The following is a 56453-nucleotide window of genomic DNA, read 5'->3' as shown; positions in this document are numbered from 1 at the left end:
TCGTCGTCCACCGAGACGGTCACCGGGCACCGCGTCGCCTCGAGACGGTCGACCTCGTGCACTGCCTGAGCCAGATTGCCCGATGCGCCGGCACGGAGGCCTTTCTCTGCGCGCTCGAATCCTCGCTGCGGCAGGGGCTCCTCACGCACGGCGAACGGGAAGAGCTGCGAACCGCGGTACCCGTCGGCATTCGTCCACTGGTCGATCTCGCGCGAGCGGATGCGGACAGCGGGCTCGAAACGCTCATCCGATATCGGCTGCACCTCCTCGGCATCCCCTGCCTCTCCCAGGTCTCCATTCCCGGCGTCGGCAGAGTCGACCTGGTCGTAGGGGACTGCCTCATCATCGAGGCCGACGGTCGAACGCATGGAGGCGAGGGCAGGCACCGCGACCTCGTCCGTGATGCGGTCGCGGCGACCCTCGGCTTCGTGACCCTGAGATTCGACGCGGCGATGATCCTCCACGATTGGCCCACGGTCGAGTCCGCCGTCCTCGGGGTCCTCGCACGCGGCGGTCACGAGTCCGACTTCGGCCGTCGCGTCCGTGCCGCCTTCTGATCGAGAGACCGGTGAACGGGCCGGCGCGCCGCTCACTCGGCGGTCACCCGGGCGCGCCCTCCACCTGGCCGGTCTTTTCCGCTCGAACCCGACCGCGCGCCCGACCCAGCCGCCCGACCCCCACCACCCCGCACGACAGACGGACCCCGACCGGTACCCTGGGAACCATGACGCACTCCGCCAATCCGTTCGGTCAGGTGCTCGTCGCGCTCGTCACTCCGATGACGGCCGACGGCGAGGTCGATTGGCCCGCGGTCGAGAAGCACATCGACGACGTCATCACCGGCGGCGCCGACGGCATCGTCGTGACCGGCACGACCGGTGAGACCAGCACGCTGACGGATGCCGAGAAGCTGAAGCTCGTCGAGGTCGGCAAGTCCGTCTCCTCGGGTCGCGCCAAGATCATCACGGGCGGCGGCTCCAACGAGACCGCTCACGCGATCGAGCTCTACAAGGCGAGCGAGAAGGCCGGCGCGGACGGCATCATGATCGTCACGCCGTACTACAACAAGCCCACCCAGGCCGGCATCCTGACGCATTTCCGCCTCGTCGCCGACGCGACGGACCTGCCCGTCATCCTCTACGACATCCCGGGTCGCACGGGTGTCCCGATCACCTACGAGACGATTCTGCGCCTCGCCAAGCATCCCAACATCCTCGCGGTGAAGGACGCCAAGGGTGACTTCAGCGAGGTCAGCCGTGTCCTCAACCAGACCGACCTGCTCTACTTCTCCGGCGACGACGCGAACGTCCTGCCGCACCTGTCGATCGGCGCCGCCGGACTCATCGGTGTGACCGCCAACATCACGTCCGCGCCGTACCGCGTGATCGTGGATGCCGTGAACCAGGGCGACCTGAAGACCGCGACCGCCGCGCACCAGAAGCTCGAACCCCTCGTCCGCGCCGTGATGACCCACGTCCCGGGCACCGTGAGTGCGAAGTACATCCTCCACGGACTCGGCCGCATCTCCAGCCCGCGCGTGCGTCTGCCGCTCGTCGGGCCGGAGGAGTGGGAAGCCGCCCTCATCGAGGACGAACTCGCCCTCGTGAAGGATGTCGACGGTGCCGACTTCTCCAACTTCCGCCCCGACCGCAACGCCGCCGCCGGCGGCGCCCTCCCGAAGGTGCATGGAACAACTCGATGAGCACGACCGTCTCAGCGCCTGAGGCGCTCGCTCCCGGCACGCTCCGGGTGACCCCCGTCGGCGGACTCGGTGAGGTCGGCCGCAACATGACGGTCTTCGAGTTCGACGGCAAGCTGCTCATCGTCGACTGCGGCGTGCTCTTCCCCGAGGAGCACCAGCCCGGCGTCGACCTGATCCTGCCCGACTTCGAGGCGATCCGCGGCCGGCTCGACGACATCGTCGGCGTCGTCCTCACGCACGGTCACGAGGATCACATTGGAGCGGTGCCCTACCTCCTCAAGCGCAAGGGCGACATCCCCCTCATCGGGTCGCAGCTGACCCTCGCGCTCGTCGAGGCGAAGCTCAAGGAGCACCGGATCAAGCCGTACACGCTCACGGTCAAGGAGGGGCAGCGCGAGCAGGTGGGGCCCTTCGACCTCGAGTTCGTCGCGGTCAACCACTCCATCCCGGATGCGCTGGCCGTCGGCATCCGCACCCCCGCGGGCCTCGTCCTCGCGACGGGCGACTTCAAGATGGACCAGCTGCCGCTCGACGGTCGCCTCACGGACCTCCGCGCGTTCGCCCGTCTCGGCGAGGAGGGGGTCGACCTCTTCCTCGTCGACTCCACGAACGCCGACGTCCCCGGCTTCACCCCGCTCGAGCGCGCCATCGGGCCGGTGCTCGATCAGGTGATCGGCAAGGCACCGCGCCGCGTCATCGTCGCGAGCTTCTCGAGCCACGTCCACCGCGTCCAGCAGGTCATCGACGCTGCCGCCGCGCACGGCCGGCGGGTCGCGTTCCTCGGCCGGTCGATGGTCCGCAACATGACGATCGCCGAGCAGCTCGGCTACCTCCACGTCCCCGACGGCGTGCTGATCGACTACAAGAAGGCCAAGGACCTGCCCGACGACCGCATCGTCTACATGTCGACGGGTTCGCAGGGCGAGCCGATGGCCGTGCTGTCGCGGATGGCGAACCTCGACCACGCGATCGAGCCGGGCGAGGGCGACACGGTCATCCTGGCCTCGAGCCTCATCCCGGGCAACGAGAACGCCGTGTACCGCGTGATCGACGGGCTGACCAAGCTCGGGGCGAACGTCGTGCACAAGGCGAACGCGAAGGTCCACGTCTCGGGCCACGCCGCCGCCGGTGAGCTCCTCTACTGCTACAACATCCTGAAGCCGAAGAACGTCCTGCCCGTCCACGGCGAGTACCGCCACCTCATGGCGAACGCCAAGCTCGCGCAGGACAGCGGCATCCCCGCCGAGAATACGATCCTCGCCGAGAACGGCACCGTCATCGACCTGACGGACGGGGTGGCTCGTGTCGTGGGTCAGCTCGACCTCGGCTTCGTGTACGTCGACGGGTCGTCCGTCGGCGAGATCACGGACGCCGACCTGAAGGATCGTCGCATCCTGGGTGAGGAGGGGTTCATCTCCGTCATCGTCGTGGTGGATGCCGCGACCGGCCGTATCGTCACGGGTCCCGAGATCCACGCGCGCGGTGTCGCGGAGGACGATGCGGTGTTCGACTCCGTGAAGCCGAAGATCGCTCAGGCGCTCACCGACGCCGCCCAGTCGGGTGTCCGCGACCAGCACGCCCTGCAGCAGGTCGTGCGCCGCACGATCGGGCGCTGGGTCAACCAGTCGCTGCGTCGCCGGCCGATGATCGTCCCCATGGTGATCGAAGCCTGACGAGGCCGCTACCATTCGGGCATGCCCGAGTCGTGGTCGCTGCGCCCGGCCGTTCAGGCGGACGGGGTGTTCCTCGGCGACATGGTCGTCGAGGCCGCCAACTGGCGGCCCGGTGCGGCGCGCCCGCGATACGAGATCCTGTCGCATCCCGACTACAGCAGGTACCTGTCGGGGTGGATGCGGCCCGGTGACGTCGGGTTCGTCGCCGTCGCCGGCGCGGAACAGATCGGGGCCGCGTGGTACCGGACGATGCCGCCGAACGATCCCGGCTTCGGGTACGTCGGCACAGGGGTGCCCGAGCTCATCATCGGGGTGAAACCGCTGTGGCGTTCGCACGGCGTCGGGCGTGCGCTCCTGCGGCGACTGTGCGACGAGGCCCGTGCCGAGGGCCGCGCGCGCATCTGCCTGTCCGTCGAGCGGGGGAACTTCGCCCAGGTCCTCTACCGGGGCGAGGGGTTCGCGGTCACGCGCAGCGGGTTCGGCCGCGACACGATGGTCATTCGCCTCGGCTGACCGCGGATACGGGCGAGGGGTCGCGTCAATCCGGGCACATGTCGGTCCTCGCGCCTACCGTGGAAGGTATGCCCAGGAGCAGCAGTCCGGCCAGCAAACCCCGCGCCTCCGCGTCGGGCTCCTCGGCGCGCGCGAAGAAAGCCGAGCCCACGCCTCGTCGAAAGGCCGAACCGGCCCCGAAGCGGTACGTCGACGACGTCGAGCGTCCCCCGGTCCTGGTCCGCGCCTGGCTGGGGCTCGCGCACGTGGCGGGCGGCATGTTCCGCGCCTTCGGCTCCGAATCGCTCGAGAAGGACCAGCGGCGCGACGGGTTCCCGTTCCTCCTCGTCCTCATGGCGATCGCCGGCGCCGTCGTCGAGTGGTTCCTCATCGGGACCGAGGTCGGCACCAACATCAGCGCCTACACCGTGGGTGCGCTCATCGGGCGCGAGGCGTTCGTCTTCCCCGTCATCCTGCTCCTGCTCGCGGGGTGGCTCTTCCGGCATCCGCCCTCCGTCCACGACAACGGCCGGATCGGCATCGGCGCGGGCCTGTTCATCCTCGCGGTCGCCGGGTTCTGCCACGTCGTCGCCAACCGGCCGCAGCCGAGCGAGGGCCTCGCCGCACTGAGCGCCGCGGGCGGCCTCTTCGGGTGGGCCATCGGCGAACCGTTGACGGTGCTCACCGAGATCGGGGCCGGCATCGTGCTCGGCCTGCTCGCGTTCCTCAGCGTCCTCATCCTCACCAAGACACCGCCGAACCGCATCGGGCGGCGCCTCGGCGACCTGTACGCCTGGATGTTCGGCGCCGAGCGCTCCGAGGCCGACGACGCCCCGTCCCAGGGGCGGACCGGACCGACGGTCGCCTTCGACGCACCCGAGGACGAGGGCGAGTCGCTGCCCTGGTGGCGGCGGAACAAGTCCGGCCGCGAAGAGGATGCCGACGGCGGACTGGGCGCCGACGACCTGACGGCGCTCCTCGAGGCCAGCGGCGACGGCAGCTTCGACAACCCGGTGACGACGCCGACGCCCGAGGTGATGCCGGATGCCGTGACGGAGATCATCGCGCCCGCCGCGCCTCGCACGCCGGGCCGCAAACGCGACGCCGCGGCCGGGGACGTGCCGCCCGTCCCGCCGCTGCCGGACTTCGTGGCCGCGAACCTCGACTCCGTCGACCCGGATGCCGCGGACTACCGGCTGCCGTCCGCCGACGCGCTCGCCGCCGGTACGCCGCACAAGGCGCGCTCCGAGGCGAACGACGCGATGGTCCGCGCCATCATGGGCGTCTTCGAGCAGTTCTCCATCGACGCGAAGGTGACCGGCTTCTCGCGCGGTCCGACCGTGACCCAGTACGAGATCGCTCTGGGGTCCGGGGTCAAGGTCGAGCGCATCACCGCGCTGACCAACAACATCGCCTACGCCGTCGCCTCCAACGAGGTCCGCATCCTCGCCCCGATCCCGGGCAAGAGCGCGATCGGTGTCGAGATCCCCAACACCGACCGCGAGATCGTCACGCTCGGCGACGTCCTGCGCTCGCCCAACGCGCAGCAGGCGACGCATCCCATGACGATCGGCATCGGGAAGGACGTCGGCGGCGGCTACGTGGTCGCCAACCTCGCCAAGATGCCCCACCTCCTGGTCGCGGGCTCGACCGGTTCGGGCAAGTCGAGCTTCGTGAACTCGATGATCACGAGCCTGCTGATGCGCGCGAAGCCGTCGGACGTCCGCATGGTGCTCATCGACCCCAAGCGGGTGGAGCTCACCTCGTACGCCGGCGTGCCGCACCTCATCACGCCCATCATCACGAACCCCAAGAAAGCGGCCGAAGCGCTGCAGTGGGTCGTGAAGGAGATGGACATGCGGTACGACGACCTCGCGTCGTTCGGATTCCGCCACATCGACGACTTCAACCGTGCCGTCGTGGCCGGCGAGATCCAGCTCCCCGCCGGCAGCGAGCGCGTCCTGAAGCCCTATCCCTACCTGCTGGTCGTGGTCGACGAGCTCGCGGACCTCATGATGGTCGCCCCCCGCGACGTCGAGGACTCGATCGTCCGCATCACGCAGTTGGCCCGTGCCTCCGGCATCCATCTCGTCCTTGCGACGCAGCGGCCGTCGGTCGACGTCGTGACGGGTCTGATCAAGGCGAACGTTCCGTCCCGACTCGCCTTCGCCGTGACGAGCGTCACCGACTCGCGCGTCATCCTCGACCAGCCCGGCGCCGACCGCCTCATCGGACAGGGCGACGGCCTCTTCCTCCCGATGGGGGCCTCAAAGGCCGTGCGTGTGCAGGGCGCGTGGGTCGCCGAGAAGGAGATCGAGAAGGTCGTCGCGCACGTCAAGAACCAGGCGCGTCCCGAGTACCGCAAGGACGTCGAGGCGATCGTCGAGAAGAAGGAGATCGACGCCGACATCGGTGACGACCTCGAGCTGCTCCTCGCCGCCGCCGAGCAGATCATCACGACCCAGTTCGGGTCGACGTCGATGCTGCAGCGCAAGCTCCGGGTCGGCTTCGCGAAGGCGGGTCGCCTCATGGACCTCCTCGAGGCGCGCGAGATCGTCGGTCCCTCCGAGGGTTCCAAGGCCCGCGACGTGCTCGTCACCCCCGACGAGCTGCCCGCCGTCCTCGCCCGCCTCCGCGGCGAGGAGCCTCCGGCGGACGCGACGCCCGTGTCGACTCCTGCGGCCGACCCGTACGGGCCCGACGCGGTGACGCAGCAGTTCGAGGGCTACGAGGTCGTCGAGTCCGAGGGCGATGAGGATGCCTGGGGTCTCACGGGCCGCGACTGAGGTCGGGTGTCCGCGACTCGATAGGCTCGGACCGTGACGATCCCGCGGCAGCTCCCGAACGCCATCACGATCCTGCGCATCCTGTGCGCGCCGGTGTTCGTCTGGATGCTCCTCGCCGACGGCGGCTCGGACGGCCCGCTCCGGTGGTGGGCGGCGGTGCTGTTCATCGTCGCGATCGCGACGGACGGCATCGACGGGTATCTCGCCCGCAAGCACGACATCGTGACGGACCTCGGCAAGCTGCTCGATCCGATCGCCGACAAGGTGCTGACTGGCGCCGCCTTCGTGTCGCTGTCCATCCTCGGGGAACTGCCCGTCTGGGTCGTCGTCCTCGTCCTCGTGCGCGAACTCGGGATCACGGTGCACCGCCTCGTCGTGGCCACCGACCACGTGGTGGCGGCCGCCTGGATGGGCAAGCTGAAGACGGTCGCGCAGGCCGTCGCCCTCTCGCTCGCCCTCCTACCGCTCTGGACGGTCGTGGGGGAGTGGATCCACGTCGTCAACACGATCACGATGAGCGTGGCCGTCGTCCTGACCGTCGCCAGCGGGATCGACTACGTCGTCACCGCGCTCCGCTCCCGCACCTCGAGGAAGCCATGATGCGCCGGACGCCCAGCGAACTCCCCGAGGAGCTCGAGCAGACCGCGGTCGCCAGCGGACCCCGCTCCGAGTCCGAGCGGCTCGTCGAGCGACTGAAGGAACTGGGGTGGACCCTCGGTGTCGCCGAGTCGCTCACGGGCGGCCTCGTCGCGGCATCCGTCGTCTCGGTGTCGGGTGCGTCGGCCGTCTTCCGCGGCGGCGTCGTCGCCTACGCCACCGATCTGAAGGAGCGGCTCCTCGGTGTCGACGCGACCCTCCTCGAGGCCCACGGTCCCGTGCATCCGCGGGTGGCGCGCCAGATGGCGGACGGCGTCCGCCGCACCGTCGGCGGCGCCGAGCCCGCCGACGTCGGCATCGCCACGACGGGGATCGCAGGCCCGGTGTCGTCGGACGGGCAGCCGGTGGGAACGGTGCACATCGCCGTCTCCACGCCCCTCGGTTCGCGGGTCGAGTCGCTCCTGTTGGAGGGCGACCGGGACGAGATCCGCACGGCTGCGGCAGCCCGTGCGATCACGCTCGCCGTCGACGCTCTCTGAGGCGGGAATAGCGCTTGTTCCGTGCACGTTACGTCTCGGTGATTCCCATCCATTCCCCAGCGCTCGGGGTCTAGGGTGACATCGAACGTGTTGTACCGTGGTTCCCCCGCAAGGGATTCGGTGGATCGCAGCAGAGGGAGGGCCCACGCATGATCCTGGTTCGTCAAGAGATCGGTGACGTCCTCCGCGACTTCCGTCTGCAGAAGGGTCACACCCTCCGCCAGGTGTCCGGCAAGGCCAGTGTGGCCCTCGGCTACCTGAGCGAAGTCGAGCGCGGGCAGAAGGAGGCGTCGAGCGAGATCCTCGCCGCCGTCGCCGAGGCACTGGATGTGCCGATCTCCGCCATCATGCGCGAGGTGGGCGAGCGCATCTCCGTGCTGGAGGGCTTGCACTCGCTGAGCGACGTCGTCCCGGACGACCTCGCGTCGCTGGGAGAGGACGTCCCCGCTCCCGAGCTGTCACTGCGCTGACCGCTCGATGCGTCACAGCGAGTTCGATCGCGCCGTCTCGGACGAGTTCGGTGCCGGGGGGTCCGCCCTCGTCTCGGATCTGGTGCTCTCCGCCGTGGGTAACAAGACGGCGCGCGAAGCGCTGGACGCCGGCGTCCCGCCTCGCGAGGTCTGGTACGCGCTCTGCGCGGAGACCGACGTCCCCGTCGCCCGCCGACACGGGGCAGGACGGCTCGATCCGCGCCGCTGACCGGCGTGTCGTATCGAAGATGCGTTCGATGCGGGCGTAGTCTCCTTCACAGCGGGTGTCGTAGAGACGTCATCCACGGAAGCAGGCGCCGGCAGATGGATGTCGGAGGGTCCTCCTAACGTGAACGACGTCAGATGACACCCCCGCCCTGTCGCAGAATCCGAACCGTCGGTGACGATCGCGACAGCCTACGGGCGACGGAACCGCGATCACGAAGGAGCACGACATGCCATCACCTGCCGACCGCGAGAAGGCCCTCGAATCGGCCCTCGCCCAGATCGATCGCCAGTTCGGCAAAGGATCGATCATGCGACTGGGCAGCGACGAGCGCGCTCCCGTCGAGGTCATCCCGACCGGTTCCATCGCGCTCGACGTCGCGCTCGGTATCGGCGGCATCCCCCGCGGCCGTGTCGTGGAGATCTACGGTCCGGAGTCCTCGGGTAAGACGACGCTGACGCTGCACGCGATCGCGAACACGCAGCGCGCCGGTGGCATCGCCGCCTTCATCGATGCCGAGCACGCCCTCGACCCCGCCTACGCCGAGAAGCTGGGCGTCGACATCGACGCCCTGCTCGTCTCGCAGCCCGACACGGGTGAGCAGGCGCTCGAGATCGCCGACATGCTGATCCGCTCCGGCGCCATCGACCTCGTCGTCATCGACTCCGTCGCCGCGCTCGTCCCCGAGGCCGAGATCAAGGGTGAGATGGGTGACTCCCACGTGGGTCTCCAGGCGCGCCTCATGTCGCAGGCCCTCCGCAAGATCACGGGTGGTCTGAATCAGACGAAGACGACCGCGATCTTCATCAACCAGCTCCGCGAGAAGATCGGTGTGTTCTTCGGTTCGCCCGAGACCACCGCCGGCGGTAAGGCGCTCAAGTTCTACGCGTCCGTCCGCCTCGACATCCGTCGCATCGAGACGCTGAAGGACGGCTCCGAGGCCGTGGGCAACCGCACACGTGTGAAGGTCGTCAAGAACAAGATGGCGCCTCCCTTCAAGCAGGCGGAGTTCGACATCCTCTACGGTGTCGGGATCTCCCGCGAGGGCAGCCTCATCGACTTCGGCGTCGAGCACGGCATCGTCAAGAAGTCGGGTGCGTGGTACACGTACGAGGGCGAGCAGCTCGGTCAGGGCAAGGAGAACTCCCGCAACTTCCTACTGAAGAACACCGATGTGGCAGCCGAGATCGAGACCAAGATCAAGCAGAAGCTCGGCATCGGTCAGCCCAAGCAGGCTGAAGCGGATGCCGCGACGCCCGACGAGCTGGCGGCTCGCCGCCCGGCCTGATCATGACGGACCGGAACGGGGGCGAGCGCGACTCGCTCGCCCCCGTCATCCCCCTCTTCGGACAGCGGGTCGAGCGCTCATCCGTATCCTCCGGCGATACCGAGGCCCAGCCGTGGCATGCGACATGGATCGGCGAGCGATCGGAATCGGAGCGGGCCGCGCGTGCCGCCCATCCGGCGACGGGAACCCTTCCCGTGGTCGTCCCCGCCGAGGAAGATGAGGCCGCTGCGGCGGCGGAGCGGACGCTGCTGCGAAAACTCCGCACGCGGTCGCTGTCCGTCCGGGAGGCGCGATCGGCTCTCCGAGAGCACGACCTCGACGAGACCGCATCCGAGGGCATCATCGACAGGTTCCTCTCGTTGGGGTACCTCGACGACGCCGCCCTGGCGGAGCAGCTCATCGACAAGGCGACCTCCCGCAAGGCGCAGGGTCGTCAGGCCATCGCGCAGACGCTCTCGCAGCGAGGAATCCCGCGAGAGGTCGTCGACGAGGCGCTTGCGCAGCTTCCCGACGACGAGGCGGAGCGCGCTCTCGAGTTCGCCCGTACCAAGGCGCGCGCACTGATGGGTGTGGAGCGGGATGCCGCGCTGCGGCGGTTGGCGGGGCAGCTCGCCCGACGGGGGTACGGCGCCGTCGCGCTGTCGGTGGCGCGTCAGGCGCTGGATGAGCTCAGCGCGCCTTCGCGGAGCGGGGTTCGTTTCGAGCCGTGACTCCCGTGTCGACGGTGTCGTCGTGCGGCCTCGTCTGACAGACTCGGCCCCACGTGCGCATCGCACGACGGAGAGGGCGTGCAGTGGCGATCGAGGTCGAGGGACTCGTCAAGTCGTACCGGGCGGTGCGGGCGGTGGACGGGATCTCGCTGACCGTCCCCGACGGGCAGCTGTTCGCCTTCCTCGGCGCCAACGGCGCGGGCAAGTCGACGACGATCGGATGCCTCACGACGCTGCTCCGGGCCGATGCGGGTCGCGTGCGCGTGGCCGGCCGGGACGTGGCGGCCGACGGTGAGGCGGTGCGGTCCGAGATCGGCGTCGTCTTCCAGCGCTCGCTGCTCGACGACGGCCTCACAGTGCGGGAGAACCTCGCCCTGCGGGCGACGCTGTCGGGCGTGTCCCGCAGGTGCTTCGGTGTGCGTCTGTCCGAACTGTCCGAGGTGATCGAGCTCGAGGACGTCCTCGGGCGCCCGTACGGACGGCTGTCCGGCGGTCAGCGCCGCCGCGCGGACATCGCGCGCGCCCTCCTTCACGAGCCGGCGATCCTCTTCCTCGACGAACCGACGGCGGGCCTCGACCCCGCCAGCCGCGTCGCTGTCTGGGCCGCGATCGGCAGACTCCGCCGCGAGCGGGGACTCACCGTCTTCCTCACGACCCATTACATGGAGGAGACCGAGGAAGCCGATCAGGTCAGCATCATCGACGCGGGCCGCATCGTGGCCGAGGGGACGCCGACCGAGTTGCGCGCCCGGTTCAGCCGCAGCATCCTCACTGTGACGACCGACGACCCCGCGGCCGTGCTCGCCCATCCCGACGTCGATCCCGCGACGGTCGAACGTGACGGCGAGGTGCTGGTCGTCCCCGTGGCGGGCGCGGACCAGGCCCGCCGCATCCTCGCCGTCCTAGGCGACGGCGTGCGCGACTTCGAGTTCCGGCACGGGCGCATGGACGACGTGTTCCTCGCGCTCACGGGCCGACGGGACGAAACGGAGGAGGCGGCGTGAGGATCGTCGCGGCCATTGTGCGCCGCAACCTCACCCTCTTCTTCCGCGACCGCCTCAACGTCTTCTTCTCGCTGCTGAGCGGTCTCATCCTCTTCCTCCTGTACACGCTCTTCCTCGCGCGGCTGCAGGTCGACGGGCTCGAGCAGTCCCTGCCTCGCGCGAGCCGCGGCGAGATCGAGGCGTTCGTCGACAGTTGGATGCTGTCGGGCATCGTGCTGCTCACGACGGTCACCTCGGGCATCGGCGCCGTCTCGGTGTTCGTGGACGATCGGGCGACGGGGCGGTTCGGCGATTTCCTGGTCGCCCCGATCCGGCGAACGCACCTCGTGCTCGGCTACCTCCTCTCCTCGGTCACCGTCGCCGTGCTCATGTCGGGGATCATCTTCGTCCTCACCGTCGTGCACCTCGGTCTCGTCCGCGGCGCGTGGCTGCCGCCGGAGCAGATCGCCGCTGCCCTCGGGGCGATGCTCCTGTGCTGCGCGGCGTTCACGACTCTCGGGTGCTTCGGAGCGTCGTTCCTCACGACGACCGGGGCCTACTCCGCGTTCTCCACCGTCGTGGGCACCGTGCTGGGGTTCGTCGCGGGCTCGTACATCCCGGTCGGCTCGCTGCCCGAGACCGTGGCCGACGTCATCAACGCGCTGCCGTTCGCGCAGGGGGCGATGCTGCTGCGGCGCCCCTTCACGGAGGGCACGCTCCAGGCGGTGACGGGTGGCGACACGAAGGCCGTCGCCGACCTGTCGGAGTTTTACGGCATCGACATCGCCGTCGGGGCCGCGACGGTGCCCGCGTGGGCGGCCGTCACGATCCTGCTGGCTGTGGCGGTCGTCTTCAGCGCCATCTCGGCGGGCCGCCTCCGTTCGCTCCTGCGCTGAGCGGCGCCGCCTCCGGTACCGCGACGCGGCTCGTAGAATGGCCTGATCATGACCAGCCCTTCCGCTGCCCCCACCCTTATCGCCCCGTCCGCCGCCGCGCTCGCCGCCGACGGCCGGCCGCGCACCTACGAGGTGCGGACGTTCGGGTGCCAGATGAACGTCCACGACTCCGAGCGGCTTTCGGGTTCGCTCGAGTCGGCCGGGTACGTGCGCGCCGATGCGGGGACCGAGGCCGATGTCGTCGTGATCAACACGTGCGCGGTGCGCGACAACGCGGCGGGCAAGCTGTACGGCACGCTCGGTCACCTCAAGAGCCGCAAGGACAAGCACGACGGCATGCAGATCGCCGTCGGCGGGTGCCTGGCCCAGATGGACAAGGATGCCGTCCAGCAGAAGGCGCCCTGGGTCGACGTGGTCTTCGGTACCCACAACATGGGGTCGCTTCCGAGCCTCCTCGAGCGTGCCCGCCACAACGGCGAGGCGGAGCTCGAGATCCTGGAGTCTCTCGAGGTGTTCCCCTCGACCCTCCCCACCAAGCGCGACTCCGCGCACAGCGGCTGGGTCTCCATCTCGGTCGGCTGCAACAACACGTGCACGTTCTGCATCGTCCCGAGCCTGCGCGGCAAGGAGAAGGACCGTCGCCCCGGCGACATCCTGAACGAGATCCGGCTGCTCGTCGAGGACGGCGCGATCGAGGTCACCCTGCTCGGTCAGAACGTCAACAGTTACGGCGTCGAGTTCGGCGACCGGCAGGCCTTCAGCAAGCTCCTCCGCGCCGCCGGCGAGATCCCCGGTCTCGAGCGGGTGCGCTTCACGAGCCCGCACCCGGCCGCCTTCACCGACGACGTGATCGATGCGATGGCCGAGACCCCCGCGGTCATGCCGCAGCTGCACATGCCCCTGCAGTCGGGATCGGACCGCATCCTCAAGGCGATGCGTCGTTCGTACCGCAGCGAGCGGTTCCTCGGCATCCTCGACCGTGTGCGCGAGAAGATGCCGCACGCCGCGATCTCGACGGACATCATCGTCGGGTTCCCCGGCGAGACCGAGGAGGACTTCGAGGACACGATGCGTGTCGTCGAGCAGGCGCGGTTCGCCGGCGCGTTCACCTTCCAGTACTCGATCCGCGAGGGCACGCCCGCGGCGACCATGCCCGACCAGGTGCCGAAGGAGGTCGTGCAGGAGCGTTACAACCGCCTCGTCGCCCTCCAGGAGCGGATCTCGCTCGAGGAGAACCAGGCCCAGCTCGGTCGCACGGTCGAGGTGCTCGTGTCCACCGGGGAGGGGAAGAAGGATGCCGCGACCCGCCGCCTGACCGGTCGCGCCGCGGACAACCGCCTCGTGCACTTCGAGGTTCCCGACGGATCGCCGACGCCGCGCCCCGGCGACGTCGTCACGACGGTGATCACCCACGCCGCTCCGTTCCACCTGCTCGCCGACAGCCCCGACGGCGCGCCGCTGCGCATCCGCCGCACGCGGGCCGGCGACGCGTGGGACCGCGCGCAGGCGGACTCCTGCGGCGTGCCCGTCCCGGCGGGGGAGGCAGGGCCCCGCGCGGTCTCGCTCGGTCTGCCGGCGCTGCGCACCGCGACGCCCGGGCTCTGATCCCGTGGGCGCGGCGCGCCTGTGGGCGATCGTCGGCGCGACCGGCACCGGCAAGACCGCGCTGTCGCTGGAGATCGCCGAGGAGCTGATCCGTCGCGGTCGGCCGGCCGAGATCGTGAACGCCGACGCCATGCAGCTCTACCGCGGCATGGACATCGGGACGGCCAAACTGCCCGAGGCGGAGCGTCGCGGCATCCCGCATCACCTCTTCGACGAGTTCGACGTGACCGAGGACGTCGCCGTCGCGGTCTACCAGGAGCGCGCGCGGGCGGCGATCCGCGGGATCTTCGACCGCGGTGGCGACGCGATCCTCGTCGGCGGGTCTGGCCTCTACGTCTCGAGTGTCGTCTTCGACTTCCGGTTCCCGCCGCGCGATCCCGCCCTGCGCGCCCGTCTCGAGGCGGACCTCGACGCGCACGGCGCCGAGGCGCTCCTCGCCCGCATCCGGGAGGTGGACCCGGATGCCGCCGGCCGTCTCGATCCGCGCAACGGCAGGCGCGTCGTCCGCGCCCTCGAGGTGCTCCTGCAGGGCGCCGACACGCACGGCGCCGCGCTGCCGGACGCGCCCGTGCTGTGGCATCCCGACACGACGATCGTGGGCGTAAACCTCGAGCGCGAGGAGCTCGTGCAGCGACTCGACGAGCGGGTGCGCGGGATGTGGCGGGACGGTCTGCTCGCCGAGGTCGAGACGTTGCGGGCGCAGCGGCTCGAGTCGGGCCCGACCGCGCCCCGCGCAATCGGCTACGCGCAGGCCCTCGCGCAGCTCGCGGGCCGGATGACCGAGGACGAGGCGATCGCCGAAACCCAAGCGCTGACGCGGCGGTACGCCCGCCGTCAGGTGTCGTGGTTCCGCCGGTACCCCGGGATCCGGTGGGTGGATGCCGGGACCCCCGGCGCCCGACTGGTCGACGAGTTGACAAGCTAAAGCTAATAGCCGTAGCCTGAACGCATCGCAGCCGATGCGGAAAGGACGACGATGCAGGAGAAGCTGGAGATCGACGGCGGAGAGCTCGCCGTCGACGTGGTCGGGCAAGGTCCGTTGGTCGTCCTCGCGCACGGGATGGGCGACTCGCGGCGCTCCTACCGTTTCGTCGTGCCGAGGCTCGTCGAGGCGGGGTTCCGCGTGGCGAACGTCGACATCCGCGGCTGCGGGGAATCGAGCCCCACGTGGGCGGCATACGGTCGCGGCGACATCGCCGAGGACCTCCTCACGGTCATCCGTCACCTCGGCGGCCCCACGGTCATCATCGGCCAGTCGATCAGCGGGGGAGCGGCGACGATCGCCGCCGCGCGCGCCCCGCAGGACGTCGCCGGTGTCATCGAGCTCGCCCCCTTCACGCGCGCGCAGCGATTCGATCTGCGGGGCATGATCCGGAGTCCGCGCCATCGGCGGGGGATGACGCATCTCGCGAGCATGATGCTCCGCGGCAGCGTGCCCGCCTGGCTCCGCTACCTCGACCTCGCCGTCCCGGACAAGCCCGACGACTGGGCGGACGAACGGGCGCACATCGCTCGCCACCTCGCCGATCGGGAGCGCATGGCGGCGCTCCGGGCGATGGGGCGGACCAGCCCGGCGGACGCGGGGGAGCAGCTTCCCCGCGTGACGGTGCCCGTTCTCGTGGTGATGGGGTCCGCCGACCCGGACTGGGCGGACCCGCGTGTCGAGGGCGAGGGCATCGTCGCCGCGCTCCCGCCCGGTGTCGGTCGTCTCTCGGTCATCGACGGGGCCGGGCACTATCCGCACGTCGAACGTCCCGACGAGGTGGTCGAGCTGGTACTGCCGTTCCTCCGCTCGCTCCTTCCGGCCGGCGAGGCGGCGGATGCCTAGGGCGGGCCTGGACGTCGACGCCGTCACCCGCGCCGCGGCCGAGCTGATCGACGAGCAGGGGCTCCCCGCGCTGACGATGACCGCGTTGGCCGAGCGTGTCGGTGTCCGGCCGCCGTCGCTCTACAAGCACGTCTCCGGCGGGCTCCCCGAGCTCGGCCATCGCGTGGCGACCCTGGCGGCGCAGGAGCTCGCGGCGCTATTCCGCGACGCTCGGTCCGCACAGGGCGGGGAGCCGTCGCTCGCCGATGTCGCCGCGGCGTTCCGGCGCTACGTCTCGGACCATCCCGGTCGGTACGCGGCGTCCACCGCAGCCGAACCGAAAGACGATGACGACCCGCTCGCCCACGCGCTCAGCGACAGCCTCGACGCGCTCGGCGGAGTACTCGACCGGTACGGTCTGCCGCGGACGGAGCACGTCCACGCCATCCGCATGCTGCGCAGCATCCTCCACGGCTTCGCCGTCCTGGACGCCGCGCACGGCTTCCGGATCGACGTCGATGTCGAGGCGAGCGTCGCCTGGTCGCTCGAACTGATGGACGCCGGCCTCCGGGTCGCGCGCCCCTCGCGGTGACCGGCGTCCGCGCCGCGGCCCGCGCCTAGACTGGTCGGGTGTCGACGATCGCATTCACGAAGGGCCACGGGACGGGCAACGACTTCGTCGTGGTCGCCGATCCCGACGGCGATTTGCACCTGACCGGCGAGCAGATCGCCGCCCTCACCGATCGTCGCTTCGGCATCGGCGGTGACGGGCTGTTGCGGGTCGTGCGCTCCTCGGCCATCGACGCCGGTGCGCAGACGCCCGATGCCGAATGGTTCATGGACTACCGCAACGCCGACGGATCCGTCGCCGAGATGTGCGGCAACGGGGTCCGCGTCTTCGTGAAGTACCTGCTCAGCGCCGGGCTCGCGACGCTCGCGCCGGGCGAGACCCTCCGCATCGGCACCCGCGCCGGCACCAAGACCGTCACCCTCGCCGACAACGGCTTCGAGGTCGACCTGGGCCTGTGGCGACCGACGGCGAACGAGGTCCTCGTCCGCGCCCGCGGGCTCAAGGTCGCCCGACCCGGTCTCGGCATCGACGTCGGCAACCCGCACGTCGTCGTCGCGCTCTCCAGCGAGGACGAGCTCGCCGGGCTGGACCTGTCCGTGCAGCCGCTCCTCGACCCGGAGCCCGCCGCCGGCGCGAACGTCGAGTTCGTCGTCCCCGAGGAGCCCCTCGTCACCGACGGCGTCGGCGCCATCCGCATGCGCGTGTTCGAGCGCGGCGTGGGCGAAACCCTTTCGTGCGGGACGGGGGTCGCGGCATCCGCGCTCGCCGTCCGTCACTGGGCCGGCACCGGTGCGCCGGACCGTTGGACCGTCGACGTGCCGGGCGGTCGCCTGGGCGTCCGGGTGGTCCGGACGGATGCGGGGGAGCGGGTGCTCCTCTCGGGGCCGGCATCCCTCGTCTTCTCCGGCGAGATCACCCTCGCCTGAGTCGGACGGCGACGTCAGGGGAGCGGGATCGTGCCCGTCGCGGGCGTGCCGTGGCGGCGCACCTTCAACACGCGGAAGCCGCGTCCGGTCGCCGCGCGGCTGACCGAATAGCCGCGGTCCAGCGAGGCGGCGAGCCAGCGCTGCAGCGAATCGGAGCCGAGGTTGCGCTGGACGACGAGCCACGCGTCGCTGCGTTCGGCGAGCCGGGGGATCCAGGTCTCGAGCATCCCGTGCAGGACGTCCTTGCCCACCCGGATCGGGGGGTTCGAGCGGATCGTGCGGAAGGCGACGTCCTCCGGAACATCTTCGGGCTGCACGGCGTTGACATTGTCGAGGCCGAGTTCCTCCGCGTTGCGGCGGACGAGGTCGAGAGCCCGCTCGTTGACGTCCACGGCCCAGACGGTGGCGCGCGGGGCGTCGAGGGCGAGGGACAGCGCGATCGGACCCCAGCCGCATCCGAGGTCGAGCAGATGCCCGCCTGCCGGTGGTGGGGGAGTGTTCGCCAGGAGCACCGCCGTCCCGCCGTCGATGTGGTCGGGACTGAACACCCCGCCCGCCGTCGTCACCTCGACATCGCGACCGGCGAGGGACACACGGATGCGGCGGAGGTTCTCAGAGCTGGACGGGGACGCGCTGAAGTAATGGTCGCTCCCCATGCGACGAGCGTAGCGGAGGCGGTCCCGGGCGCGGGAAGCTAGAGTTCACGGATGGCCGCGAGGCCGCGAAAGGATCACATGACAGACACCACCACCCCTGCCACGACGGACGAACCGGTGGACCCGGTCGACCGCGTGCTCGCGCGCGCCGAAGCGCGTTCGGGGGTGCGCGTGTTCGGCGCCGCACAGGCGTTGCAGGACGAGAGCACCGTCGCCTACGGCGACACCGACGGCGAGCAGTGGGACCGCGAGGAGCGCGCTGCGCTGCGCCGCGTCCCCGGCCTGTCGACCGAACTCGAGGACGTCACCGAGGTCGAGTACCGGCAGCTGCGCCTCGAGAACGTCGTCCTCGTGGGCGTCTACCCGCAGGGATCGACGGAGGATGCCGAGAACTCGCTGCGCGAGCTCGCGGCGCTCGCCGAGACCGCCGGTGCCGTCGTCCTCGACGGCGTGTTGCAGCGGCGTCCGCACCCCGACCCGGCGACCTACATCGGCCGCGGGAAGGCCGCGGAGCTGCGCGACCTCGTCGTCGCCGTCGGCGCCGACACCGTCATCGCCGACACCGAGCTCGCCCCCAGCCAGCGGCGTGCGCTCGAGGACGTCGTCAAGGTCAAGGTCATCGACCGCACGACCGTCATCCTCGACATCTTCAGCCAGCACGCCAAGAGCCGCGAGGGCAAGGCGCAGGTCGAGCTCGCCCAACTCGAGTACCTCCTCCCGCGCCTGCGCGGGTGGGGTGACTCGATGAGCCGTCAGGCGGGTGGTCAGGTCGGTGCCGGCGGTGCCGGTATGGGCTCGCGTGGTCCCGGTGAGACGAAGATCGAGCTCGACCGTCGCCGCATCCGCACCCGCATGGCGATGCTGCGCCGGCAGATCCGCGACTTCGCGCCAGCCCGCGACGCCAAGCGCGCCGAGCGCAAGCGCAACACGATCCCCTCGATCGCGATCGCGGGGTACACGAACGCCGGCAAGTCGAGCCTGCTGAACAAGCTCACGAGCGCGGGTGTTCTCGTCGAGAACGCCCTGTTCGCGACCCTGGATGCCACGGTGCGCCGGGCCCAGGCCGCCGACGGACGCGTCTACACCCTCACCGACACCGTCGGGTTCGTCCGCAACCTGCCGCACCAGCTGGTCGAGGCGTTCCGCTCGACGCTCGAGGAGGTCGGCGATGCCGACGTCATCGTGCACGTCGTCGACGGGTCGCACCCCGATCCGGCGGCGCAGCTGGCGACCGTGCGCGACGTGATGGGCGACGTGGGCGCTCGTTCGACGAACGAGATCGTCGTCTTCAACAAGGCCGACCTCATCGACCCCGACACGCGGCTCGTGCTGCGCGGGCTCGAGCCGAAGGCCCACTTCGTCTCGTCCCGGACGGGCGAAGGCGTCGCCGAGCTGCGCGCGACGATCGAGGACGCCCTGCCGTTGCCGGCCGTCGAGGTCCGGGCGCTCGTGCCGTACGACCGCGGCGACCTCGTCAACGCGGTCCACGAGTCCGGTCACATCCTGTCGACGCGCCACGAGGAGGGTGGCACCGCCGTCCACGCGCACGTGTCGGAGCGACTCGCCGCGGAGCTCGCGCCGTTCACCCGCTGAGCGCGCCCGCGGTCAGCTGAGCGTGATCGCGGGGACGCCGGGCGTCTCGAAACCGAACACCTCGCCCAGGAAGGCGAGTTCGGACTCGAGCGCGTGGATGACGTTCTCCGCCCGTCGGAAGCCGTGCCCCTCGCCGTCGTACAGGACGTAGGCGTGGGGCACGCCCTTCGCCGCCAGCGCGTCCCGGATCGCCTCGGCCTGCGACGGCGGCACCACCGCGTCGTCGGCGCCCTGCAGCAGGAGCACCGGCACGCGGAAGCCCTCCGTGTGGCCGAGGGGTGAGCGTTCGAGGTAGAGCGCCTCGGCCTCGGGCAGGGGCCCGATGAGCCCGTCGAGGTAGCGCGCCTCGAAGTCGTGGGTGTCGGTCGCCAGCAGCCGCGCATCCCCCACCCCGTAGCGGGAGATGCCCGCGCTGAACACGTCCGTCCCGACGAGGGCGGCGAGGACGGTCCACCCGCCGGCGGAACCACCGGCGATCGCGATGCGGGCGGCATCCGCTCGTCCCTCCGCCGCGAGACCGGATGCCGCGGCTGCCACGTCGTCGCGGTCGACGACGCCCCACTGCCCCCGCAGTCGTTCGCGGTAGGCGCGTCCGTACCCGGTCGAGCCGCCGTAGTTGACCTCGAGGACGCCGATGCCGCGGCTCGTGAAGAAGGTGATTCGGCTGTCGGCGACGCCGCCGACGTGCGCCGTCGGGCCGCCGTGCACGAGGACGAGGTACGGCGGCAGTTCGCCCTCGGGGGCGGCGCAGTCCGGGCTCGTCGGCGGGTGGTCGTAGGTGTGGACGCCGCCGTGCGGTCCGGGGACGGTCAGCGGGCGCACCGGCGGGATCCACTCCGCGCCCAGACCCGAGGGTGTGCCGCGGACGAGGCGCGCGCGTCCGTCCGGGGCGATCTCCCAGATGCCGGTGATCCCAGGGCCCGCCCCCGAGACGAGCGCGCGCGAGCCCGCCACGTCCTCGACGACGACCCGCGACCGCGCCGGCACGTCGGTGACGGTGACGGCACCGTCCGCGTCGATCCGGACGACCTCGTCCGCTCCGTTCGTGCGGACGGCGACGAATCCGCCGTCGGCGAGCGGGGCGTACCACCGCACGCCGAGCACCCACAGGCCGCCGCCGGTGTCCGCGTCCGCGGGTGCGACCGGCACGGATCCCTCGGGCGATGCCGCGTCTTCGCGGCGGAGGTTCCACCGCCCCGTCGGGTCGTCGACGAAGACGAGGCGGCCCGCGGCATCCCACTCCGGCTGCAGCGCGGCGGTCGCGCCCGACGTCACCGTCCGCCAGGTCGACACGAGGCCGTCGTCGAGCTCCGCGACGCGGACCTGCGTGCGGTCCCACGGCATGTCCGGGTGGTCCCACGCGACCCAGGCGAGCCGCCGGCCGTCGGGCGACAGGGCGGGCTGAGCGAGGAAGTCGCTCCCGGTGACGAGCTCACGCACCTCGCCGCCCGCGGGCGGGATCGCAACGATCGACCGGCGGGGGACGGGGGAGTCGTCGTGGACCTCCCGGACGGCCAGCAGGGTGCCCGCCTGCCAGCGCAGGCCGCCGTGGCGGGCGCGGTCGTCGACCGGGGTGAGGGCCTCGGGCTCGCCGCCGGGGCGCAGCATCCAGACGCGCTGGTCTGTCTTCTCGACGAAGAACAGACGGCCGTCGTCGGAGGTCGTCCACGACCCACCGCCGTACTCGTGCACGCGGGACCGGGCGCTCCAGGGCGCGGGCAGCACGTCGATCGCGGTGCCGTCGTCGGCCGCGCGGCGCACCGTCGTCCGGCCGCCCTCGTTGGGCAGGGACTCACCCCACCAGATCTCGTCGCCGACGTACCGTGCGCTGTCGAACCGCGCGGCCGCGGCGGAGGCGTCGGCGGCGGACAGCGGCGAGATCCAGGAACCGTAGGGGGCGATCGTCGTCATGGCTCCACGGTACGCGGCGGCCGGATCGAAACCGGGCGTCACATGCCCGTCACGGCGCCGACCCGCGTGGCAGCATGAGGGCATCAACAGTGGCCCGGAACCCCGGGCCCGGAGCGACAGCCGAGCCCGGCACCCGCCCGCGATGTCCCCGCACCCGTGTGTGCGGTCCGCGGCCGCCAGGCCTTTCCGTCCCGTCTCCGGAGCACCGCCATGTCGATCATCCAGCCCCCGTCGGTCACGACGGTGCCGGTCTCGTTCGAGGTCTACCCGCCGCGCAGCGACGCGTCCTACGCCGCCCTCTACGAGACGATCGACCGGCTCGCCGCCGTCGACCCCGCCTTCATCTCCGTCACCTACGGCGCCGGCGGCTCCGGCGGCGGTCGCTCCCTCGAGGTGCTCACGCACATCCTGCGCGAGACGCGCGTCGAGCCGTTGGCGCACCTGACCTGCATCGGCAGCTCGTACGCCGAGGCGACGGCCCTCATCCGCGAGTTCCTCGACGCCGGCATACGCTCCTTCCTGGCGCTGCGGGGGGATCCGCCGGCGGGAGCCGGAGAGGATGCGGCGGCGCTCGGCGACCTCGAGAGTGCGGCCCAGCTGGTGCAGCTCATCGACCGCGTGCAGGCCGAGACGTCCCCGTACACCGAGGAGCCCATCCCCGGCGTCCCGGGCGCCGCCCGCGTCGAGCGGCGGCCGAGCGTCGACATCGCCGTCGCCGCCTTCCCCAACGGCCACCCGCGCTCGCGGTACCCCGCCGAGCACATCGACGCCCTCCTCGCGAAGCAGGCCGCGGGGGCGACCCTCGCGATCACCCAGTTGTTCTTCCACGCCGACGACTACCTTGCCTTCGTCGCCCGCGCCCGCAGTGCCGGGGTCGAGATCCCGATCCTGCCGGGCATCATGCCGATCACCTCGCCCTCCCGACTGCGCCGCGTCATCGAGCTGACGGGCGAGCAGGTCCCCGGCACCCTCGCCGTCGACCTCGACGTCGAGCCCACCGCCGACGGTCGCCGCGAGATCGGTGTCCGATACGCCGCCGATCTCTGCCGGGCCGTCCTCGCGGGCGGTGCCCCCGGCATCCATCTCTACGCCTTCAACAATCACGACACCGTCCTCGCCACCCTGCGCGAGGCGGGCATCATCCCCGCGACAGAGGAGACCTCATGACCGCCTTTCCCGCCGGAACGATCCTCGGCTACCCCCGCATCGGCCGTCGCCGCGAACTCAAGCGCGCCGTCGAGGCCCACTGGAGCGGCGCGCTCGACGAGGCGGGACTCGAGTCCGTCGCCGCCGACCTGCGCCGGACCACCCGCGCCCGCCTCGCCGAGCTCGGGCTGGGTCGCGGTGACTCGTCGATCCCCGAGACGTTCTCCTTCTACGACCAGGTCCTCGACGTCGCCGCGGCCGTCGGCGCCCTTCCCGAGCGGTTCGCGCACCTGCGTGCGGAGGACGGGTCGGTGCCGCTGTCGGCCCTGTTCGCCGCCGCCCGCGGCGTGGGCGAGGCCGCGCCGCTGGAGATGACGAAGTGGTTCGACACGAACTACCACTACCTCGTGCCCGAGATCGGCCCCGAGACGCGGTTCGCCCTCTCGAGCGATCGGTTCACGCGGCAGGTGGCGGAGGCCGTCGCGGACGGATACGTCACCCGTCCGGTGCTCGTCGGCCCGGTCACCTTCCTCGCCCTCGCGAAAGGGACGGATGCCGCGGCCCCCGGCACGCGCCCGCTGGACCGGCTCGACGACCTGCTGCCCGTGTACGTCGAGCTGCTCGCCGCTCTCCGCGACGCAGGGGCGCAATGGGTGCAGATCGACGAGCCGGCCCTCGTGAGCCAGTCGCTCGGGTACTCGGACGACGAGCTCGCGACCGCCGCCGCCCGCTCACTCGACGTCCTCACCGCCTCCGGCGACCGTCCCGAGATCCTGGTCGCCGCCGGATACGGCGCGCTCTCCGAGCCCGCCTGGCGCGCGATCGCCGCCTCCGCCGCCGAGGGCCTCGCGATCGACCTCACCCGCGGCGGCGTGCCGTCGCCCGTCGCGGGACTCGACGACAAGGTGATCGTCGCGGGCGTCGTCGACGGCCGGAACGTCTGGCGGGGCGACCTCGCCGGCGCGGCGGACGTGCTCGACGCGGTCGGCGGCCTCGGCGCCGCGGCCGTCGCGGTCGGCACCTCGACGTCGCTGCAGCACGTGCCGCACGACCTCGCCGACGAGCCCGACCTCGATCCCCGCCTCGTGTCCTGGCTCGCCTTCGCCGATCAGAAGGTCTCCCAGGTGACGACCCTGGCACGCGGGCTCGCCGACGGTCGCGACGCGATCGCCGGGGAGTTGGATGCCGCGACGGCCGCCCTCGCCGACCGCCGCTCGGCGCCCGGGGTCCAGGACGGCGCCGTCCGCGCCCGTGCCGGCGGGCTCACCCCGGCAGCCCGATCCCGCACCCCGTTCGAGGTGCGTGCCGCCGCACAGGACGCGGTGCTGGGTCTGCCGGCGCTCCCGACGACCACGATCGGATCCTTCCCGCAGACCGCCGAGATCCGCCGGGCGCGCGCCCGCGCGACGCGCGGCGAGATCGACGAGGCGACCTACGAAGGGTTCCTCCGCGACGAGATCGCGCGCGTCATCGCTCTGCAGGAGGACATCGGGCTCGACGTCCTCGTGCACGGCGAGCCCGAGCGCAACGACATGGTGCAGTACTTCGCCGAGAACCTCGACGGGTTCGCCGTCACCCGCAACGGGTGGGTGCAGTCCTACGGCTCCCGCGCGACGCGCCCGTCGATCCTGTGGGGGGACGTCTCGCGCCCCGCACCCATCACGGTGCCGTGGGCGGCCTACGCGCAGTCGCTGTCCGCCGCGCCCGTCAAGGGCATGCTGACCGGACCCGTCACGATCCTCGCCTGGTCCTTCGTCCGCGACGACCAGCCGCTCGGCGAGACGGCCGACCAGGTCGCCCTCGCGCTCCGCGACGAGATCGCCGACCTCGAGCGGGCGGGCATCGCGATCGTGCAGGTCGACGAGCCGGCGCTCCGGGAGCTCCTGCCGCTGCGGACCGCCGATCAGCCGGCGTACCTCGACTGGTCGGTCGGGTCCTTCCGGCTCGCCACCGCGGGCGCCGCCGACGAGACCCAGATCCACACGCACCTCTGCTACTCCGAGTTCGGGGTCGTGATCGACGCGATCGCGGCGCTCGATGCCGACGTCACGTCGATCGAGGCCGCTCGCAGTCGGGGTGAGGTCATCCCGGAGGTGGCGGCATCCGGATTCGCCCACGGCATCGGACCGGGCGTCTACGACATCCACTCGCCGCGCGTGCCGTCCGTCGACGAGGTGTCGTCGCTGCTCGAGCGCGCCGTCGCGGAGCTCGACGTCCGTCGCCTGTGGGTGAACCCGGACTGCGGTCTGAAGACGCGCGGGTACGACGAGACGGTCGCCTCCCTCCGCCACATCGTCGCGGCGGCTCGCGCGGTCCGCGCCGAGGTGGGCGCCGGGGTCTGACGCCGCAACGAAGAGAGGGGATGCCGCCCGGCATCCCCTCTCTTCGTGTGCGCGCCGTCACACGGCGCGCAGGACCGCGACGACCTTGCCCAGGACGACCGCGTCGTCGCCGAGGATCGGCTCGAAGGCCGAGTTGCGGGGGAGCAGCCACGTGTGACCGTCGCGCTGGCGGAAGGTCTTCACCGTCGCCTCGCCGTCGAGTATGGCGGCGACGATCTCGCCGTTGTCGGCGGTGGCCTGCGAGCGGACGACGACCCAGTCGCCGTCGCAGATCGCGGCGTCGATCATCGAGTCGCCCGACACCTTCAGCATGAACAGTTCGCCCTTGCCGACGAGCTGACGCGGGAGGGGGAAGATCTCCTCGACCTGCTGGTCGGCGGTGATGGGGACGCCGGCGGCGATCCGGCCGACCAGCGGCACCATCGCCGCGTCGCCGACGCTCGGGGCGACGTCCGCAGGGTTCTCGCCCGCCGAGCCCGGCAGATCGATGAGGACCTCCATGGCGCGCGTCTTGCCGGGGTCGCGACGGAGGTAGCCGCTCAGCTCGAGCTGATTGAGCTGATGGGTGACGCTCGAGAGCGACTTGAGGCCGACGGCGTCGCCGATCTCGCGCATGCTCGGCGGGTATCCGTGACGGGCGATGGAGCGCTGGATCACCTCGAGGATGGCGAGCTGCTTGTCGCTCAGGCTCTTGCGCCGACGCGTCTGCGGCTTGTCGCTCATGTCGTTCCTTTCGTCACCCCGGGGTCCCTCCGGGAGCACTCGCCTTCGAATGTCGGAGGTTGGTGATGGGCTCTGGTCATCGAAACCGTATCCGGTGTCGATCGGATCGTCCCGTAGCCGACCGCGTGTCGTCTTCGATCGATCTGCGGACAACCGCACCCTTGACAGTCTACGAACTTCGAAGATAGGTTCGGAAGAGAACTTCGCACCCGTCCGTCCCGGCCGACGGGCGGGGGCGAAGATCTCATCTGACCGGGGTCACCCCGAGGAGGACACCATGAACTCGATCACCGCGACCACCAGCACCGCGACCACCAGCACCGCCGCTGCGCCTGTCGTGCGCACGCGCCTCCGGATGACCACGCGGGGCCGCCGTGTCCTCGCCACGCTCGCCGCACTGCCCGTGGTCGTCGCGCTGGGCGTCGGCATCCTCTCCAGCGGGGGTGCCCTCGCGAGCGGCGACGCGGGGGCGTCCGCGGGGTCTTTCGACACCGTGACCGTGATGCCCGGCGAATCGCTGTGGAGCATCGCGCAGGACATCGCGCCCGACAGCGACCCGCGCGACGTCATCGACGAGATCGTCCGCCTCAACGCGCTGTCGTCCTCGGCGGTGGACGCCGGTCAGTCGATCGCGATCCCGGCCACCTACTCGGCGCAGGCGGGCGAGTAAGGCCGCGGCACGTCCTACGATGGCGGGGTGAGTGCCAGTCTCGACGACCTCCCCCTCCGCGACGACCTGCGCGGCAAGATCCCCTACGGCGCCCCGCAGGCGTCGCTGCCCGTGACGCTCAACGTCAACGAGAACACCCACCCGGTTCCCGAAGAGGTCGCGGACGACATCCTCGACGGCATCGCGCAGGCGCTGCGGGACATCAACCGCTACCCCGACCGTGAGTTCACGGCTCTGCGCGAGGGGTTCGCGGATTACCTGGGCCACGGTCTCGAACCGGATCAGATCTGGGCGGCCAACGGGTCGAACGAGGTCCTCCAGCACATCCTGCAGGCGTTCGGTGGGCCGGGACGCACGGCGTTCGGGTTCGCGCCGACGTACTCCATGTACCCGCTGCTCACGGGCGCGACGGGCGCCACCTACGTGAGCGGTACGCGCGGCGACGACTTCACCCTGTCCGCAGCGGATGCCGCCGAGCAGATCGAACGTGCTCAGCCGGACGTGGTCTTTCTCTGCACACCGAACAACCCCACGGGCACGCCGCTGTCGCTCGAGGTCATCGAGGCCGTCTACGAGGCCTCCCGGGGCATCGTGATCGTCGATGAGGCGTACCAGGAGTTCGCCCCGCGCGACGAGCCGTCCGCGCTCACGCTGCTTCACGACCGCGAGCGTCTCGTCGTGTCGCGCACGATGAGCAAGGCCTTCGCCTTCGCCGGGGCGCGCGTGGGCTACCTCGCCGCCGATCCCGCGCTCATCGACGCGCTCCGCCTGGTGCGCCTGCCGTATCACCTCAGCGCACTCACCCAGGCCGCGGCCACGGCAGCCCTCCGCCACGCCCCGACGATGCTCCGCATGGTCGACGACATCGTCGCGCAGCGCGACCGCATCTCGGCGACCCTGTCGGCGCTCGGGTACTCGCCGTACGAGAGCTGGTCCAATTTCGTCCTCTTCGGGGGCGTGGACGACCCGGCGGCGACCTGGCAGGGTCTCTACGACCGCGGCGTCCTCATCCGCGACGTCGGCCTGCCGCACACCCTCCGCGTCACGGCGGGCAGCGAAGAGGAGTCGACGGCGTTCCTCGAGGCGCTCGCCTCCCTCTGAGCCGACGTCCGTCACGGGCGCGGTCGGCCCGTCATGCCTCGGTAGACTCGGGGCATGAGCACCCCTGCGCCCCGCACCGCCTCCGTCCGGCGGGCGACCAGCGAGTCGACCATCGAGCTCGAGCTCGACCTCGACGGCACCGGTCGGAGCACGATCGACACGACCGTGCCGTTCTTCGACCACCTGCTCACGGCGTTCGCGAAGCACTCGCTCACAGACTTGACGGTCCGCGCGACGGGCGACACCCACATCGACGCGCACCACACCGTCGAGGACACGGCCATCGTGCTCGGCCAGGCGATCCGCCAGGCACTCGGCGACAAGTCCGGCATCTCGCGGTACGGCGATGCGCTCGTGCCGCTCGACGAGGCGCTGGCGCAGGCGGTCGTCGACATCAGCGGCCGGCCCTACCTCGTCCACTCCGGTGAGCCGGCGGGCTACGAGTTCCACCTCATCGGCGGCCACTTCACCGGCTCGCTCGTGCGCCACACCTTCGAGGCGATCGCCTTCCACGCCGGCCTGACCATGCACGTGACCCTCGTCGCCGGCCGCGACCCGCACCACATCGCCGAGGCGGAGTACAAGGCCTTCGCCCGCGCGTTCCGGCAGGCGAAGGCGCTCGATCCCCTCGTCGCCGGCATCCCGAGCACCAAGGGCGCCCTGTGACGGGTGCACCGCTCGTCGCGGTCCTCGACTACGGCTCCGGCAACGTCCACTCGGCCGTCAAGGCGCTCAGCGAAGCGGGCGCCGATGCGCGGCTGACGAAGGATCGCGGCCTGATCGCCGACGCCGCCGGACTCCTCGTCCCGGGCGTCGGGGCCTTCTCCGCCGTCATGTCGGCCTTGCGCGCGAGCCGCGGAGACGAGCTCATCGGTCGCCGTCTCGCTGGGGGGATGCCGGTCCTCGGCATCTGCGTCGGGATGCAGGTGATGTTCGAGCTGGGCGTCGAACGCGGTGTCGACACCGAGGGGCTGGGGGAGTGGCCGGGCGCGGTCACCGAGCTGCAGGCACCGGTGCTGCCCCACATGGGCTGGAACACCGTCCGCGCCGGCGAGGGGTCGACCCTCTTCGCCGGACTCGAGGACGAACGCTTCTACTTCGTGCACTCCTACGGCGCGCAGGACTGGACCCTCGACGTCATCAAGCCGTTCCGCGAGCCGGTGCTCACCTGGTGCGATTACGGGGCGCCGTTCCTCGCCGCCGTCGAGAACGGCCCGCTGTCGGCGACGCAGTTCCACCCCGAGAAGTCGGGCGCGGCCGGCATCCGTCTGCTGTCGAACTGGATCGGGTCGCTTCCCGCGTCCTAGTAACGTGTCCCTCTGTGCGCGCGCCCGGTGCGCACATCGTCCCACCCGGAGCCATGAACGAATTCGCATCCACGCCCGAACTGATCCTGCTGCCCGCTGTGGACGTCGCCGACGGCAAGGCCGTCCGACTGACGCAGGGTGAGGCCGGCACCGAGACGAGCTATGGCGACCCCGTCGACGCAGCCCAGGAGTGGGCGCGCCAGGGGGCCGAGTGGATCCACCTCGTCGACCTCGACGCCGCGTTCGGTCGCGGGTCGAACGCGGCCCTGCTGCGCAAGGTCATCAAGTCGCTCCGCGGGGTGAAGGTCGAGCTCTCGGGCGGCATCCGCGACGACGAATCGCTCGACGCGGCGCTCGACTCCGGCGCCACGCGCATCAATCTCGGCACCGCCGCGCTCGAGAACCCGGAGTGGGCGGCCGACGTCATCCGCCGCTACGGCGAGGCGATCGCCGTCGGTCTCGACGTCCGGGGCACCACGCTCGCGGCGCGCGGATGGACCCGCGACGGCGGTGACCTGTGGCAGGTGCTGGATCGCCTCGAGGATGCCGGGTGCAGCCGCTACGTCCTCACCGACGTGACGAAGGACGGCACGCTGCAGGGCCCGAACATCGAGCTGCTGCGCGAGGTCGCCGTCCGCACCGACAAGCCCGTCGTCGCCTCCGGTGGCATCTCGAGCCTCGACGACATCGCGGCGCTGCGCGAACTCGTCCCCCTCGGCGTCGAGGGCGCCATCGTCGGCAAGGCCCTGTACGCCGGCGCGTTCACGCTGGCCGAGGCGCTGGATGTCGCCGGACACTGACCCGCGCGCGCACTCGGCGGATTCCGCCGGCGTGCCCTGGGAGGGGCGGAGCTTCCAGCCCAACCCTCACAGCGGCGACGACGGCAGCGCCGACCCCGCGCTGCTGGCCGCGCTCACCGCGTTCCACGCGGGGGAGGGGGATGCCGCGGCGGTCGTCGACGCGTATCGCACGGCACGCCTGCTGATCCCCCTCGTCGCCGAGAAGGGCGAAGAGGGTGCCGGCCCGACGGGCCTCACCGTCGACAAGACGCAGGAGCTCTCGATCGTCACTGTCGCCGCGCCCGACGGGCGCCGCGTCCTGCCGGTGTTCTCCTCCGTGCAGGCGATGTCGCGGTGGGATGCCGCGGCCCGTCCGGTCCCCGCCGACGGCGTCCGCACGGCGCTGTCGGCCGCCGCGGACGACACCGACCTCATCGTGATCGACCCCGGCAGTGAGACCGAGTTCGTCCTGCGTCGTCCGGCGGTCTGGGCGATCGGTCAGGGGCAGAGCTGGGAGCCGCCGCACACCTCGCCCGAGGTGTTCGCCGGCCTGCAGGAGTCGATCGGCACCGAGCTCGGTGTGCTCGACCTGTCCGTCGCGACGGGCGACCCGCACTCGCGGCTGCGCGGGCCGGAGCTGATCGTCAGTCTCCACCTCGTGGACGGCCTGGATCAGGCGGCGCTCGACGCGATCCTGCAGCGTCTGGCTTCGCGATGGGCGGCGGATGACCGCGTCGCGGTCCTGGTGGACTCGCTGACGGTCAAACTCGTGCGCGCCTGATCGTCAGGTGACGGGGCCGGTCCACTTCTCGCCGGGCCCCTTGCCGATCGGGTCGGGGATGCTGGATGCCTCGCGGAAGGCGAGCTGCAGTGTGCGCAGCCCGTCGCGGAGGGATCGGGCGTGCATGTCGCTCACCTCGGGGGCGGCGGCGGTGATGAGGCCGGCGAGGGCGTTGATGAGCTTGCGCGCCTCGTCGAGGTCCTTCTGGGTGTCGGGGTCGTCGGCGAGGCCGAGCTTCACGGCCGCGGCGCTCATGAGGTGCACCGAGGTGGTCGTGATCACCTCGACGGCGGGGACGTCCGCGATGTCCCGCGTGGCGGACTGTGCGACCCGCTCCTGCTCGTCCCAGCGCGAGAGGCGCTCGGGGTCGTGGTCGCTGTGGTCGGCCGGAATAGTGCTCACGTGCTGCTCTCTGCTAGACTTCTGCGGGCACCGGAGTGTTCTGCTCCGAGTCGAAAGAGGATCACATCCCACCCGCGCTTGCCGCTCCAGGCTACCGGGTCCCGCACTCCGCCTCGTTCCGCGAGGTTGTCCAGGGTGCAGAACACAGAACGCCGATGCGTGCATCGTGCGGGGTGGACGTGACGATCTTCCGCCCGGCGACACATTTCCGTGTCACCGGAGGCCGTCCACCGCACGAAAGAGGAGTTCCGCATCAGCGATCCCCGCACCAATGACCGCATCCGCGTCCCCGAGGTCCGCCTCGTCGGACCCGCGGGTGAGCAGGTCGGCGTCGTCCGCATCGAGGTGGCCATGCGCCTGGCCCAGGAGGCCGACCTCGATCTCGTCGAGGTAGCCCCGAACTCGAAGCCCCCCGTGGTCAAGATCATGGATTACGGCAAGTTCAAGTACGAGGCTGCGCAGAAGGCCAAGGAAGCGCGGCGCAATCAGGCGAACACCGTCCTCAAGGAGGTCCGGTTCCGTCTGAAGATCGAGGCGCACGACTACATCACCAAGCTCAAGCGCGCGGAGGGCTTCCTCCAGGCCGGCGACAAGGTGAAGGCGATGATCCTGTTCCGCGGTCGCGAGCAGTCGCGTCCCGAGCAGGGTGTGCGTCTGCTCCGCAAGTTCGCGGAGGACGTCGCCGAGTTCGGCACCGTGGAGTCCAACCCCACGATCGACGGCCGCAACATGGTGATGGTGGTGGCTCCCCACAAGAACAAGTCCGAGGTCAAGACCGAGCAGAACGCGGCCCGCGCCGCGACGAAGCAGGCCGCCCGCGAGGCGCGCACCGGTCAGGCCGACGAGACCCCCGCCTCCGCTCCGGCGGAGTAAGCGGCCCCAGACCCCCGCCCGGCGGGAACCACAACGAAGGAAGAGATATGCCCAAGCAGAAGACCCACTCGGGCGCCAAGAAGCGCTTCAAGGTCACCGGCAGCGGAAAGATCAAGAAGCAGCAGGCGAACCTCCGTCACAACTTCGAGGGCAAGCCCACGAAGCGCACCCGCCGCCTGTCCGCCGACAAGATCCTGGCTCCCGGCGACGCCAAGGTCGCCAAGAAGCTCCTCGGCCTCTGAGCGCCGACGCAACACCCTAGGAAGTAGAAGAAATGGCTAGAGTCAAGCGGGCTGTCAACGCCCACAAGAAGCGTCGCGTCATCCTCGAGCGCGCCTCCGGTTACCGCGGACAGCGTTCGCGTCTGTACCGCAAGGCGAAGGAGCAGGTCACCCACTCGCTCGTCTACGCGTACCGCGACCGTCGCAAGCGCAAGGGCGACTTCCGTCGCCTCTGGATCCAGCGCATCAACGCCGCTGCCCGCCAGAACGGCATCACGTACAACCGCTTCATCCAGGGCCTCGGCCTCGCGGGTGTCCAGGTCGACCGCCGCATGCTCGCCGAGCTCGCGGTCAACGAGCCGGCCGTCTTCGCGTCGCTCGTCGCCACGGCCAAGGCTGCGCTGCCGGCCGACGTCAACGCGCCCAAGGCCTGAACGCCTCAGCATCCGTGAGAAGGCGTCCTCTTCGGAGGGCGCCTTTTCGCGTTCCCGGATGCCGGTGCTCGCCGCGCGCCGCCCTACACTGAGAGCGTGCTCGAGAACCCACGTTCACCGCGCGTCCGCGCGGTCGCGAAGCTGACGAAGCGCACGGCGCGGCAGGAGACCGGCCTCTACCTCCTCGAGGGCCCGCAGGCCGCCCGGGAGGCTCTGCTCTGGCGGCCGGACACCCTGCTCGAGCTGTATGCGACCCCGACGGCATGGGACAAGCATCAGGACATCCGCGATGCGGCATCCGATGCCGGTGTCGAGGTGGCCTTCGCGAGCGAGCAGGTCATCGACGCCATGGCCGACACGGTGACGCCCCAGGGCATCGTGGCCGTCGCTCGCCAGGTCCCGACCTCGGTGCGCGACGTCTTCGGCGGCGAGCCCCGCCTCATCGTGATCTGCGAGGAGGTGCGCGACCCGGGCAACCTCGGGACGATCATCCGAGCAGCGGATGCCGTCGGTGCCGACGCGGTCATCCTCACCGGGCGCACGGTGGACCCCTTCAACCCGAAGGTCGTCCGCGCGACGACCGGTTCGCTCTTCCACCTGCCCGTTGCGGTGGGGGTGGACCTCGCGGATGCGACGGGGCGGGCGCGCTCCGCGGGTCTGCGCATCGTCGCGGCCGACGTCGGGGGAGAGGACTTCGTCGATCACCGGGCGACCCTGGCGGAACCGACCGCGTGGGTCTTCGGGAACGAGGCGCGCGGACTCGCCGAGGAGGCCCTCCAGCTCGTGGACCTGTCGCTCCGGCTGCCCATCTACGGCCGCGCCGAGTCGCTGAATCTCGCGACGGCGGCGAGCGTCTGCCTCTACGAATCGGCTTTCGCGCAGCGCGCGACCTGAAGCGACCATTCTCGAGGGTTGATTACGGAACTGTAAACCCCGTGGCATCCGCTCGTTCACCGGGGCGGGCGTTGCCTAGGGTGAGTTCCATGACCACTCCTGCTGCCGATCCCGCGCCGCGCACGTCGAACATCGACGTTCGTCGAGGCGAGCCGCTCGTCGTCATGTCCGACGTGCAGAAGCACTACGGCGACTTCCAGGCGCTCACCGACATCAACCTGTCGGTGAACCGCGGCGAGGTCGTCGTCGTGGTCGGCCCGTCGGGGTCCGGCAAGTCGACCCTCTGCCGCACCATCAACCGTCTCGAGACGATCACCAGCGGCCGCATCACGATCGACGGCGCCGATCTCCCCGCGGAGGGCAAGGCGCTCGCCGCGCTCCGTGCCGACGTCGGCATGGTCTTCCAGTCCTTCAACCTGTTCTCGCACCTGACCATCCTCGACAACGTGACGCTCGGGCCGATCAAGGTGAAGGGCATGAAAAAGGCGGATGCCGAGAAGCTCGCCCGTGAGCTGCTCGACCGCGTGGGTGTCGGCCATCAGGCGGACAAGCTGCCCGCGCAGCTCTCCGGCGGCCAGCAGCAGCGCGTGGCGATCGCCCGTGCGCTCGCGATGAAGCCGAAGGTGATGCTCTTCGACGAGCCGACGTCCGCGCTCGACCCCGAGATGATCAACGAGGTCCTCGACGTCATGGTCGGCCTCGCGCAGGACGGGATGACGATGATCGTCGTCACCCACGAGATGGGCTTCGCCCGCAAGGCGGCTGACCGCGTGGTCTTCATGGCGGACGGCCAGATCGTCGAGGAGGCCGCACCGCAGGAGTTCTTCACGAACCCGAAGAGCGACCGCGCGAAGGACTTCCTCTCGAAGCTCATCACCCACTGAGACGTCCGCGCCCTGCACCGGCGCGACGAACGAAGCACGACACGAAACCAGGAGGATCACATGCGTAAGACTCGACTCGCCGGCACGTTCGCCGGCATCGCGATCGCGGCACTCGCGCTCGCCGGCTGCAACAGCGGCAGCCCCACCGCTCCCGGCGCCGAGGGCGGCACCGGCGGCGAAGGCGCCGAGGGCAGCGAGGCCCTCTGGGAGGTCGCCAGCGACGTGTCGCTCGACGGCAGCCCCACCTTCGACGCCATGACGGCACGGGACGGCGTGATCGTCGGCGTCAAGGAGGACCAGCCTGGTCTCGGATTCCTCGACGCCACGACGAACGAGCGCTCGGGCTTCGACGTCGACATCGCGCGTTGGATCGCGGCATCCCTCGGGTACGACGAGGACCAGATCGAGTACAAGGCGATCGCGTCCGCGAACCGCGAGCAGTCGATCGTGAACGGCGATGTCGACTACTACGTCGGTACCTACTCGATCACCGACTCCCGCAAGGAGCAGATCGATTTCGCCGGCCCGTACTTCACCACGGGTCAGGGTCTCCTGGTCGCCGCGGACAGCGACATCGCGAGCGAGGACGACCTCAGCGCCGACACGACGGTGTGCTCCGCGACCGGTTCGACGCCGATCCAGAACATCAAGGACAACTACCCCGACGTGCCGACCGAGGAGTTCGACCTCTACTCGGCATGTGTCGATGCGCTGATCAACGGCACCGTCGACGCCGTCACGACCGACCAGGCGATCCTCATCGGCTACGCGGCGCTGTACCCGAACGACGTCAAGGTCGTGGGGGAGCCCTTCAGCGAGGAGAACTACGGCGTGGGTCTGCGCAAGGGTGACGACGCCCTTCGTGCGCACATCAACGACCTCTTCACCGAGGGCGGCGACACCTGGCAGGCGATCTTCGACAAGAACCTCGGCGAGTCCGGGATCACCGTCGAGCAGCCCGCTGTCGACGCGTACTGAATCACGCTGACACCATGATCCGGGGCGGGGGCGCGAGCCCCCGCCCCGCACCAGCCAAGGAGACGAAGTGGGCGTCATCACCGACAACCTCGATCTGTGGAGCGAGGCGCTGCGCAACACGCTGCTGCTCTTCCTCGCGGGCGGCGCGATCGCGCTCGTCCTCGGGACGCTCGTCGGGGCGATGCGTGTCTCGCCGATCCCCGTCGCGCGGGCGTTCGGAACGTTGTACGTCAACATCATCCGCAACACCCCCCTGACGCTCGTCTTCTTCTTCTTCGCTTTCGGTTATCCCGCTCTGCGCCTGCCGAATCCGGGGTTCACGGTGCTGGCCATCTGGGCCCTCGGCGTCTACACCGCGACCTATGTGGCCGAGGTGATCCGGGCAGGTATCAACACCGTTCCGGTCGGTCAAGCCGAGGCCGCCCGTGCCATCGGTCTCACCTTCACGCAGGTGATGACTCTCGTCGTCATGCCGCAGGCTTTCCGATCGGTCGTGCCGCCGATGATGAGCGTCTTCATCGCGCTGCTCAAGAACACCACGGTCGCCGCAGGCTTCAGCGTTGCGGAGCTGGGCGTCATCCGCGCGAACCTCAGCGAACGGGGCGAGAACGCCCTCGCCGTCCTCCTCTGGGTCGCGGTGGTCTTCGTGGTCCTCGTCCTGCTGCTCAGCTGGCTGCAGCGCTATCTCGAGAACAAGTGGAGGATCGCGCGATGACTTCCGTCCTGTACGACGTCCCGGGCCCCCGGGCAATTCTCCGCAACCGCATCCTCGGCGTCGTCACCGTGGTCGCCGTGCTCGGCGTACTCGGCTTCATCGGCTACCGCTTCGCGGTGACCGGTCAGTTCGCGCCGGACCGCTGGTACGTCTTCTCGTTCAGTGCCGTCTGGATGAACATCCTGCGCGCGCTGGGCAACACGCTCGCGGCGTTCGGTCTCGCCGCCGTCGGCGCCATCATCCTGGGTCTCGTCCTGGCGGTGGGGCGACTGTCCGATCATGCCGTCATCCGGGTCCCCGTCGCCACGATCACCGAGCTGTTCCGCGCGATCCCGGTCCTGATCTTCATGTCGCTGATGTACTACGGTCTGCCGACGGTCGGCATCCGCATGGAGCCGTATTGGGCCGTCGTCATCGCCCTCGTCATGTACAACGGCTCGGTGCTCGCCGAGGTGATCCGCGCCGGCGTCGAATCGCTGCCCCGCGGCCAGAAGGAAGCCGGGTACGCGATCGGCCTCCGCAAGAGCGGCGTCATGCGCCTGATCCTCATGCCGCAGGCGATCCGTGCGATGCTGCCCGTCATCATCGCGCAGCTGGTCGTCACGCTGAAGGACACGGCGCTCGGCTTCATCATCACTTACCCGGAGCTGCTCTACTTCGCCAAGCAGCTGACGTCCCAGCCGGGTCGACCGATCCTGCAGGCCGGCATCGTCATCGGGGCGATCTACATCGCGATGTGTCTCCTGCTCTCGTGGGTCGCCACCCTCGTCGAGAAGCGTCTGCGTCGTTCGCCCGGCACGCGCGGAGGTGCCGGCGGAGTTCATCACCCCGTGGCGCCCACGACCGACACCGAATTGATCGCGGCCCAGAAGGGCGCCGGCAAGTTCGATCCCGGTAACGCACCGACACCCTGACGCCGTCCTACCGGCGGGCCGCACTCCGGCCCGCCGGTAGACTCGTCTCTCGTGTCCGACGCACCCCAGATCACCCCCGAGGCGGTGGATGCCGCCGTCGCCGAGGCGCTGGCCGCCTTCGCCGCCGCTCCCGATACCACGGCGCTCAAAGCCGCCCGTTCGGCCCACACCGCGGAGGGGTCGCCGCTCGCGCGTCTGAACGCCGAGCTGCGGAACGTCCCCAACGACCAGAAGGCCGCCTCCGGCAAGCTCGTCGGTCAGGCTCGCGGTCGTGTGAACCAGGCGCTCGCCGCCCGTGAGGCCGAGCTCGCCGCGGCCGAGACGGCGGCGAAGCTCGAGGCCGAGCGCGTCGACATCACCGCGATCGTCCCCGCGACGCGTGTCGGGGCGCGGCATCCGATCTCGCTCCTGCAGGAGGAGATCGCCGACCTCTTCGTCGGCATGGGGTGGGAGATCGCGGAGGGTCCCGAGCTCGAGCACGAGTGGTTCAACTTCGACGCGCTGAACTTCGCCCCCGACCACCCTGCGCGTCAGATGCAGGACACCTTCTTCGTCGACCCGGTGGCGCGTCACCTGGTCATGCGCACGCACACAAGCCCCGTTCAGGTGCGCTCCATGCTCGAGCGCGAAGTGCCGATCTACATCCTCTGCCCGGGACGGGTGTACCGCACCGACGAGTTCGACGCGACCCACCTGCCCGCGTTCACGCAGTTCGAGGGCCTCGTGATCGACAAGGGCATCACGATGGCGAACCTCAAGGGCACGCTCGACCACGCCGCGAAGGTCCTCTTCGGAGCCGAGGCCAAGACCCGGTTCCGCACCAACTACTTCCCGTTCACCGAGCCGTCCGCCGAGCTCGACCTGTGGCACCCGACCTTCCCGGGCGGCGCGCGCTGGATCGAGTGGGGCGGATGCGGGATGGTGAACCCCAACGTCCTCCGCGCCGCGGGCATCGACCCCGAGGTCTACTCGGGCTTCGCCTTCGGCATGGGCATCGAGCGGACCCTCATGTTCCGCAGCGATGTGCAGGACATGCGCGACATGGCCGAAGGTGATGTCCGCTTCAGCGAGCAGTTCGGAATGGTGGTCTGATGCGCGTCCCGCTCTCCTGGTTGCGCGAGTACGTCGACGTCGCGCCCGGTACGACCCCCGAGGACGTCCTCGCGTCGCTCGTCTCGGTCGGGTTCGAGGAGGAGGACGTGCACACGTTCGACCTCAGCGGACCGATCGTCGTCGGCCGTGTGGTCTCGTTCGAGGCCGAACCGCAGTCCAACGGCAAGACCATCCGGTGGTGCCAGGTCGACGTCGGTGAGGCGAACGGTGGCATCCGCGGCATCGTCTGCGGTGCCGGCAACTTCTTCGAGGGCGACAAGGTCGTCGTGACGCTGCCGGGCGCCGTCCTGCCCGGTCCCTTCCCGATCGCCGCGCGCAAGACGTACGGCCACGTCTCCGACGGCATGATCGCCTCCGCGAAGGAGCTCGGCCTCGGTGACGAGCACTCCGGCATCCTTCGTCTGACCGAGCTCGGCCTCGACCCCGAGGTCGGCACCGACGCCATTTCCCTGCTCGGGCTCGACGACGTCGCCGTCGACATCAACGTCACCCCCGACCGCGGCTACGCCCTGTCGATCCGCGGCGTCGCGCGCGAGTACGCCCACGCCACGGGAGCGGCCTTCCGCGACCCGGGTCTGCGCGACTTCGAGGAGCTCCAGCAGCCGACCGGCGGATTCCCCGTCGCGATCGACGACGCGGCGCCCATTCACGGCAAGCCCGGCGCGAGCGAGTTCGTCGTCCGCATCGTGCGCGACGTCGACCCCTCCCGCCCGACGCCGCCGTGGATGACCGCGCGGCTCACGCTCGCCGGCATCCGCTCCCTCGGCATCCTGATCGACATCACCAACTACGTGATGCTCGAACTCGGCAACCCGATCCACGGGTACGACCTCGACACGCTGACCGGTGGCATCACCGTCCGTCGAGCGACCGCCGGGGAGAAGCTCACCACCCTCGACGGCAAGGAGCGCACGCTCCACACCGAGGACCTGCTCATCACCGACGACTCCGGCCCGATCGGCCTGGCGGGTGTCATGGGCGGCGGCAGGACCGAGATGGGGGATGCCACGCGCAACGTCCTCATCGAGGCGGCGATCTTCGACACCGTGTCCATCGCACGCACGGCCCGCCGGCACAAGCTGCCCAGCGAGGCGTCGCGACGCTTCGAGCGCGGCGTCGACCCGCTCATCCCGTTCGTCGCCGCCCGCCGCGTCGCCGACCTCATGGTCGAGCTCGCCGGCGGCACGCTCGACACGGAGACCGGCGGCGCACTGTTCGCCGAGGTGTTCATCCCGTCGATCGAGCTGCCGAAGACCTTCACCGCCGGCCTGATCGGCGTCGACTATTCCGACGACGAGGTCGTCGGCGCCCTCGAGACGATCGGATGCGACGTCGCGGATGAGGGCGAGGCCTGGGAGGTCATCCCGCCGTCCTGGCGTCCCGACCTCACCGACCGCTGGACGCTCGCGGAGGAGGTCGCCCGCATCCACGGGCTCGACCGCATCCCTTCCATCCTCCCGACCCCGCCGTCCGGGCGCGGTCTCACGCCGCACCAGCGCGGACGCCGGCGCGTCGCGAACGCGCTCGCCGCGGCCGGCTTCGTCGAGGTCGTCGCGTTCCCGTTCACGACCGAGGAGCAGAACGACCTCCACGGCTCGGCGACCGGCGAGCACGTCCCCTCGATCCGGCTCGCGAACCCGCTCGACGGCCAGGCGCCGTACCTGCGGCGCTCGCTCCTGCCCGGTCTGCTGCAGATCGCGCACCGGAACGTCTCGCGCGGCTTCACCGATCTGGCGCTCTTCGAGTCGGGCAGCGTATTCACCCCCGACGAGGGCGTGACCTACGGCACCGACACCGTCCCGCCGCTCGCGCAGCGCCCCGACGAGCAGACCCTCGCGGCCCTGCACGGCTCCATCCCGCCGCAGCCGCGGCACGTCGCCGTGCTTCTCCACGGCAACGCGGCGGTCAAGCGTCCCGGCGGCGCCGCGGCGCCGTACGACCTCGCGGCCGCGCTCGGCGCGGTCCGCACGATCGCCGCCGCGGCGGGCGTGCAGATCGACGTGCAGCAGGGTCAGCGCGCAGCGCTCCACCCGGGGCGCACCGGCATCCTCACCGTGCGCGGTGATGAGGTCGGCTACGTCGGCGAGCTCCTCCCGGCCGTCGCCGAGGCGGCCGACCTGCACGGACGCGTGTTCGTCGCGGAGCTCGACCTCGACGGCATCCTGTCGCTCGTGCGCGAACCGGAGGTCTCCCCCTCACTGGCGACCTTCCCCGCGGCGACGCAGGACGTGTCCCTCGTCGTGCCGGCGGACGTCGCCGCCGGTGACGTGCGGGCCGCCCTCGTCGACGGCGCGGGGGAGCTCCTCGAGGATCTGCGCCTGGTCGACGACTATCGCGGTGCCGGCGTCGCGGACGGGTCGAAGAGCCTCACGTTCGCGCTGCGGTTCCGCGCCGAAGACCGCACGCTGACAGCATCGGAGGCCACCGACGCGAAGCTCGCCGGTGTCGCCGTCGCCGCGGGACGCTTCGGGGCGACGATCCGCGACTGACGACGTCACCCGAACGGCCGACTGCGGGGTCGGCCGACCGAGGGGTACGTTTCGGTCATGACATCCACGACTGCCGGTGCCCGACCGTCCGAGGACGGCGCGCCGCTGCGCATGCCGCGCGGAGCGGTCCTCATCCGCGCCCTGGCGATCGTCAATCTGCTCACGATCATGATGAGCGTGGTCGCGTTCGCGACGGGGTGGCAGTACGGGACATGGCTGTTCCCGCAGGCAGCCGTCTTCTTCCCCAGCGCCTGGGCCGAGATCGTCCCGCGCGGAGCGGTCTGGCTCGTGTTCGCCGGCATCGCGGCGATCGCCGCAGGTGTAAGTGCGCTGCGTGCGCCCGCGGGGCATCGGGGCTACGCGGTGTTCCGCTCGCTCACGATCTTCGGCGCGGTGGTCGCCGTCGTGATGGCTGCTCTCGTCGTCGCGGCCTTGTTCATCACGCTATGACCCGCGTCAGCGCGTGCCCCAGTTCCACGGCGGACCCTCGAGTCGCCCCTGACCGCTCACGAGCGTGCCGTCGAGGTGCCGTTCGAGCGGGATCCGGTGGGCGTCGGGGAGGGCGTCGATGAGCCCCGCGGCGTGCGACACCAGAAGCACCTGCGTCTGTGCGGCCGCCGCGCGTACGAGGTTCGCCAGCGGCGCGAGCAGGCTCACGTGCAGGCTCGATTCGGGCTCGTTGAGGATCGTGAGCGGCGCCGGCCGGGCGGGAAGCAGCGCCGCGCAGAGCAGCAGGTAGCGCAGCGTGCCGTCCGAGAGCTCCGCGGCATCCAGCGGCCGGAGCAGGCCCGGCTGCGTCAGGGTGAGTCGCAGGAGGCCGTCGGATGCCGCGATGCGCACCCGACTGCCCGGGAACGCCTCATCCACCGCCCGATCGAGCAGGCCGCCGAACCCCGCGTCGACCACGGTCGCCCACACGGAGGCGAGGTTCGATCCGTCGTGCGCGAGCACGGGGGATCTCGTGCCGACCTGCGAGCGCCGCGCGGGGGCGTCCGCATCGACGCGGAAGTGGTCGTAGAACCGCCAGCCGTTCATGATGCGTCGCAGACCGAGCAGCTCGGGTGCGGTGTCGCCGTCGGCGAGGTCGGTGATGATGCTCTCGAAGGGGGCGAGCTTCTGGTCGAGCGAGACCCACCCGCCGTCACGGACGCGCGTCTGGGCGCGCAGTCGGTCGATGAGGAGCGTCGACGGTTTGGCGAGCGGGCCGGCGAAGATCTGCTCGCGCTTGATCTCGGGGTCGCGCGCGAACACGCTGTCCTGCGACGCCTGCGGGATGCCCAGATCGACGAGGTAGCCGAGCTCGTCGGACGCGAACCCGAGTCGCACCGCGATCGGGGTACGGCGCACCGTCCCCTGATCGCCGCCGTTCTCCGGGCCCGCCCAGAGCAGCGAGGACAGACCGCCCTCGCGGGCAACGGCGCCGATGAGGTCGCCGGTCGCGGCGGAGGCGAGCAGCCGCAGGGCGCGGTAGAGGTTCGACTTGCCCGAGCCGTTCGGGCCGGTCACGACGGTGAGCTCCTGCAGGGGGATCACGACGTCGCGGAGCGACCGGTAACCCGAGACGGCGAGCGTGCGCAGCATCCCTCCACTGTGCCAGTCGGCCCCGACACGCGTGGTCGGCGCGGTTAGGCTCGGCCCGTGACCGACTCTCCGACCGTCCCCGCCCTGCAGCTGACCGGATTGGTGAAGCAGTTCGGCTCCGTCACCGCCGTCGCCGGCATCGACCTCACGGTCCCCGCCGGATCGTTCTACGGGCTCGTCGGCCCCAACGGCGCCGGCAAGACGACGACCCTGTCGATGGCCACCGGGCTGCTCAAGCCCGACGCCGGGAGTGCCCACGTGCACGGCGTCGACGTGTGGGGCGACCCCGTGACGGCCAAGCGCATGATCGGCAACCTCGCCGACGGCATCCGGCTGTTCGACCGCCTGACGGGGGAGCAGCTCGTCACCTACACGGGCATGATGTTCGGCCTTCCCCGCGAGGAGATCGGCCAGCGGGTGTCGGACCTCCTCGACCTCATGGACCTGCGCGTCGCAGCCGGGTCGATCGTCGCGGACTACTCGGCCGGCATGACCAAGAAGATCGCGCTCGCCTGCGCCCTCATCCACGCGCCGCGTCTGCTGGTCCTCGACGAGCCGTTCGAATCGGTCGATCCCGTCTCGGCGGCGAACATCGAGGACGTCCTGCGCGGGTACACCGCCTCGGGCGGATCCGTCATCGTCTCCAGCCACTCGATGGACCTGGTGCAGCGCATGTGCGACCACGTCGCCGTCATCGCCGCCGGTCGGGTGCTCGCCGCGGGGACCGTCGACGAGGTCCGCGCCGGCGACAGCCTGCAGAACCGGTTCGTCTCGCTCGTCGGCGGACGCCACCAGTCGGAGGGACCGCAGTGGTTGCGACAGTCCTGAAGCTGCGGTACCGCGCCCTCGCGAACACGCTGGCCCGTCGGCCGTGGCAGCTCGTGGGCTTCATCTTCGGCGCGCTCTGGGCCATCGGCGCGCTCGTTTCGATCGTGGCCGGGATGGTGGCGCTCGCCGTGTTCCAACCGCTCGAGACCGCCACCGTCGTGGCGGTGCTCGGGGGGAGTGCGCTGCTGCTGGGATGGGTGCTCGGTCCGATCCTCCTCACCGGCATGGACACGTCCATCGACGCGCGCGGCCTCGCCGTCTTCCCGTTCACGCGGACCCAGACGATGCTCGCACTCGGCGGCACCGGGCTGACCGGTCTCCCCGGCATCGCGACGACCCTCGCGGCGCTGAGCACGGTCATCCTGTGGGTGAGGTGGCCGCTGGCGGCGGTCGTCTCGATCCCCGCGGCCGTGCTCGCGGTGATCACCTGCGTCCTCGCCTCCCGTCTCGTCGGCGAACTCTCCGGCGGACTGGGCGGCAACCGCCGCGGCCGCGAACTCACCGGCACGGTCGTGCTGATCCTGCTCGTCCTGTCGGGGCCGATCCTCATCGGCGTCCTCACCCTGCTCGACGCCGGCGGCGACCTGGTGACGAGGCTCACGTCCGCCGCCGCGGTCCTGCCGTGGACCCCGATCGGCGCCGCGTGGGGCGTCGCTCCCGCGCTCGCCGCGGGCGACGTCCTGTCGGCGGTGGCGCGCCTCGGCATCGCGGTCGCCACCGTCGGCGTGCTGTGGGTGGTGTGGTCGCGGGTCATCGACGCGGGGACGGATGCCGCGCCGCGCCGCACCCGCAAGGTGGCGGCTGCCGGCCGCCTCGGCCTCTTCGGGCTCCTGCCGACCGGCGGCGTCGGTGCGACCTGGGCGCGATCGCTGAACGGCTGGCTGCGCGACCCGCGGTACCTCCGTCAGCTCCTGGTCGTACCCCTTTTGCCGATCGTGTTCCTCGTCACCGGCGGGACCGACGGGTTCTTCTTCGGCTTCTCGCCCGTCTTCGCGGCGCTGATGCTCTCCATCGCCGGGTACACCGACGTCTCCTACGACGGCACGGCGTACGCGACCGTCCTCGCCACGGGTGTGCGCGGCGTGGCCGACCGGGCCGGCCGCACCCTGGGTGCGGCGTGCGTCGGTCTGCCGCTCATCGTGCTGCTCGCGACCGCGACCGCGGTCCTCTCGGGCAACCTGGCGACACTCCCGATCACGCTGGGCGCCTCCGTGGGCATCGTCCTCGTCGGTTACGGGGTCTCCGCCGTCTCGTCGGCGCTGATCATCAGCCCCGTGGCGGCTCCGGGCGACAGCCCGTTCAAGAGCGTGCCGGGCCAGACCTTCGTCAACGGACTGCTCGCCTTCGTCGTGTGGGGTGTCGTCATCGCGCTGTCGACGCCGACCATCGCGGTCGCCGCCTACGCCTCGACCACCGAGGACGGGTTCTGGACCTGGGTTGCGCTCGCGGTGGGCGTCGTCGAAGGCGTCGTGATCGCCGTCCTCGGCATCGTCATGGGTGGTCGTCTCCTCGACCGGACCGGACCCGACCTGCTGGCGAAGATCCGGGCGCTCCCGAGCTGATCGCACCGCGGGGTGTCGCCGGGCGGTCGTCGCTGGTTCGATGGGGGGCATGACCCGCATCCTCGTCCTCAGCGGCACCGGCTGGCTCGGATCCCGCGTCGCCCAGCGGTGGGTCGACCGCGGCGCCGAGGTGACCTGCCTCGCGCGCGGCCACCGTGCCGCGCCGGCGGGCGCCCGTCTCGTGGTCGCCGACCGCGCCGCACCCGATGCCTATCGCGAGGTCGCGGACCGGGACTGGGACGACGTCGTCGATGTCTCCTCGGTCCCGTCGTACGTGCAGGCGGCTGCGGACGCCCTCGGCGGTCGCGCAGCGCACGCCACCTACGTGTCGAGCGTCTCGGTGTACGCCGGAGCGGAGGAGGAGGGTGCGGACGAGACCGCCGAGATCGTCCCCGCGTGGCAGGACGGCGACGAGGAGGACTACGCCCGCGCGAAGGTCGCCGCCGAGCGCGCCGCGGACGGTCTCGCCGCACGGCTCGCGATCGTCCGACCCGGACTCATCGTCGGCCCCGGCGACCCGACCGACCGATTCGGCTACTGGCCGGCGCGGTTCGCCGCGGCGGCCGACGGGCCGGTCCTCGTGCCGCAGACGGAGGGCCGGGTGCAGGTGATCGACGTCGACGACCTGGCGGACTTCATCGTGGCGGCGGGCGCCCGCGCGTTCGAGGGGGTCGTGAACGCGGTGGGCGAGCCGCATCCCTTCGCCGGGCTCGTCGCCCTCGTGCAGCGGCTCTCGGGGCACACGGGTCAGGTACAGGTCGCTCCGGGCGACTGGCTCGAACGCCACGGCGTGAGCCACTGGATGGGTCCGCGGTCCCTTCCGCTATGGCTGCCCGACGACATGCCCGGCTTCGCGACGCGCAGCAACGCGGCCTATCGCGCGGCGGGCGGCCGCATCCGTCCCCTGGTCGAGACGACCGCGCGGGTCCTCGACGACGAGCGCGCCCGCGGTGTCTCGCGCTCGCGCGGGTCGGGGCTCGAGCGCGCCGCGGAGCTCGACCTCCTGCGCATCCTGACGGAGGGTCCCGCGACGGCGTCGTGACCGTCGATTTGCGGGACCGGATGCCGCGACGATACCGTCGCGGTGTGTCCTCCGCCGCGATCCTCCCCGCCTCCGCGGGTTCGCGCGCGCGTCGACGTCTGGGCGACCGTCGACGCTAGGCGACCCTCCCGCTGTGCTCCGCGTCTCGGAGTGAGCCGCAGGTGTCGCCGTTCCGGCCCCGTTCCTCCCAGACAATAAGGTTGAATCCATGACCATCTCGGTCGCCGTCTCCGGCGCTTCCGGCTATGCGGGCGGCGAGATCCTCCGCCTGCTCGCCGCTCACCCCGAGGTCGAGATCCGCACCGTCACGGCGCATTCCAACGCCGGGCAGCCCCTCATCGACCATCAGCCGCACCTGCGCTCGCTCGCGCACCTCACCCTGCAGGACACGACGCCCGAGGTCCTCGCGGGCCACGACGTCGTCTTCCTCGCCCTGCCGCACGGTCAGTCCGCGCGGTACACCGAGATGCTGGCGGACGTCCCCCTCGTGATCGACGCGGGCGCCGACCACCGGCTGACCGACCGGACCGCGTGGGACCAGTTCTACGGCGGCGACTTCCCCGAGCCGTGGGCGTACGGCGTGCCCGAGCTCCTCGTCGACGGCGGGAAGCAGCGCGACGTGCTGGCGGGTGCGCGGCGGATCGCCGCGCCGGGGTGCAACGCGTCCACCGTGTCGCTCAGTCTCGCGCCCGGTGTGGCCGCCGGGGTCATCGACCCGGGCGACATCGTGTCGGTCCTCGCGGTCGGCCCGTCCGGAGCGGGCAAGAGCCTCAAGACGAACCTCCTCGCCTCCGAGATCCTCGGCAGCGCGAACCCGTATGCCGTGGGCGGAACGCACCGCCACATCCCCGAGATCCGTCAGGCGCTCGCCGCCGCCGCGCCCGCCGCCGCCGACATCCGGATCTCGTTCACCCCCGTTCTCGTCCCCATGGCGCGCGGCATCCTCGCGACCTCGACGGCGCCGATCGTGCCCGGTGTCACCGACGCGCAGATCCGGGAGGCGTGGGAGTCCGCGTACGCCGACGAGACGTTCGTCCAGGTGCTGCCCGAAGGGCGATTCCCGCGCGCGGCGGACGTCCTCGGTGCCAACACGGCGCTCCTGGGCCTCGCTATCGACCGTGCCGCGAACCGCGTCGTCGTGGTCGCCGCGGTCGACAACCTCGTCAAGGGCACCGCGGGTGCCGCCATCCAATCGATGAACATCGCCCTCGGTCTCCCCGAGTCGACGGGTCTGAGCGTGAACGGAGTAGCCCCGTGAGTGTCACGGCAGCGCAGGGATTCGAGGCGGCCGGCGTCGCCGTCGGCCTGAAGTCGACGGGAGCGAACGACGTCGCGATCGTCGTCAACCGCGGTCCGAAGAAGGTCGGTGCGGCCGTCTTCACCACCAACCGCGCCAAGGCGAACCCCATCCTCTGGTCGCAGCAGGTCATCGGGGACGGCGTCGTCGAGGCGATCGTCCTCAACTCCGGCGGAGCGAACTGCTTCACCGGGCCCTTCGGCTTCCAGACCACTCACCAGACCGCCGAGAGGGCCGCCGAGCTCCTAGGCGTCGGCGCCGGCGATGTCCTCGTGTGCTCGACCGGGCTCATCGGCACAGGGGACGAGGTCTTCCGCGCCAAGGTCCTCGACGGCGTCGAGAAGGGGGTCCGCGCCCTCTCCGCCGACGGGGGCGAGGCGGCATCCCTCGCCATCATGACCACCGATTCCCGGCCCAAGCGCGCTGTGGTCGCTCGGGGCGGCTGGACCGTCGGCGGCATGGCCAAGGGCGCCGGCATGCTCGCCCCAGGGCTGGCGACGATGCTCGTCGTCATCACGACCGACGCGGATCTGGATGCCGCGGCCGCCGACACCGCGCTCCGCGAGGCGACGCGGGTCAGCTTCGACCGGCTCGACTCCGACGGCTGCATGTCGACGAACGACCAGGTGACGCTCCTCGCGAGCGGAGCCAGCGGCATCCGACCCGACCCGGCCGACTTCGCGGCCGCTCTCACCGAGCTGTGCCTCGACCTCGCGACGCAACTGCAGGGCGACGCCGAGGGGGCGAGCCACGACATCACGATCGAGGTCGTCGGCGCCGCGAGCGAGGACGACGCCGTCACGGTGGGCCGCTCGGTCGCGCGCAACAACCTCTTCAAGGCCGCGATCTTCGGCAACGACCCGAACTGGGGTCGCGTGCTCGCGGCGATCGGGACGACGGATGCCGCCTTCGACCCCTACGACGTGGACGTGTCCTTCAACGGGGTCCGCGTGTGCACGGCCGGCGGCCCCGATCGCCCCCGCGAGGAGGTCGACCTGACGCCCCGCGCGACGCACATCCTCATCGACCTGCGCGTCGGGGATGCCACGGCGACGATCCGCACCAACGACCTGACCCACGACTACGTCCACGAGAACAGCGCCTACTCGTCATGACCGACATCCAGCAGACCACCCCAGAAGAGGCCGCCGGCAAGGCCGCGGTCCTCGTCGAGTCCCTTCCCTGGCTCAAGCGTTTCCGCGAGCAGATCGTCGTCATCAAGTACGGCGGCAACGCCATGGTCAGCGAAGAGCTGCAGACCGCGTTCGCCGAGGACATCGCCTACCTGCACCACGTCGGTGTGAAGGTCGTCGTCGTCCATGGCGGCGGCCCGCAGATCTCGAAGATGCTCGATCGTCTCGACATCCCGAGCGAGTTCAAGGGCGGCTACCGCGTCACGAGCACCGAGGCCATCGGCGTCGTGCGCATGGTCCTGGCGGGGCAGATCAACCCTCAGCTCGTTTCCCGTATCAACGCGCACGGCTCGTTCGCGACCGGCATGTCCGGAGAGGATGCCGGGCTCTTCCAGGGGCGGCGCCGGGGTGTCGTCGTCGACGGCGCCGAGCACGACCTCGGGCACGTCGGCGACGTCGTCGCCGTCGACCCGCAGCCGATCCTCGATCAGCTGGCCGCCGGTCGCGTGCCGGTCGTCTCCTCGATCGCCCCCGACGTCGACGATCCGGGCAGCTCGCTCAACGTGAACGCGGATGCCGCCGCCGCCGCCCTCGCGGTCGCGCTCGGCGCGGTCAAGCTCGTCATCCTGACCGATGTCGCGGGGCTCTACGCCGACTGGCCCAACCGCGACTCGCTCGTCTCGAACCTGACCGCGACGGAGTTGCGGACGATGCTGCCGCGCCTGGAATCCGGGATGATCCCGAAGATGCAGGCATGCCTCGACGCTGTCGACGGCGGCGTGAACCGCGCCGCGATCATCGACGGACGCCAGCCCCACTCGGTGCTGGTCGAGCTCTTCACACAGCGGGGGATCGGGACCGAGGTGGTGGCGGGATGACCGTGCAGACGACGACGACCTGGAAGGACGATGCCGCGCGCGACCTCGTCCTCAACTCTGGCGAACGCTACGCGATGCTCGTGCGCGGGGAGGGCGCTCACCTGTGGGACGACGAGGGCACGCGCTACCTCGACTTCCTGGGTGGGATCGCCGTGATCTCGCTCGGTCACGCGCACCCGGTCTTCGTGCAGGCGGTCGCGGACCAGGCCGCCACCCTCGGCCACGTCTCCAACTACTTCGCGACGCCGCCGCAGCTCGGGCTCGCCGCCCGCCTCAAGCGGCTGGCGGGCACGGGGGAGTCCGGTCGGGTCTACTTCGGCAACTCCGGCGCCGAGGCCAACGAGGCCGCCTTCAAGCTCGCCCGCCTGCACGGCGGATCCGAGCGCCCCCGCATCCTCGCCCTGAAGAACGCGTTCCACGGGCGCACGATGGGGACCCTCGCCCTCACCGGCAAGCCCGCCATGCAGCAGCCGTTCGAGCCGATGGTCCCGGGGGTGGAGTTCCTCGACTCCACGATCGAGGCGCTCGAGGCGGCGATCGACGACCGCGTCGCCGCCCTGTTCGTCGAGCCCATCAAGGGCGAGGCCGGCGTGCTCGAACTGCCCGAGGGATACCTCGCCGCCGCGCGCGAGATCACCCGGCGCCACGGCGCGCTCCTGATCATCGACGAGATCCAGACCGGCGCCGGTCGCACGGGGGCGTGGTTCGCCTTCCAGCACACCGGGATCACCCCCGATGCGATCACGGTCGCCAAGGGGATCGGCAACGGCATCCCGATCGGCGCGCTCGTCACCTTCGGCGCCGCGAGCGACCTGTTCTACCCAGGCACCCACGGGTCGACCTTCGGCGGCAACCCGCTCGCGACCGCGGTCGCGTCGGCCGTCCTGGACGAGATCGAACGAGCGGGACTCGTCGAGGCGGCCGCCGAACGCGGCCGGCAGATCCGCGACGCGGTCACGGCGATCGGTTCCCCGTTGGTGACCGGATGCCGCGGCCAGGGGCTTCTCATCGGGGTCGCCCTGCGGCATCCCGTCGCCGGAGCCGTCGTCGCCGCGGCGCAGCAGCACGGGCTCATCATCAACGCCGCAAACGACGCGACGATCCGCCTGGCGCCGGCGCTCACGATCGGTGATGTCGAGATCGACGAGTTCCAGACGCTGTTCGCTCGCGCCCTCGCCACCGTCGAGGATGCCCTGATGCTCGACGACACCCCCGGTACCGACGACACTTCTGACACGACGGAGGCCCCCGCATGACCCGCCACCTGCTGCGCGACGACGACCTGACCCCCGCCGAACAGGCCGAGATCCTCGACCTCGCGGTCGAGCTCAAGGGCGACCGCTGGAAGGAGAAGCCGCTCGCGGGTCCGCAGACCGTCGCCGTCATCTTCGACAAGTCCTCCACCCGCACCCGTGTCTCGTTCGCCGTCGGCATCGCCGACCTCGGCGGGTCCCCGCTCATCATCTCGACGGCGAACAGTCAGCTCGGCGGCAAGGAGACCCCGTCCGACACGGCGCGCGTCCTCGAGCGTCAGGTCGCTGCGATCGTGTGGCGCACCTACGCGCAGGCAGGTCTCGAGGAGATGGCGGCGGGCACCCGCGTCCCCGTCGTCAACGCGCTGAGCGACGACTTCCACCCCTGCCAGCTGCTCGCGGACCTCCTCACCATCCGCGAGCACAAGGGCGAGCTGAAGGGTCTGACGCTGACGTTCTTCGGCGACGGTCTCTCCAACATGTCGCACTCGTATGCGCTCGCCGGCGTCACCGCCGGCATGCACGTGCGGATCGCCTCGCCGGAGGCTTACGCGCCCCGGGCGGACGTGGTCGCCGACGCCGACCGGATCGCTGCGGAGACGGGCGGATCGCTCACCCTCTTCACCGACCCGAACGAGGCCGCAGCCGGTGCCGACGTCATCGTCACCGACACGTGGGTCTCGATGGGCAAGGAGGAGGAGAAGATCGCCCGCCTGCGCGATCTCGGCTCCTACAAGGTGACCCAGGAGACCATGACGCTCGCGAAGGACGACGCGATCTTCATCCACTGCCTCCCCGCCGACCGCGGGTACGAAGTGGATGCGGATGTCATCGACGGTCCGCAGAGCGTCGTCTGGGACGAGGCGGAGAACCGCCTGCACGCGCAGAAGGCGCTGCTGGTGTGGCTGCTCCGGCAGCCGTGAGCCGTGCCTGGCGGAGCTGGAACGGCCCCGCCAGGCTCCACGGCGTCGACCTCGCCCGCGCCCTCGCGGTGTTCGGGATGCTCGCCGCCCACCTGCTCACCATCGAGCAGCCGCTGCGGCTCGCCGACCCCGCGACGTGGATCGACGTCGTCAACGGGCGCTCCTCGATCCTGTTCGCCGTGCTGGCGGGCGTCTCGATCGCGCTCATGACCGGGGGACGGATGCCGCGCCGCGCCCCGCGGCTGGGGGTCGACCGCCGTCGTCTCGCGGTCCGGGCCGTCCTGCTGTGGGCGATCGGTCTGCTCCTGACGCAGACCGGCGTCCCGATCTACGTGATCCTGCCGGCCTACGGCATCCTCTTCCTCCTCGCACTGCCCCTGCTGGCGCTTCCGGCGTGGGCGCTGTGGGCGATCGCGGCATCCGTCGCCCTCGTCGTCCCCTGGTTCCTGCCGTTCCTCGACGCCCTGCCGATCTGGGACGGCGAGGCGGGGGAGACGCTCTTCTTCGCCGTCGGGTGGGCCTACCCCTTCCCGCTGTGGATCGCTTTCGTCGCGGCGGGGATGGCGCTGGGGCGCACCGATCTGCGGCGGGCGGGCACCCAGGCGCTGATCCTCGCGGCGGGTGTCGCGCTCACGGCGCTCGGCGCGGTCATCGGGCTCCTCGCGGACATGGCCGGCGGGGCGCCACCGGACTCCTACGCCGCGGCCGTCCTCAGTGCGGAGGCACACAGCGGCGGGATCGTCGAGGTCGTGTCGTCGACGGGGTTCGCGATGGCCGTCCTCGGCGCGTGCCTGCTCGTGTGCCGTACGCCGCTGACCTGGGTGCTGGCACCTCTGCGCGCCGTCGGATCGATGCCCCTGACCGCCTACGTCGGCCAGGTCGTCGCCTGGGCTCTCATCGCCCTCGCGGTGCTCGGCGACACGACAGACCTGCGGGCGTTCCGCGATCTGCATCCGCTCGGGTGGTTCTACCTGGGAGCGATCGTCCTGTGCAGCCTGTGGGCGATCCTCGTCGGCCGCGGACCGCTCGAGAGTGCGCTCGCGGCGGTGTCGCGGCGAGCGGTGCCGACGGACGGCGGGGAGCCCGCCGATAGGGTGGAGTCGTGAGCGAGAGCAAGAACGAAGCAACGAATCAGGGTGCGTTGTGGGGCGGGCGTTTCGCCTCGGGCCCCTCCCCGGAGCTCGCTGCGCTGAGCCGCTCGACGCACTTCGACTGGGCCCTCGCGCTCTACGACCTGCGCGGTTCGCACGCGCACGCGCGCGCCCTGGGACGTGCCGGTTACCTCACCGCCGACGAGGAAGCCCGGATGCACGCGGGCCTCGATGCGCTCGGCGAGGCGGTGCGGTCGGGCGAGCTCGTCGCGACCGAGTCGGACGAGGACGTGCACGGTGCCCTCGAGGCGGCGCTGATCCGCGAGGTGGGCCCCGAACTGGGCGGCAAGCTGCGGGCCGGACGCAGCCGTAACGACCAGATCGCCACGCTCGTGCGGCTGTTCCTCCTCGATCACTCGCGCGTGATCGCGCGTGATCTCGTGCGTGTCATCGACGCCATCGTCGCGCAGGCCGAGGCGCACCCCCAGGCGATCATGCCCGGTCGCACGCACCTGCAGCACGCGCAGCCCGTCCTGCTCGCCCACCATCTCCAGGCGCACGCCTGGCCCCTCGTCCGCGACCTCGAGCGGCTCCGCGACTGGTCGGTCCGCGCGTCGGTCTCGCCCTACGGCGGGGGAGCGCTCGCCGGTGCCACGTTCGGCCTGGACGCGCAGCTCGTCGCTGACGAGCTGGGTCTCGCCCGGCCCGCCGAGAACTCGATGGACGGCACGGCCGCCCGCGACGTGGTCGCCGAGTTCGCCTTCATCACGGCGATGATCGGTGTGGACATCTCGCGTTTCGCCGAGGACATCATCATCTGGAACACGCGGGAGTTCTCCTTCGTCCGCTTGGACGACGGCTTCTCGACGGGTTCGAGCATCATGCCGCAGAAGAAGAACCCCGACATCGCCGAACTCGCGCGCGGCAAGTCGGGTCGCCTCATCGGCAACCTGGCCGGTCTGCTCGCGACGCTGAAGGCGCTGCCGCTCGCGTACAACCGCGATCTGCAGGAGGACAAGGAGCCGGTCTTCGATTCGGTGGCGACCCTCGAGGTGCTGCTGCCGGCGTTCGCGGGCATGATCGCCACCCTCCGTTTCGACACGGAACGCATGGCGGCCTCGGCGCCCGAGGGGTTCTCCCTGGCCACCGACGTCGCGGACTGGCTGGTCAAGCGCGGTGTGCCCTTCCGGGACGCGCACGAGATCTCGGGTGCGCTGGTGCAGGCGTGCGAGTCGCGCGGGATCGAGTTGGCGGATGCCGACGACGCCCTTCTCGCGCAGGTGTCGCCGCATCTCGACCCCGAGGTGCGCGAGGTGCTCACGGTCGAGGGATCGGTGGCGAGCAGGGATGGGTCCGGTGGGACGGCTCCGGTGCGGGTCTCGGAGCAGCGCGCTGCGCTCGTTGCGCGCACCCAGGAGCTCGCTCGCGCCCTGAGCGCCTGACTCTGCGACCGTCTCCCTCACTTATCTCTCCGACAAAATAAGTAAAACACTTATTGCCAGCTCGGCATAAGCGGCCTACCCTGTCCCTATGAGCGACGACGCAGCGGTGATCGCCGACATCGTCGGATCACGCAGCCTTCCGGACCGCGCGGCGGCGCAGCGGGCGATCGTGGCGACCGCGGAACGCGTCCACGCGGACCACCCGGTCGCCGGTGCACCCCTCACCGCGACCGTCGGGGACGAGTTCCAAGCCGTCTACCCGGGACTCGCGGCGGCGCTGACGTCCCTGCTGCTCGTGCAACTGCACCTCCCCGACGGGGTTCAGCTGAGGTTCGGGGTCGGTGTCGGCGCGGTGGACCCCGTCGACGAGTCGATCACGGACGGACCCGGATGGTGGGCAGCCCGGGCCGCGATCGACGAGGCCCACCGATTGCAGGACCGCGCCGTGCCGCGCGCGCGCACCCGCATCGCCGCCGCGGAGGGGCAGGATGCCGTCATGCTCCACCGCATCGCGTACGCCAACGCCTACCTGCTCGCGCGGGACGATCTCGTCGCGTCGATGAGCGAACGGACGCGACGGCTGACCTACGGACGCTGCCTCGGCCGTACCCAGCGGGAGCTCGCCGAGGCCGAGGGCGTCACCCAGCCCGCGGTCTCGCAGGCGCTCGCCTCGGCGGGGTCCGCGGCGCTCGTCGCGGGTTTCGCCGACCTGAGCCGGGAGCTCTCGTGATCGGCGCGGGGATCGTCCTTCTGGCGGTGGGTGTCGCCGACCTCATCCGCCTGTACGTGCCGTCTCGGGGCCGCGCCGGTGCGTACGCGGTCGCCGCTCTCGTCGTCCTCATCGGTGCCGCCGGTGCGGACGCGGTGGTGTGGGCGTTCGTCGCCGTCGCGGTCGCGGCCGTCTGGGTCCTCGCCACGCCCGGCTCCGCCGGGGGCCGGGCAGGTCTCTGGCCGCTCGTCGCGGTCGCCGTCGTCGCGTTCGTCGCGGTCGCGTTCGACGGGGTGCGCCCGGATCAAGGGCCGCTGGGCGAGTCGTGGCCCGCGGATTCCCCCCTCGGCGCCGTCAGCCTGGACGTGGCGCTGTTCGTGCTTGGCGCGGTCGTCTTCCTGAGCGAATCCGGCAACGTGGTCGTCCGCGCCGCGCTCCGCGGGGGAGACGTCGCCGCCGACGCCCCGAACGCGTTGAAGGGCGGCCGCCTCATCGGCCCGCTCGAGCGTGTGCTCGTGTTCGCCTTGACGGTGACCGGCGCGTTCACGCTCCTGGCGGCGGTCCTGGCAGCGAAGGGCATCGTCCGATTCCCGGAGATCTCCCGTGACAGCGACCTGGGTACGCGCGCCGAGTACTTCCTCATCGGCAGCCTGGTCAGCTGGGTGACGGCGCTCGGTGCCGCCTTCCTCCTCTGGTGGGGGACGTCGGTCTGAGCCGTGCCGGCACGCGGGGCCGCCGCACGCCCGCTGATAGCCTGGAAGACGTGTCTGAATCCGCTCCGAGCGCCGAACTGAAGGCCCTCGCGCCCGCCAACGACCCGTCCTTCGCCAACGTGTGGGACGAGATCGTCTGGCGTGGTCTCGTGCACGTGTCCACCGACGAGGCATCGCTCCGCGAGCTCCTCTCGGGGGAGCCGATCACGTATTACTGCGGGTTCGACCCGACTGCTCCGAGCCTGCACCTCGGCAACCTTGTCCAGCTCCTGCTCCTGCGACGGCTGCAGCTGGCCGGGCACAAGCCGCTGGGTCTCGTCGGTGGGTCCACCGGGCTCATTGGGGACCCGCGGCCGACGGCGGAGCGCACACTCAACACCCGCGAGACCGTCACCGAGTGGGTCGAGCGTCTGCGCGGTCAGGTGGAGCGCTTTCTCAGCTTCGAGGGAGACAACGCTGCCCGGATGGTGAACAACCTCGACTGGACGGCGCCCCTGAGCGCGATCGATTTCCTCCGCGAGATCGGCAAGCACTACCGCGTCGGCACCATGCTGAAGAAGGATGCCGTCGCCGCCCGCCTCAACTCGGATGCGGGCATCAGCTACACCGAGTTCAGCTACCAGATCCTGCAGGGCATGGACTTCCTGGAGCTCCACCGCCAGTACGGCTGCGTCCTCCAGACGGGTGGCAGCGATCAGTGGGGCAACCTGACGAGCGGGACCGACCTCATCCACCGGGTCGAGGGGACGTCCGTGCACGCGATCGGCACCCCGCTCATCACGAACAGCGACGGGACGAAGTTCGGCAAGAGCGAGGGCAACGCCGTCTGGCTGGATGCCGACATGTGCAGCCCGTACCGGATGTACCAGTTCTGGCTCAACACCGACGACGCCGACGTCATCGCGCGACTGAAGGTGTTCACCTTCCTGACGCGTTCCGAGATCGAGGAGTACGAGCGGCTCGTCGCCGACGAACCCTTCCGCCGCGCCGCGCAGCGCCGGCTGGCGATGGAGGTCACGACGACCGTCCACGGGGTGGATGCCGCGACCGCGGTCGCCGCGGCGTCGGACGCCCTGTTCGGTCAGGGTGATCTGACGGCGTTGGATGCCCCGACGCTGCGCTCCGCGCTGGAGGAACTCCCGCACATGACCGCGGCCGGCGGCGTGCCGGTCGTCCAGGCCCTGCTCGAGACCGGTCTCGTGTCGAGCGCGAGCGAGGCGCGCCGGGCGATCGCCCAGGGTGGGGTGTCGGTCGACGGCGTCAAGGTCGCCGACGAGGAGCACGTCGTCTCCGGTTCGCTGCCCGGTGGCGTGTCGGTGGTGCGGCGGGGCAAGAAGACTCTCGCAGGGGTGTTCGTCTCCTGACCGCTGCGTTCCGAGAGGCCGTCGTCCCCGCCGTGGGGAGGGCGGCCTCTCTGCGTGCGGGGCGGATTCCTGCGCGACACGCCCGGGATGCGAGCGTGATTTGCCCGACCCGGAGGAGCGGCGTAACTTATTACTCGTTCGCCCCACAGGGAAGAGCGAGAGACCGAAAGGCCTCCGGCCCCCTCAAGCGGAGAACGAAAGCCATCCCAAACCTCTCCTAGAGAGAACAAGGCCTTGTGGTCTAGGATGGGGACTCCACCTCGAAGCCCCGTGGTGATGAGCCCGACACGATCTTCTGGTCGTGGCGTGCCGTCCCGTTCGGGAGTCGAGCGAAGAGTCAGTGACGTTGCCTCACTACGAAGCCCTTGCGGGGGTGGTGTGGGAGCATCCGATCCTTGAGAACTCAACAGCGTGCACTTGTCAAATGCCAAATAACCTCG

The 56453-nt window shown here is 70.8% G+C and carries 57 protein-coding genes (1 of these 57 running past the window's edge); 51 read left to right on the top strand and 6 right to left on the bottom strand.

Annotation, left to right across the window (positions count from 1 at the left end; genetic code table 11):
• On the bottom strand, window positions 1-368 hold the 5' portion of the coding sequence (locus AB0P29_RS13400) for a hypothetical protein (protein ID WP_363380636.1). It extends 136 nt beyond the left edge of the window; only the first 368 of its 504 coding nucleotides appear in the window; it begins with the start codon at window positions 366-368; the stop codon falls past the left edge of the window.
• On the opposite strand from AB0P29_RS13400, the gene AB0P29_RS13395 reads away from it, so the two are divergent.
• The 18 genes from AB0P29_RS13395 to dapF all read left to right on the top strand — a co-directional run bounded on the left by AB0P29_RS13395 (window position 258) and on the right by dapF (window position 17271).
• Window positions 258-557: a DUF559 domain-containing protein gene (locus AB0P29_RS13395; protein WP_363380624.1), complete on the top strand. Its 300-nt coding sequence runs from the start codon at window positions 258-260 to the stop codon at window positions 555-557. The genes AB0P29_RS13400 and AB0P29_RS13395 overlap by 111 nt on opposite strands.
• Window positions 558-724: 167 nt before the next feature.
• Window positions 725-1702, top strand: coding sequence for a 4-hydroxy-tetrahydrodipicolinate synthase (dapA, locus tag AB0P29_RS13390; RefSeq protein ID WP_253034311.1), 978 nt, complete (start codon window positions 725-727; stop codon window positions 1700-1702).
• Complete coding sequence (locus AB0P29_RS13385; RefSeq protein WP_363380471.1) at window positions 1699-3375, top strand: ribonuclease J; 1677 nt, start codon at window positions 1699-1701, stop codon at window positions 3373-3375. The genes dapA and AB0P29_RS13385 overlap by 4 nt, the downstream gene beginning before the upstream one ends.
• A 21-nt stretch (window positions 3376-3396) precedes the next feature.
• On the top strand, window positions 3397-3888 hold the full coding sequence (locus AB0P29_RS13380; RefSeq protein ID WP_363380468.1) for a GNAT family N-acetyltransferase: 492 nt from the start codon (window positions 3397-3399) through the stop codon (window positions 3886-3888).
• Between the two features lie 68 nt (window positions 3889-3956).
• Entirely contained in the window at window positions 3957-6653 is a 2697-nt protein-coding gene (locus tag AB0P29_RS13375; RefSeq protein WP_363380466.1) for a DNA translocase FtsK, read from the top strand.
• A 33-nt stretch (window positions 6654-6686) separates the two neighbouring features.
• Window positions 6687-7253 (top strand): CDP-diacylglycerol--glycerol-3-phosphate 3-phosphatidyltransferase, encoded by a 567-nt coding sequence (pgsA, locus tag AB0P29_RS13370; RefSeq protein WP_217531379.1) that lies wholly within the window; start codon window positions 6687-6689, stop codon window positions 7251-7253.
• Window positions 7253-7789, top strand: coding sequence for a CinA family protein (locus tag AB0P29_RS13365; protein ID WP_217531378.1), 537 nt, complete (start codon window positions 7253-7255; stop codon window positions 7787-7789). Before pgsA ends, AB0P29_RS13365 begins: the two co-directional genes overlap by 1 nt.
• Window positions 7790-7938: 149 nt before the next feature.
• Window positions 7939-8259: a helix-turn-helix transcriptional regulator gene (locus tag AB0P29_RS13360; protein WP_064003188.1), complete on the top strand. Its 321-nt coding sequence runs from the start codon at window positions 7939-7941 to the stop codon at window positions 8257-8259.
• Between the two features lie 7 nt (window positions 8260-8266).
• The gene (locus tag AB0P29_RS13355) at window positions 8267-8488 is read left to right on the top strand and encodes a DUF3046 domain-containing protein (protein WP_064003189.1); all 222 of its coding nucleotides are present in this window, start codon (window positions 8267-8269) and stop codon (window positions 8486-8488) included.
• 226 nt (window positions 8489-8714) lie between these two features.
• Window positions 8715-9773: a recombinase RecA gene (gene recA, locus AB0P29_RS13350; protein WP_253034316.1), complete on the top strand. Its 1059-nt coding sequence runs from the start codon at window positions 8715-8717 to the stop codon at window positions 9771-9773.
• Window positions 9774-9775: 2 nt separating this feature from the next.
• Entirely contained in the window at window positions 9776-10483 is a 708-nt protein-coding gene (locus tag AB0P29_RS13345; RefSeq protein WP_363380461.1) for a regulatory protein RecX, read from the top strand.
• Window positions 10484-10566: 83 nt separating this feature from the next.
• A complete protein-coding gene (locus tag AB0P29_RS13340) occupies window positions 10567-11487 on the top strand; it encodes an ABC transporter ATP-binding protein (RefSeq protein ID WP_363380458.1) in 921 nt (306 codons plus the stop codon).
• On the top strand, window positions 11484-12362 hold the full coding sequence (locus AB0P29_RS13335) for an ABC transporter permease (protein ID WP_363380454.1): 879 nt from the start codon (window positions 11484-11486) through the stop codon (window positions 12360-12362). Before AB0P29_RS13340 ends, AB0P29_RS13335 begins: the two co-directional genes overlap by 4 nt.
• 48 nt (window positions 12363-12410) lie before the next feature.
• Entirely contained in the window at window positions 12411-13967 is a 1557-nt protein-coding gene (gene miaB, locus AB0P29_RS13330; RefSeq protein ID WP_363380451.1) for a tRNA (N6-isopentenyl adenosine(37)-C2)-methylthiotransferase MiaB, read from the top strand.
• 4 nt (window positions 13968-13971) lie between these two features.
• A complete protein-coding gene (gene miaA, locus AB0P29_RS13325; RefSeq protein ID WP_363380449.1) occupies window positions 13972-14892 on the top strand; it encodes a tRNA (adenosine(37)-N6)-dimethylallyltransferase MiaA in 921 nt (306 codons plus the stop codon).
• A gap of 51 nt (window positions 14893-14943) precedes the next feature.
• Window positions 14944-15795: an alpha/beta hydrolase gene (locus tag AB0P29_RS13320; protein WP_363380446.1), complete on the top strand. Its 852-nt coding sequence runs from the start codon at window positions 14944-14946 to the stop codon at window positions 15793-15795.
• On the top strand, window positions 15788-16366 hold the full coding sequence (locus AB0P29_RS13315) for a WHG domain-containing protein (protein WP_363380443.1): 579 nt from the start codon (window positions 15788-15790) through the stop codon (window positions 16364-16366). The genes AB0P29_RS13320 and AB0P29_RS13315 overlap by 8 nt, the downstream gene beginning before the upstream one ends.
• Window positions 16367-16404: 38 nt before the next feature.
• Window positions 16405-17271, top strand: a complete 867-nt coding sequence (gene dapF, locus AB0P29_RS13310; RefSeq protein WP_311289782.1) for a diaminopimelate epimerase — start codon at window positions 16405-16407, stop codon at window positions 17269-17271.
• 14 nt (window positions 17272-17285) lie between these two features.
• Here the strand turns inward: dapF and AB0P29_RS13305 are convergent, their stop codons facing one another.
• Window positions 17286-17927, bottom strand: coding sequence for a methyltransferase (locus AB0P29_RS13305; RefSeq protein WP_363380440.1), 642 nt, complete (start codon window positions 17925-17927; stop codon window positions 17286-17288).
• Between the two features lie 78 nt (window positions 17928-18005).
• Here AB0P29_RS13305 and hflX point away from each other — a divergent pair, with 78 nt between their 5' ends.
• Window positions 18006-19520, top strand: coding sequence for a GTPase HflX (hflX, locus tag AB0P29_RS13300; protein WP_363380438.1), 1515 nt, complete (start codon window positions 18006-18008; stop codon window positions 19518-19520).
• A gap of 12 nt (window positions 19521-19532) precedes the next feature.
• Here hflX and AB0P29_RS13295 read toward each other — a convergent pair whose 3' ends face one another.
• Window positions 19533-21431, bottom strand: a complete 1899-nt coding sequence (locus AB0P29_RS13295; protein ID WP_363380436.1) for a prolyl oligopeptidase family serine peptidase — start codon at window positions 21429-21431, stop codon at window positions 19533-19535.
• A gap of 210 nt (window positions 21432-21641) precedes the next feature.
• Between AB0P29_RS13295 and AB0P29_RS13290 the strand changes: the two genes are divergently transcribed.
• Window positions 21642-22598, top strand: coding sequence for a methylenetetrahydrofolate reductase (locus tag AB0P29_RS13290; protein WP_311289786.1), 957 nt, complete (start codon window positions 21642-21644; stop codon window positions 22596-22598).
• The gene (gene metE, locus AB0P29_RS13285; protein ID WP_363380433.1) at window positions 22595-24919 is read left to right on the top strand and encodes a 5-methyltetrahydropteroyltriglutamate--homocysteine S-methyltransferase; all 2325 of its coding nucleotides are present in this window, start codon (window positions 22595-22597) and stop codon (window positions 24917-24919) included. The genes AB0P29_RS13290 and metE overlap by 4 nt, the downstream gene beginning before the upstream one ends.
• A 57-nt stretch (window positions 24920-24976) precedes the next feature.
• Here the strand turns inward: metE and lexA are convergent, their stop codons facing one another.
• Window positions 24977-25642 carry a transcriptional repressor LexA gene (gene lexA / locus AB0P29_RS13280; protein WP_363380430.1) on the bottom strand — a complete coding sequence of 222 codons (666 nt, stop codon included), beginning with the start codon at window positions 25640-25642 and terminating at the stop codon, window positions 24977-24979.
• A 277-nt stretch (window positions 25643-25919) separates the two neighbouring features.
• Between lexA and AB0P29_RS13275 the strand changes: the two genes are divergently transcribed.
• Genes AB0P29_RS13275 through AB0P29_RS13250 form a run of 6 tightly spaced genes read left to right on the top strand, consistent with a single transcriptional unit; the run spans window position 25920 to window position 30280 of the window.
• Complete coding sequence (locus tag AB0P29_RS13275) at window positions 25920-26312, top strand: LysM peptidoglycan-binding domain-containing protein (RefSeq protein ID WP_363380428.1); 393 nt, start codon at window positions 25920-25922, stop codon at window positions 26310-26312.
• A 27-nt stretch (window positions 26313-26339) separates the two neighbouring features.
• Complete coding sequence (locus AB0P29_RS13270) at window positions 26340-27413, top strand: histidinol-phosphate transaminase (protein ID WP_064003204.1); 1074 nt, start codon at window positions 26340-26342, stop codon at window positions 27411-27413.
• Window positions 27414-27467: 54 nt separating this feature from the next.
• A complete protein-coding gene (gene hisB, locus AB0P29_RS13265) occupies window positions 27468-28079 on the top strand; it encodes an imidazoleglycerol-phosphate dehydratase HisB (protein WP_064003205.1) in 612 nt (203 codons plus the stop codon).
• Window positions 28076-28720: an imidazole glycerol phosphate synthase subunit HisH gene (gene hisH, locus AB0P29_RS13260; RefSeq protein WP_363380424.1), complete on the top strand. Its 645-nt coding sequence runs from the start codon at window positions 28076-28078 to the stop codon at window positions 28718-28720. The genes hisB and hisH overlap by 4 nt, the downstream gene beginning before the upstream one ends.
• 53 nt (window positions 28721-28773) lie before the next feature.
• Window positions 28774-29520 carry a bifunctional 1-(5-phosphoribosyl)-5-((5-phosphoribosylamino)methylideneamino)imidazole-4-carboxamide isomerase/phosphoribosylanthranilate isomerase PriA gene (priA, locus tag AB0P29_RS13255; RefSeq protein ID WP_363380421.1) on the top strand — a complete coding sequence of 249 codons (747 nt, stop codon included), beginning with the start codon at window positions 28774-28776 and terminating at the stop codon, window positions 29518-29520.
• A complete protein-coding gene (locus AB0P29_RS13250; protein ID WP_363380418.1) occupies window positions 29504-30280 on the top strand; it encodes an SseB family protein in 777 nt (258 codons plus the stop codon). Before priA ends, AB0P29_RS13250 begins: the two co-directional genes overlap by 17 nt.
• Window positions 30281-30283: 3 nt before the next feature.
• Here AB0P29_RS13250 and AB0P29_RS13245 read toward each other — a convergent pair whose 3' ends face one another.
• Complete coding sequence (locus AB0P29_RS13245) at window positions 30284-30682, bottom strand: DUF1844 domain-containing protein (RefSeq protein WP_064003209.1); 399 nt, start codon at window positions 30680-30682, stop codon at window positions 30284-30286.
• A gap of 210 nt (window positions 30683-30892) precedes the next feature.
• On the opposite strand from AB0P29_RS13245, the gene infC reads away from it, so the two are divergent.
• The 11 genes from infC (at window position 30893) to AB0P29_RS13190 (ending at window position 40647) form a co-directional block, all read left to right on the top strand.
• Entirely contained in the window at window positions 30893-31555 is a 663-nt protein-coding gene (gene infC / locus AB0P29_RS13240; RefSeq protein ID WP_082886179.1) for a translation initiation factor IF-3, read from the top strand.
• Between the two features lie 47 nt (window positions 31556-31602).
• Complete coding sequence (gene rpmI, locus AB0P29_RS13235; protein ID WP_064003210.1) at window positions 31603-31797, top strand: 50S ribosomal protein L35; 195 nt, start codon at window positions 31603-31605, stop codon at window positions 31795-31797.
• 32 nt (window positions 31798-31829) lie between these two features.
• The gene (gene rplT, locus AB0P29_RS13230) at window positions 31830-32210 is read left to right on the top strand and encodes a 50S ribosomal protein L20 (RefSeq protein ID WP_064003211.1); all 381 of its coding nucleotides are present in this window, start codon (window positions 31830-31832) and stop codon (window positions 32208-32210) included.
• 96 nt (window positions 32211-32306) lie between these two features.
• Window positions 32307-33104, top strand: a complete 798-nt coding sequence (locus tag AB0P29_RS13225) for an RNA methyltransferase (protein ID WP_363380414.1) — start codon at window positions 32307-32309, stop codon at window positions 33102-33104.
• Window positions 33105-33268: 164 nt separating this feature from the next.
• Window positions 33269-33988 carry an amino acid ABC transporter ATP-binding protein gene (locus AB0P29_RS13220; protein ID WP_197471643.1) on the top strand — a complete coding sequence of 240 codons (720 nt, stop codon included), beginning with the start codon at window positions 33269-33271 and terminating at the stop codon, window positions 33986-33988.
• A gap of 60 nt (window positions 33989-34048) precedes the next feature.
• Window positions 34049-34966: a glutamate ABC transporter substrate-binding protein gene (locus AB0P29_RS13215; protein ID WP_363380411.1), complete on the top strand. Its 918-nt coding sequence runs from the start codon at window positions 34049-34051 to the stop codon at window positions 34964-34966.
• A gap of 67 nt (window positions 34967-35033) precedes the next feature.
• On the top strand, window positions 35034-35681 hold the full coding sequence (locus tag AB0P29_RS13210; protein WP_363380409.1) for an amino acid ABC transporter permease: 648 nt from the start codon (window positions 35034-35036) through the stop codon (window positions 35679-35681).
• On the top strand, window positions 35678-36595 hold the full coding sequence (locus AB0P29_RS13205) for an amino acid ABC transporter permease (RefSeq protein ID WP_363380406.1): 918 nt from the start codon (window positions 35678-35680) through the stop codon (window positions 36593-36595). The genes AB0P29_RS13210 and AB0P29_RS13205 overlap by 4 nt, the downstream gene beginning before the upstream one ends.
• Window positions 36596-36646: 51 nt before the next feature.
• The gene (gene pheS / locus AB0P29_RS13200; RefSeq protein WP_217531358.1) at window positions 36647-37687 is read left to right on the top strand and encodes a phenylalanine--tRNA ligase subunit alpha; all 1041 of its coding nucleotides are present in this window, start codon (window positions 36647-36649) and stop codon (window positions 37685-37687) included.
• Window positions 37687-40197, top strand: a complete 2511-nt coding sequence (pheT, locus tag AB0P29_RS13195) for a phenylalanine--tRNA ligase subunit beta (protein ID WP_363380404.1) — start codon at window positions 37687-37689, stop codon at window positions 40195-40197. The genes pheS and pheT overlap by 1 nt, the downstream gene beginning before the upstream one ends.
• A gap of 57 nt (window positions 40198-40254) precedes the next feature.
• Entirely contained in the window at window positions 40255-40647 is a 393-nt protein-coding gene (locus tag AB0P29_RS13190) for a hypothetical protein (RefSeq protein WP_363380402.1), read from the top strand.
• 6 nt (window positions 40648-40653) lie between these two features.
• Here AB0P29_RS13190 and AB0P29_RS13185 read toward each other — a convergent pair whose 3' ends face one another.
• Entirely contained in the window at window positions 40654-41778 is a 1125-nt protein-coding gene (locus tag AB0P29_RS13185) for an AAA family ATPase (RefSeq protein WP_363380400.1), read from the bottom strand.
• Window positions 41779-41835: 57 nt separating this feature from the next.
• Here AB0P29_RS13185 and AB0P29_RS13180 point away from each other — a divergent pair, with 57 nt between their 5' ends.
• The 13 genes from AB0P29_RS13180 to tyrS all read left to right on the top strand — a co-directional run bounded on the left by AB0P29_RS13180 (window position 41836) and on the right by tyrS (window position 56013).
• The gene (locus tag AB0P29_RS13180) at window positions 41836-42606 is read left to right on the top strand and encodes an ABC transporter ATP-binding protein (protein ID WP_363380398.1); all 771 of its coding nucleotides are present in this window, start codon (window positions 41836-41838) and stop codon (window positions 42604-42606) included.
• A complete protein-coding gene (locus tag AB0P29_RS13175) occupies window positions 42588-44168 on the top strand; it encodes a hypothetical protein (RefSeq protein WP_363380396.1) in 1581 nt (526 codons plus the stop codon). Before AB0P29_RS13180 ends, AB0P29_RS13175 begins: the two co-directional genes overlap by 19 nt.
• Window positions 44169-44217: 49 nt before the next feature.
• Window positions 44218-45210 (top strand): NAD-dependent epimerase/dehydratase family protein, encoded by a 993-nt coding sequence (locus tag AB0P29_RS13170; RefSeq protein WP_311289802.1) that lies wholly within the window; start codon window positions 44218-44220, stop codon window positions 45208-45210.
• Window positions 45211-45418: 208 nt separating this feature from the next.
• Window positions 45419-46468, top strand: a complete 1050-nt coding sequence (gene argC, locus AB0P29_RS13165) for an N-acetyl-gamma-glutamyl-phosphate reductase (protein ID WP_363380393.1) — start codon at window positions 45419-45421, stop codon at window positions 46466-46468.
• Window positions 46465-47622 carry a bifunctional glutamate N-acetyltransferase/amino-acid acetyltransferase ArgJ gene (gene argJ / locus AB0P29_RS13160; protein WP_363380391.1) on the top strand — a complete coding sequence of 386 codons (1158 nt, stop codon included), beginning with the start codon at window positions 46465-46467 and terminating at the stop codon, window positions 47620-47622. The genes argC and argJ overlap by 4 nt, the downstream gene beginning before the upstream one ends.
• A complete protein-coding gene (argB, locus tag AB0P29_RS13155) occupies window positions 47619-48518 on the top strand; it encodes an acetylglutamate kinase (protein ID WP_253035389.1) in 900 nt (299 codons plus the stop codon). Before argJ ends, argB begins: the two co-directional genes overlap by 4 nt.
• Window positions 48515-49774, top strand: a complete 1260-nt coding sequence (locus AB0P29_RS13150) for an acetylornithine transaminase (RefSeq protein ID WP_363380388.1) — start codon at window positions 48515-48517, stop codon at window positions 49772-49774. The genes argB and AB0P29_RS13150 overlap by 4 nt, the downstream gene beginning before the upstream one ends.
• A complete protein-coding gene (gene argF / locus AB0P29_RS13145) occupies window positions 49771-50694 on the top strand; it encodes an ornithine carbamoyltransferase (protein WP_253035391.1) in 924 nt (307 codons plus the stop codon). Before AB0P29_RS13150 ends, argF begins: the two co-directional genes overlap by 4 nt.
• Window positions 50673-51800, top strand: a complete 1128-nt coding sequence (locus AB0P29_RS13140; protein ID WP_253035392.1) for a heparan-alpha-glucosaminide N-acetyltransferase domain-containing protein — start codon at window positions 50673-50675, stop codon at window positions 51798-51800. The genes argF and AB0P29_RS13140 overlap by 22 nt, the downstream gene beginning before the upstream one ends.
• Complete coding sequence (gene argH / locus AB0P29_RS13135) at window positions 51797-53227, top strand: argininosuccinate lyase (RefSeq protein ID WP_363380386.1); 1431 nt, start codon at window positions 51797-51799, stop codon at window positions 53225-53227. Before AB0P29_RS13140 ends, argH begins: the two co-directional genes overlap by 4 nt.
• 88 nt (window positions 53228-53315) lie before the next feature.
• Window positions 53316-53957 carry a SatD family protein gene (locus AB0P29_RS13130; protein ID WP_363380383.1) on the top strand — a complete coding sequence of 214 codons (642 nt, stop codon included), beginning with the start codon at window positions 53316-53318 and terminating at the stop codon, window positions 53955-53957.
• Window positions 53954-54649, top strand: coding sequence for a hypothetical protein (locus tag AB0P29_RS13125; RefSeq protein WP_363380381.1), 696 nt, complete (start codon window positions 53954-53956; stop codon window positions 54647-54649). Before AB0P29_RS13130 ends, AB0P29_RS13125 begins: the two co-directional genes overlap by 4 nt.
• Before the next feature lie 50 nt (window positions 54650-54699).
• Window positions 54700-56013, top strand: a complete 1314-nt coding sequence (gene tyrS / locus AB0P29_RS13120; protein WP_311859913.1) for a tyrosine--tRNA ligase — start codon at window positions 54700-54702, stop codon at window positions 56011-56013.
• Window positions 56014-56453 lie beyond the last annotated feature (440 nt).

This window comes from Microbacterium sp. NPDC080220 (genome assembly GCF_040686395.1).
Taxonomy (GTDB): domain Bacteria; phylum Actinomycetota; class Actinomycetes; order Actinomycetales; family Microbacteriaceae; genus Microbacterium; species Microbacterium gawkjiense.
Note: the sequence above shows the minus strand (reverse complement) of the source record. Positions and strands in the feature narration are given on the sequence as shown.

Coding starts and splice junctions, on each gene's coding strand:
- lexA (WP_363380430.1), bottom strand. CDS start 25,642: ATGAGCGACAAGCCGCAGACGCGTCGGCGCAAGAGCCTGAGCGACAAG.
- hflX (WP_363380438.1), top strand. CDS start 18,006: ATGACAGACACCACCACCCCTGCCACGACGGACGAACCGGTGGACCCG.
- AB0P29_RS13220 (WP_197471643.1), top strand. CDS start 33,269: ATGTCCGACGTGCAGAAGCACTACGGCGACTTCCAGGCGCTCACCGAC.
- recA (WP_253034316.1), top strand. CDS start 8,715: ATGCCATCACCTGCCGACCGCGAGAAGGCCCTCGAATCGGCCCTCGCC.
- metE (WP_363380433.1), top strand. CDS start 22,595: ATGACCGCCTTTCCCGCCGGAACGATCCTCGGCTACCCCCGCATCGGC.
- hisB (WP_064003205.1), top strand. CDS start 27,468: ATGAGCACCCCTGCGCCCCGCACCGCCTCCGTCCGGCGGGCGACCAGC.
- AB0P29_RS13290 (WP_311289786.1), top strand. CDS start 21,642: ATGTCGATCATCCAGCCCCCGTCGGTCACGACGGTGCCGGTCTCGTTC.
- AB0P29_RS13170 (WP_311289802.1), top strand. CDS start 44,218: ATGACCCGCATCCTCGTCCTCAGCGGCACCGGCTGGCTCGGATCCCGC.
- AB0P29_RS13360 (WP_064003188.1), top strand. CDS start 7,939: ATGATCCTGGTTCGTCAAGAGATCGGTGACGTCCTCCGCGACTTCCGT.
- priA (WP_363380421.1), top strand. CDS start 28,774: ATGAACGAATTCGCATCCACGCCCGAACTGATCCTGCTGCCCGCTGTG.
- AB0P29_RS13375 (WP_363380466.1), top strand. CDS start 3,957: ATGCCCAGGAGCAGCAGTCCGGCCAGCAAACCCCGCGCCTCCGCGTCG.
- AB0P29_RS13215 (WP_363380411.1), top strand. CDS start 34,049: ATGCGTAAGACTCGACTCGCCGGCACGTTCGCCGGCATCGCGATCGCG.
- argB (WP_253035389.1), top strand. CDS start 47,619: ATGACCGACATCCAGCAGACCACCCCAGAAGAGGCCGCCGGCAAGGCC.
- AB0P29_RS13130 (WP_363380383.1), top strand. CDS start 53,316: ATGAGCGACGACGCAGCGGTGATCGCCGACATCGTCGGATCACGCAGC.
- AB0P29_RS13205 (WP_363380406.1), top strand. CDS start 35,678: ATGACTTCCGTCCTGTACGACGTCCCGGGCCCCCGGGCAATTCTCCGC.
- AB0P29_RS13380 (WP_363380468.1), top strand. CDS start 3,397: ATGCCCGAGTCGTGGTCGCTGCGCCCGGCCGTTCAGGCGGACGGGGTG.
- rplT (WP_064003211.1), top strand. CDS start 31,830: ATGGCTAGAGTCAAGCGGGCTGTCAACGCCCACAAGAAGCGTCGCGTC.
- rpmI (WP_064003210.1), top strand. CDS start 31,603: ATGCCCAAGCAGAAGACCCACTCGGGCGCCAAGAAGCGCTTCAAGGTC.
- AB0P29_RS13365 (WP_217531378.1), top strand. CDS start 7,253: ATGCGCCGGACGCCCAGCGAACTCCCCGAGGAGCTCGAGCAGACCGCG.
- argF (WP_253035391.1), top strand. CDS start 49,771: ATGACCCGCCACCTGCTGCGCGACGACGACCTGACCCCCGCCGAACAG.
- argC (WP_363380393.1), top strand. CDS start 45,419: ATGACCATCTCGGTCGCCGTCTCCGGCGCTTCCGGCTATGCGGGCGGC.
- AB0P29_RS13320 (WP_363380446.1), top strand. CDS start 14,944: ATGCAGGAGAAGCTGGAGATCGACGGCGGAGAGCTCGCCGTCGACGTG.
- AB0P29_RS13305 (WP_363380440.1), bottom strand. CDS start 17,927: ATGGGGAGCGACCATTACTTCAGCGCGTCCCCGTCCAGCTCTGAGAAC.
- AB0P29_RS13190 (WP_363380402.1), top strand. CDS start 40,255: ATGACATCCACGACTGCCGGTGCCCGACCGTCCGAGGACGGCGCGCCG.
- dapA (WP_253034311.1), top strand. CDS start 725: ATGACGCACTCCGCCAATCCGTTCGGTCAGGTGCTCGTCGCGCTCGTC.
- AB0P29_RS13275 (WP_363380428.1), top strand. CDS start 25,920: ATGAACTCGATCACCGCGACCACCAGCACCGCGACCACCAGCACCGCC.
- AB0P29_RS13295 (WP_363380436.1), bottom strand. CDS start 21,431: ATGACGACGATCGCCCCCTACGGTTCCTGGATCTCGCCGCTGTCCGCC.
- miaB (WP_363380451.1), top strand. CDS start 12,411: ATGACCAGCCCTTCCGCTGCCCCCACCCTTATCGCCCCGTCCGCCGCC.
- AB0P29_RS13250 (WP_363380418.1), top strand. CDS start 29,504: ATGTCGCCGGACACTGACCCGCGCGCGCACTCGGCGGATTCCGCCGGC.
- AB0P29_RS13315 (WP_363380443.1), top strand. CDS start 15,788: ATGCCTAGGGCGGGCCTGGACGTCGACGCCGTCACCCGCGCCGCGGCC.
- AB0P29_RS13185 (WP_363380400.1), bottom strand. CDS start 41,778: ATGCTGCGCACGCTCGCCGTCTCGGGTTACCGGTCGCTCCGCGACGTC.
- AB0P29_RS13385 (WP_363380471.1), top strand. CDS start 1,699: ATGAGCACGACCGTCTCAGCGCCTGAGGCGCTCGCTCCCGGCACGCTC.
- pheT (WP_363380404.1), top strand. CDS start 37,687: ATGCGCGTCCCGCTCTCCTGGTTGCGCGAGTACGTCGACGTCGCGCCC.
- AB0P29_RS13345 (WP_363380461.1), top strand. CDS start 9,776: ATGACGGACCGGAACGGGGGCGAGCGCGACTCGCTCGCCCCCGTCATC.
- AB0P29_RS13150 (WP_363380388.1), top strand. CDS start 48,515: ATGACCGTGCAGACGACGACGACCTGGAAGGACGATGCCGCGCGCGAC.
- AB0P29_RS13355 (WP_064003189.1), top strand. CDS start 8,267: ATGCGTCACAGCGAGTTCGATCGCGCCGTCTCGGACGAGTTCGGTGCC.